At 32.5% G+C, this 57,671-nt stretch carries 54 protein-coding genes and 1 tRNA gene (2 of these 55 running past the window's edge); 33 read left to right on the forward strand and 22 right to left on the reverse strand.

Annotation, left to right across the window (positions count from 1 at the left end):
- The 3 genes from DK508_RS19720 to DK508_RS19735 all read right to left on the reverse strand — a co-directional run.
- A protein-coding gene (locus DK508_RS19720) for a response regulator transcription factor (RefSeq protein WP_160114800.1) crosses the window boundary here: on the reverse strand, window positions 1-125 show its 5' portion. Its footprint begins 547 nt before the window's first position; 125 of the gene's 672 nt are visible here — the first part of the coding sequence; the start codon lies at window positions 123-125; its stop codon lies off the left edge, out of view.
- The gene (locus DK508_RS19725; protein WP_109302498.1) at window positions 112-861 is read right to left on the reverse strand and encodes a sensor histidine kinase; all 750 of its coding nucleotides are present in this window, start codon (window positions 859-861) and stop codon (window positions 112-114) included. Before DK508_RS19725 ends, DK508_RS19720 begins: the two co-directional genes overlap by 14 nt.
- A gap of 613 nt (window positions 862-1,474) precedes the next feature.
- Complete coding sequence (locus DK508_RS19735; RefSeq protein ID WP_109302500.1) at window positions 1,475-2,179, reverse strand: hypothetical protein; 705 nt, start codon at window positions 2,177-2,179, stop codon at window positions 1,475-1,477.
- Between the two features lie 345 nt (window positions 2,180-2,524).
- Between DK508_RS19735 and DK508_RS19740 the strand changes: the two genes are divergently transcribed.
- The 17 genes from DK508_RS19740 to DK508_RS19810 all read left to right on the forward strand — a co-directional run bounded on the left by DK508_RS19740 (window position 2,525) and on the right by DK508_RS19810 (window position 16,792).
- A complete protein-coding gene (locus tag DK508_RS19740; protein WP_109302501.1) occupies window positions 2,525-2,956 on the forward strand; it encodes an Rrf2 family transcriptional regulator in 432 nt (143 codons plus the stop codon).
- 44 nt (window positions 2,957-3,000) lie between these two features.
- Complete coding sequence (locus tag DK508_RS19745) at window positions 3,001-3,474, forward strand: hypothetical protein (protein ID WP_109302502.1); 474 nt, start codon at window positions 3,001-3,003, stop codon at window positions 3,472-3,474.
- Window positions 3,471-3,800 (forward strand): 2Fe-2S iron-sulfur cluster-binding protein, encoded by a 330-nt coding sequence (locus tag DK508_RS19750; protein WP_160114801.1) that lies wholly within the window; start codon window positions 3,471-3,473, stop codon window positions 3,798-3,800. The genes DK508_RS19745 and DK508_RS19750 overlap by 4 nt, the downstream gene beginning before the upstream one ends.
- A gap of 7 nt (window positions 3,801-3,807) precedes the next feature.
- On the forward strand, window positions 3,808-4,146 hold the full coding sequence (locus tag DK508_RS19755) for a cupin domain-containing protein (protein ID WP_109302766.1): 339 nt from the start codon (window positions 3,808-3,810) through the stop codon (window positions 4,144-4,146).
- A gap of 25 nt (window positions 4,147-4,171) precedes the next feature.
- A complete protein-coding gene (locus DK508_RS19760; protein WP_109302504.1) occupies window positions 4,172-6,391 on the forward strand; it encodes a nitric-oxide reductase large subunit in 2,220 nt (739 codons plus the stop codon).
- Window positions 6,392-6,437: 46 nt separating this feature from the next.
- Window positions 6,438-6,827: a group III truncated hemoglobin gene (locus tag DK508_RS19765; RefSeq protein WP_109302505.1), complete on the forward strand. Its 390-nt coding sequence runs from the start codon at window positions 6,438-6,440 to the stop codon at window positions 6,825-6,827.
- 71 nt (window positions 6,828-6,898) lie between these two features.
- The gene (locus DK508_RS19770) at window positions 6,899-7,180 is read left to right on the forward strand and encodes a hypothetical protein (protein ID WP_109302506.1); all 282 of its coding nucleotides are present in this window, start codon (window positions 6,899-6,901) and stop codon (window positions 7,178-7,180) included.
- Window positions 7,181-7,220: 40 nt separating this feature from the next.
- A complete protein-coding gene (locus DK508_RS19775; protein ID WP_109302507.1) occupies window positions 7,221-7,454 on the forward strand; it encodes a hexameric tyrosine-coordinated heme protein in 234 nt (77 codons plus the stop codon).
- A gap of 617 nt (window positions 7,455-8,071) precedes the next feature.
- A complete protein-coding gene (locus DK508_RS19780) occupies window positions 8,072-9,772 on the forward strand; it encodes a helix-turn-helix domain-containing protein (RefSeq protein WP_109302508.1) in 1,701 nt (566 codons plus the stop codon).
- 72 nt (window positions 9,773-9,844) lie between these two features.
- Window positions 9,845-10,024 (forward strand): hypothetical protein, encoded by a 180-nt coding sequence (locus DK508_RS19785; protein WP_109302509.1) that lies wholly within the window; start codon window positions 9,845-9,847, stop codon window positions 10,022-10,024.
- Window positions 10,025-10,082: 58 nt separating this feature from the next.
- The gene (locus tag DK508_RS21280) at window positions 10,083-10,238 is read left to right on the forward strand and encodes a hypothetical protein (protein WP_160114802.1); all 156 of its coding nucleotides are present in this window, start codon (window positions 10,083-10,085) and stop codon (window positions 10,236-10,238) included.
- 64 nt (window positions 10,239-10,302) lie between these two features.
- Window positions 10,303-10,467, forward strand: a complete 165-nt coding sequence (locus DK508_RS21285; RefSeq protein WP_160114803.1) for a hypothetical protein — start codon at window positions 10,303-10,305, stop codon at window positions 10,465-10,467.
- Between the two features lie 152 nt (window positions 10,468-10,619).
- Window positions 10,620-11,717 (forward strand): helix-turn-helix domain-containing protein, encoded by a 1,098-nt coding sequence (locus tag DK508_RS19790; protein ID WP_109302510.1) that lies wholly within the window; start codon window positions 10,620-10,622, stop codon window positions 11,715-11,717.
- 234 nt (window positions 11,718-11,951) lie between these two features.
- Window positions 11,952-12,566, forward strand: coding sequence for an alpha/beta hydrolase (locus tag DK508_RS19795; protein WP_160114804.1), 615 nt, complete (start codon window positions 11,952-11,954; stop codon window positions 12,564-12,566).
- Window positions 12,567-12,576: 10 nt separating this feature from the next.
- A complete protein-coding gene (locus tag DK508_RS19800) occupies window positions 12,577-13,056 on the forward strand; it encodes a hypothetical protein (protein ID WP_235016442.1) in 480 nt (159 codons plus the stop codon).
- 9 nt (window positions 13,057-13,065) lie between these two features.
- A complete protein-coding gene (locus DK508_RS19805) occupies window positions 13,066-14,235 on the forward strand; it encodes a S41 family peptidase (protein WP_109302512.1) in 1,170 nt (389 codons plus the stop codon).
- Between the two features lie 925 nt (window positions 14,236-15,160).
- Window positions 15,161-16,792 carry an isocitrate lyase gene (locus tag DK508_RS19810; RefSeq protein WP_109302513.1) on the forward strand — a complete coding sequence of 544 codons (1,632 nt, stop codon included), beginning with the start codon at window positions 15,161-15,163 and terminating at the stop codon, window positions 16,790-16,792.
- 324 nt (window positions 16,793-17,116) lie between these two features.
- Here the strand turns inward: DK508_RS19810 and DK508_RS19815 are convergent.
- Window positions 17,117-17,189: transfer RNA gene (locus DK508_RS19815), tRNA-Phe, on the reverse strand.
- Between the two features lie 98 nt (window positions 17,190-17,287).
- Between DK508_RS19815 and DK508_RS19820 the strand changes: the two genes are divergently transcribed.
- The 8 genes from DK508_RS19820 (at window position 17,288) to DK508_RS19855 (ending at window position 25,657) form a co-directional block, all read left to right on the forward strand.
- Entirely contained in the window at window positions 17,288-18,019 is a 732-nt protein-coding gene (locus tag DK508_RS19820; protein WP_109302514.1) for a type III pantothenate kinase, read from the forward strand.
- Window positions 18,016-19,260 (forward strand): outer membrane beta-barrel protein, encoded by a 1,245-nt coding sequence (locus tag DK508_RS19825; RefSeq protein ID WP_109302515.1) that lies wholly within the window; start codon window positions 18,016-18,018, stop codon window positions 19,258-19,260. The genes DK508_RS19820 and DK508_RS19825 overlap by 4 nt, the downstream gene beginning before the upstream one ends.
- A 16-nt stretch (window positions 19,261-19,276) precedes the next feature.
- Complete coding sequence (locus DK508_RS19830) at window positions 19,277-20,647, forward strand: M48 family metallopeptidase (RefSeq protein WP_109302768.1); 1,371 nt, start codon at window positions 19,277-19,279, stop codon at window positions 20,645-20,647.
- Window positions 20,647-21,207, forward strand: coding sequence for an LPS export ABC transporter periplasmic protein LptC (gene lptC / locus DK508_RS19835; protein WP_109302516.1), 561 nt, complete (start codon window positions 20,647-20,649; stop codon window positions 21,205-21,207). Before DK508_RS19830 ends, lptC begins: the two co-directional genes overlap by 1 nt.
- A gap of 9 nt (window positions 21,208-21,216) precedes the next feature.
- A complete protein-coding gene (locus DK508_RS19840) occupies window positions 21,217-21,411 on the forward strand; it encodes a hypothetical protein (RefSeq protein WP_370443862.1) in 195 nt (64 codons plus the stop codon).
- Between the two features lie 3 nt (window positions 21,412-21,414).
- Window positions 21,415-22,683, forward strand: coding sequence for a hemolysin family protein (locus tag DK508_RS19845; RefSeq protein WP_109302518.1), 1,269 nt, complete (start codon window positions 21,415-21,417; stop codon window positions 22,681-22,683).
- A gap of 14 nt (window positions 22,684-22,697) precedes the next feature.
- Window positions 22,698-23,399 carry a lysoplasmalogenase gene (locus DK508_RS19850; RefSeq protein ID WP_109302519.1) on the forward strand — a complete coding sequence of 234 codons (702 nt, stop codon included), beginning with the start codon at window positions 22,698-22,700 and terminating at the stop codon, window positions 23,397-23,399.
- Between the two features lie 137 nt (window positions 23,400-23,536).
- Window positions 23,537-25,657, forward strand: a complete 2,121-nt coding sequence (locus DK508_RS19855; RefSeq protein ID WP_109302520.1) for a peptidylprolyl isomerase — start codon at window positions 23,537-23,539, stop codon at window positions 25,655-25,657.
- 93 nt (window positions 25,658-25,750) lie between these two features.
- Here DK508_RS19855 and galE read toward each other — a convergent pair whose 3' ends face one another.
- The 7 genes from galE to DK508_RS19890 form a co-directional block, all read right to left on the reverse strand.
- Window positions 25,751-26,767: a UDP-glucose 4-epimerase GalE gene (galE, locus tag DK508_RS19860; protein WP_109302521.1), complete on the reverse strand. Its 1,017-nt coding sequence runs from the start codon at window positions 26,765-26,767 to the stop codon at window positions 25,751-25,753.
- A gap of 96 nt (window positions 26,768-26,863) precedes the next feature.
- Window positions 26,864-28,510, reverse strand: a complete 1,647-nt coding sequence (locus DK508_RS19865) for a solute:sodium symporter family transporter (RefSeq protein ID WP_109302522.1) — start codon at window positions 28,508-28,510, stop codon at window positions 26,864-26,866.
- A 134-nt stretch (window positions 28,511-28,644) separates the two neighbouring features.
- The gene (locus DK508_RS19870) at window positions 28,645-30,405 is read right to left on the reverse strand and encodes a glycoside hydrolase family 36 protein (RefSeq protein WP_109302523.1); all 1,761 of its coding nucleotides are present in this window, start codon (window positions 30,403-30,405) and stop codon (window positions 28,645-28,647) included.
- 240 nt (window positions 30,406-30,645) lie between these two features.
- Window positions 30,646-32,223: a RagB/SusD family nutrient uptake outer membrane protein gene (locus tag DK508_RS19875; RefSeq protein WP_109302524.1), complete on the reverse strand. Its 1,578-nt coding sequence runs from the start codon at window positions 32,221-32,223 to the stop codon at window positions 30,646-30,648.
- Window positions 32,224-32,264: 41 nt separating this feature from the next.
- Window positions 32,265-35,336, reverse strand: coding sequence for a TonB-dependent receptor (locus DK508_RS19880; RefSeq protein ID WP_109302525.1), 3,072 nt, complete (start codon window positions 35,334-35,336; stop codon window positions 32,265-32,267).
- A 281-nt stretch (window positions 35,337-35,617) separates the two neighbouring features.
- A complete protein-coding gene (locus DK508_RS19885; protein ID WP_109302526.1) occupies window positions 35,618-36,634 on the reverse strand; it encodes a GntR family transcriptional regulator in 1,017 nt (338 codons plus the stop codon).
- A 227-nt stretch (window positions 36,635-36,861) separates the two neighbouring features.
- Complete coding sequence (locus tag DK508_RS19890) at window positions 36,862-37,317, reverse strand: GAF domain-containing protein (RefSeq protein ID WP_109302527.1); 456 nt, start codon at window positions 37,315-37,317, stop codon at window positions 36,862-36,864.
- Between the two features lie 167 nt (window positions 37,318-37,484).
- Here DK508_RS19890 and DK508_RS19895 point away from each other — a divergent pair, with 167 nt between their 5' ends.
- Together DK508_RS19895 and DK508_RS19900 are read left to right on the forward strand one after the other, a co-directional pair.
- Window positions 37,485-38,030: a DUF3347 domain-containing protein gene (locus DK508_RS19895; protein WP_160114805.1), complete on the forward strand. Its 546-nt coding sequence runs from the start codon at window positions 37,485-37,487 to the stop codon at window positions 38,028-38,030.
- A gap of 177 nt (window positions 38,031-38,207) precedes the next feature.
- On the forward strand, window positions 38,208-38,966 hold the full coding sequence (locus DK508_RS19900; RefSeq protein WP_235016443.1) for a M15 family metallopeptidase: 759 nt from the start codon (window positions 38,208-38,210) through the stop codon (window positions 38,964-38,966).
- A 1-nt stretch (window position 38,967) separates the two neighbouring features.
- On the opposite strand, the gene DK508_RS19905 is transcribed toward DK508_RS19900, so the two are convergent.
- Window positions 38,968-40,266 (reverse strand): hypothetical protein, encoded by a 1,299-nt coding sequence (locus DK508_RS19905; protein WP_109302529.1) that lies wholly within the window; start codon window positions 40,264-40,266, stop codon window positions 38,968-38,970.
- A gap of 233 nt (window positions 40,267-40,499) precedes the next feature.
- Window positions 40,500-42,098, reverse strand: coding sequence for a malate synthase A (gene aceB / locus DK508_RS19910; protein WP_109302530.1), 1,599 nt, complete (start codon window positions 42,096-42,098; stop codon window positions 40,500-40,502).
- 127 nt (window positions 42,099-42,225) lie between these two features.
- Here aceB and DK508_RS19915 point away from each other — a divergent pair, with 127 nt between their 5' ends.
- On the forward strand, window positions 42,226-43,701 hold the full coding sequence (locus DK508_RS19915) for a helix-turn-helix domain-containing protein (protein ID WP_109302770.1): 1,476 nt from the start codon (window positions 42,226-42,228) through the stop codon (window positions 43,699-43,701).
- A 75-nt stretch (window positions 43,702-43,776) separates the two neighbouring features.
- On the opposite strand, the gene DK508_RS21290 is transcribed toward DK508_RS19915, so the two are convergent.
- Both DK508_RS21290 and DK508_RS21295 read right to left on the reverse strand, forming a co-directional pair.
- Window positions 43,777-43,917 (reverse strand): hypothetical protein, encoded by a 141-nt coding sequence (locus DK508_RS21290; RefSeq protein WP_160114806.1) that lies wholly within the window; start codon window positions 43,915-43,917, stop codon window positions 43,777-43,779.
- A gap of 225 nt (window positions 43,918-44,142) precedes the next feature.
- Window positions 44,143-44,280, reverse strand: coding sequence for a hypothetical protein (locus tag DK508_RS21295; RefSeq protein ID WP_160114807.1), 138 nt, complete (start codon window positions 44,278-44,280; stop codon window positions 44,143-44,145).
- Between the two features lie 293 nt (window positions 44,281-44,573).
- Between DK508_RS21295 and DK508_RS19920 the strand changes: the two genes are divergently transcribed.
- From DK508_RS19920 to DK508_RS19930, 3 genes are all read left to right on the forward strand, one after another.
- Window positions 44,574-44,789 carry a hypothetical protein gene (locus DK508_RS19920; protein WP_109302531.1) on the forward strand — a complete coding sequence of 72 codons (216 nt, stop codon included), beginning with the start codon at window positions 44,574-44,576 and terminating at the stop codon, window positions 44,787-44,789.
- Window positions 44,790-44,856: 67 nt separating this feature from the next.
- Window positions 44,857-45,645 (forward strand): GLPGLI family protein, encoded by a 789-nt coding sequence (locus tag DK508_RS19925; protein ID WP_109302532.1) that lies wholly within the window; start codon window positions 44,857-44,859, stop codon window positions 45,643-45,645.
- Window positions 45,645-48,299 (forward strand): TonB-dependent receptor, encoded by a 2,655-nt coding sequence (locus DK508_RS19930; protein WP_109302533.1) that lies wholly within the window; start codon window positions 45,645-45,647, stop codon window positions 48,297-48,299. Before DK508_RS19925 ends, DK508_RS19930 begins: the two co-directional genes overlap by 1 nt.
- A gap of 103 nt (window positions 48,300-48,402) precedes the next feature.
- On the opposite strand, the gene groL is transcribed toward DK508_RS19930, so the two are convergent.
- The 7 genes from groL to miaB all read right to left on the reverse strand — a co-directional run bounded on the left by groL (window position 48,403) and on the right by miaB (window position 55,103).
- A complete protein-coding gene (groL, locus tag DK508_RS19935) occupies window positions 48,403-50,040 on the reverse strand; it encodes a chaperonin GroEL (RefSeq protein ID WP_109302534.1) in 1,638 nt (545 codons plus the stop codon).
- An 85-nt stretch (window positions 50,041-50,125) separates the two neighbouring features.
- Complete coding sequence (gene groES, locus DK508_RS19940; protein WP_109302535.1) at window positions 50,126-50,401, reverse strand: co-chaperone GroES; 276 nt, start codon at window positions 50,399-50,401, stop codon at window positions 50,126-50,128.
- Between the two features lie 153 nt (window positions 50,402-50,554).
- Window positions 50,555-50,881: a preprotein translocase subunit SecG gene (gene secG / locus DK508_RS19945; protein WP_109302536.1), complete on the reverse strand. Its 327-nt coding sequence runs from the start codon at window positions 50,879-50,881 to the stop codon at window positions 50,555-50,557.
- Window positions 50,882-50,888: 7 nt separating this feature from the next.
- Complete coding sequence (locus DK508_RS19950; protein WP_109302537.1) at window positions 50,889-51,803, reverse strand: hypothetical protein; 915 nt, start codon at window positions 51,801-51,803, stop codon at window positions 50,889-50,891.
- A gap of 39 nt (window positions 51,804-51,842) precedes the next feature.
- The gene (lptE, locus tag DK508_RS19955) at window positions 51,843-52,349 is read right to left on the reverse strand and encodes an LPS assembly lipoprotein LptE (protein ID WP_109302538.1); all 507 of its coding nucleotides are present in this window, start codon (window positions 52,347-52,349) and stop codon (window positions 51,843-51,845) included.
- 5 nt (window positions 52,350-52,354) lie between these two features.
- The gene (locus DK508_RS19960; protein WP_109302539.1) at window positions 52,355-53,617 is read right to left on the reverse strand and encodes a sigma-54-dependent Fis family transcriptional regulator; all 1,263 of its coding nucleotides are present in this window, start codon (window positions 53,615-53,617) and stop codon (window positions 52,355-52,357) included.
- Between the two features lie 40 nt (window positions 53,618-53,657).
- On the reverse strand, window positions 53,658-55,103 hold the full coding sequence (miaB, locus tag DK508_RS19965) for a tRNA (N6-isopentenyl adenosine(37)-C2)-methylthiotransferase MiaB (RefSeq protein WP_109302540.1): 1,446 nt from the start codon (window positions 55,101-55,103) through the stop codon (window positions 53,658-53,660).
- 133 nt (window positions 55,104-55,236) lie between these two features.
- Here miaB and DK508_RS19970 point away from each other — a divergent pair, with 133 nt between their 5' ends.
- On the forward strand, window positions 55,237-56,016 hold the full coding sequence (locus DK508_RS19970) for a hypothetical protein (protein ID WP_109302541.1): 780 nt from the start codon (window positions 55,237-55,239) through the stop codon (window positions 56,014-56,016).
- Between the two features lie 108 nt (window positions 56,017-56,124).
- On the forward strand, window positions 56,125-57,671 hold the 5' portion of the coding sequence (gene topA / locus DK508_RS19975) for a type I DNA topoisomerase (RefSeq protein ID WP_109302542.1). Its footprint extends 961 nt past the window's final position; the window shows 1,547 of its 2,508 coding nt (coding positions 1-1,547); the start codon lies at window positions 56,125-56,127; the stop codon falls past the right edge of the window.

The following is a 57,671-nucleotide window of genomic DNA, read 5'->3' on the forward strand; positions in this document are numbered from 1 at the left end:
AGAAAAGAATTACCTCCATAAGATACCGAGATTACTAAAAAACCATCAATGTTATCCAAATAATCCTTTAATAAGTTAGCAACTAACTTGTCATCTTCGACTAAAGCTATTTTAATTGTATTCATTTTGCTTGTATAGAAGTGTGAATTTTGTCCCTTGGGGTATATTGGGTGCAAATTTAAATTGTGCATTAAGCTGTTTAGTTCTTAATGAGATGTTCTTCATTCCTAGTCCTTTATTTTTATGACTTGGCAATCCAATACCATTGTCTTTTACAGATAAAAAAACAAATCGATTAGATACCCTTAATTTAATGAAAATTTGAGAGGCATTGGCATGTTTATCAATATTTGTGATGACCTCTTGAAATATTCTATAAATATTAATTTTAGTTTTTTCAGGGATTATAATTTTAGAATTTTCAGATACATAAAAATCAATTATAAATAAACTATTCATCGGGGAAAGGATAGTTTGAAACAAATCTCCAAGCAAACTCTCTTGTAAAAGAGGAGGTGTAAGATCGTGTGATATTCTTCTTGCTGTACCAATACTATTTTTTATAGGATCACTTAACGATTCATCATCATTCATAAGTTGAATGCGTCTTAATTGACCTATTAATTCGTCATGAATATCTGCGGCAATTCGTGTTCGTTCTTTTTCCTGTATTTCTATACTATTGTTTAACAGTTTTTCATTGTGTCGTATCTGTAAAGTTGCTTTTTGTTGTTCTTCCTTTTTAATACGATTTACATATTTTTTTGTTAATACTATAATAAATAATAATAGCACAGAAAATAAAAGTAACGTGCCTGCTATCCACCATATTGGAGTTAAAGGGTTTTTCCAGTCTTCCATACTAAATTTACTAAGGTGATATAAAATAATAATAAGCAAAAAGCTCTAAATAGCCATATCCAACCCACTAGATTAAGATGTTCATTAATAAGGTAATTGGTGGTAAGAGCTATAATGAAATCGATACCAAAATAAAATAGTATGATTAGCAATGTCGTAATCGTTATATTCGATAGAATTAATTTACCATCAAAAAATCTAAATAAAGTAGCAATCAATAAAATGATGATTGAAAAAATATAAAATAATCGATCATAGGATTGATATGAACTTATTTCGGTATTAAAAATCAAACTAAGTGTCATAGGTATTAAAAACAGCAGCGATATACAAAAGAAAATCGGTTTTTTCCATCTGAAAAAATGTATCAAGATATAGTAGCCCAAAAAGAACAAGTGAATATAATAGGATATCGAAAACAGGAAAAGGTTTACTTTCCCATACATCGCTATCATTTCTATTGCGAGAATGGAGCCAAGATAAATTATGGAGATAAAAGAATGCTTTTTTAAGATACTATATGTTAATCCAATAAATAGAACCAACACGCATAAGCTTGAAAAAGCATCCATTACCTTTTCAATAATAATTATACTATCCATGCAAGTATGGGCTAGAGTAAATTAAAGCCTTGATCTATGATAGAAAATGGAGGATGAGGTTGTGAAACATCCATAAACAATTCTGTTCCTGAAGGATCCTGAGTTCTAGTACTACTCAATTCAAGTTCTCGGGTTAGAATAAATTCTAAATTATAACCGTAGACATCAAATTTTTTGAGTGCAGTCATTACAAAAACTGTTTGATCACTATTGGTAAATAATGTTTCTACATCTTCAAAGGGAACGGTAATCAATCTTAATAATTCACCGTTACCAGATTTATTTTTTTGCACTTGATCTTTAAACCAGTTTTTAGAACCTAACATCCAATTTAGGATCCTTTGCTCTGCATCGCTCTTACAAATTTGATCAGAACATGATATCGCCAATGGTTTAAATTCTTTTGTAGTTTTAACCCCAGCAGTATTAAAGCTTCGGGTAAATTCTTTTTCGAATAGATTAACACCCAGTTCGTAAGACTGGTTAGTGTCACTAACATTATCGATTACATAAAATTTAAGTTCAAATTCATCTACACCAAAATAACAATGTATACTATCTGGACTATTTTTCTTCCAATTTATATAATCTTCATGTTCTATTGCAAAACCATATCCCGATGTTAAAAAGTTTAAGGCAATGTTAGTGTTTCGTAATTCGTTCCAAGTGTTAATGTTCGCTTTGATTTTAGCGACTTTGTTTTTGCTAGTGCTCATTTTTTTAGGTTTTAAGAGTGTATTCGTACTAAGGGTAAAATAATTAGGTATGATTAAAATGAGAAGTTGTAAATATGGTTAATAAGTAATGTCACTCTCATTTTAATAAAGCTCTAAATTCGGCAAAAAACTGTAATTTAAAGTGTATTTGAAGGAAAAAATAATTGACTTGATCGTTTTTTGTATAGTCAGGTAAATATACTTATTTTTCTGCATGTTTTTTTACAGTAAAAACAGTTTGTAAATAAAAGTTAAGCTTAGGTAGATAATAATAATATTTTTATAAAGGATATTTTTGTCCGTTATAAAATAATACCTTAACTTTGCGGTATTAAAATTTTATATATGTTTTCAAAATCTTGCGAATATGGTTTAAGAGCGGTGATTTTTATTGCGCAACAAACTACTCAAAATAATAAAGTAAGTTTAAGTACTATTTCAGAAGAAATAAACTCACCCCAAGCTTTTACCGCTAAGATTTTACAGCAGCTTACCCGAAACGATATCGTGAAATCGATTAAGGGGCCTTATGGAGGTTTTACTATAGAAACGGAGAAGATGAGTACAAAGCTTAGTGAGGTGGTAAGCGTTTTGGATGGCGATTCTATATATACTGGGTGTGGGTTAGGGCTTAAACAATGTGATGCAGACTCTCCTTGTCCACTACATTTTAAGTTTGTCGAAATCAGAAATAATTTAAGGGATATGCTCGAAAATACATCCTTAAAATCTGTTGCCGAGGATATGAATGCAGATTTGACAACTTTAAAAAGGTAAAAAAATTTAATTATATAAAGGATAAAAAGATCTTTTAATCGTTTATGAAAAATAGATATATAAATTTTGCGATAGCAATTGTTTTTATTTGGATTGGTTTTGTTTGCTCGATAAGTTTTATGGAAGCTTGGTTAAAGTTCCGAGCACCAGGGGTTACAACAGAGATAGGTCTTGGAGTGGGACAACTAGTTTTTACGGCCCTAAATAGAGTTGAAATCACATGTGCAATTTTGATCATATTAAGTTTAGTGTTCTCAAAATCTGGTAATGTATTTGCTCTTTTTAGAATCTACTTTTTTATCACTTTAATTATTCTTAGCGTACAAACTTTTTGGTTGTTGCCAATTTTACATCAAAGAGCGGATTTACGTATTGAAGGATTAGATGTTCCTAGAAGTAACGTACACCTATGGTATGTAATGATAGAAATAATAAAAGTGATCACTCTTTTCATCTATGGAGTAAAACTTTTGAATGCAATTATAGGTTCAAAAAACAAAATACATATACAGACATGAGTATAACCAAACCCTTATATGTAAAGATTATTGATCTAGATAACGAAATTCATAAGATCAATTTTAAACCAAACGAATATTCAAATCTGATGGAGTTGATCATTAATCATTATTACGAGGAGATCGGGGATTGTGGAGGAAGAGGGTTATGTGGTACATGTCATGTGCAACCAAACCAATTGATCGGTTATGATATTCCAGATCTGCAAGAAATCAAAACATTAGACACTTTGCCCGGAAGAAGTATGTCTAGTCGATTGGCTTGCCAAATAATGACAAATGAAAGAATTAATAAAATGACTTTTAAAATTATAAATGATAATTGATAAAACTATGATCACAGCATCACTAATAGAAAACATAACATACAAAGATAACGGACCAGCTATATCGGTTCTATTACAAACAAAAACTTCAAAAGAAATTAGAATCGTCATGAAGAAAGGACAGTTAATGAAAGAGCATAAAGCTCCTTTTCCTATAGTTGTTCAGGTATTCGAAGGTGCAATAGATTTTGGTGTAAGCGGAACAAAAAAGACACTAAAAAAAGGAGATTTGATAGCACTTGATGAAAATGTCCCTCATGATTTAACCTGCATTGAGAATTGTATTGTTCGATTATCCATTTCACATATGGACACCGCAGATAGAGTTAAGAATATAGTCAAATAAGTCCCATTAAATTAAATAAGTAGAAATGAAAAAAATTTGGATTGGATTTACCAGTGTAGTGGTATTATCATTTATGGCATTAATATGGGTAGGAACCGAGATTTATCAAACCCAACCACCTATTCCTGATACCGTAATTGTTAAAGAAACTCAAGAAATTGTATTTACCAAAGATGATATTCAAACAGGACAAAATGTTTGGGAGTCGATTGGCGGAATGGAAGTAGGATCTATATGGGGTCATGGGAGTTATGTTGCCCCCGATTGGACTGCAGATTGGATACACAAAGAAGCACTTTTTTTACTAGACGCATGGGCTCAAAAGGATTTTAATACTAAATATGAACACCTTGATGTAGAGAAAAAAGCTGCGTTAAAGGCTCGTTTAATAGAGAATGTTAAGACTAATACGTATAACATTGCTAATAAAAGTATAACGATAACAGCTGCAAGACATGAGGCGATTAAAGAAAATTCGGCATATTATGCTGCGATTTTTTCAAAAGGGCATGAACAATATGCTATTCCAAAAGGAGCTTTGGAGGATACAAAAAAACTTTCGCAGTTAAATGCTTTTTTGTTTTGGACTTCTTGGGCAGCAAGCACCAATAGGCCGGATATGGCATATACTTATACTTCTAATTGGCCGCATGAACCTTTAATTGATAATACGATTACCCCAGATTCTCAGATTTGGTCTGGATTTTCAATCATTTTGTTATTACTATTTATAGGAATACTAGTGTATTACTATGTTAGAAATCATGAAAAAGGAGAAGCGCTGGTGCATCCCAATAGTGACCCTTTACGCAATATGAATTTAGTGAAATCTCAAAAATCAGTATTAAAATATTTTGTAGTGATTTCTTTATTGATTGGATTGCAAATTATTTTGGGAATTATTACTGTTCATTATACTGTAGAAGGGCAGGCTTTTTTTGGTATTGATTTAGCAAGTGTTCTGCCCTATTCTATTACAAGAACATGGCACACGCAATTAGCTGTGTTTTGGATCGCTGCTACCTGGTTGGCCACAGGGTTGTTTTTAGCACCTATGATTAGCGGTAAAGAAATGAAGTATCAGGTTTTTGGTATTAACTTCTTATTCATAGCTTTAATTATTATAGTTCTAGGTTCGTTGATTGGAGAATGGTTGGGAGTACATCAATTTTTTGACTTAACTACTAATTTCTTTTTTGGCCATCAAGGGTATGAGTATATGGATTTGGGCAGGTTTTGGCAAATATTCCTTGGTATTGGTTTGGTGTTATGGGTCTTGATGGTGGGCAGACACGTGTTGTTTGGTATTAGAAAAAATGATGATTCTAAACATCTATTAATTATACTTTTAATATCGGTACTTGCTATTGGGATGTTTTTCTTTTCTGGATTGATGTATGGCGAGAATAGCAGTTTACCAGTGATTAATTATTGGAGATGGTGGTTGGTACATTTATGGGTAGAAGGTTTCTTTGAAGTTTTTGCAACTGTTATCATTGCATTTGTATTCTTAAAGATGAAAATTCTTTCAGCAAATACTGCCGGTAAAGCCTCCATAGCATCTGCTACGATATTTTTGGCAGGAGGAATTATAGGTACTCTTCATCATTTGTATTACTCTGGTACACCTGTTCAGGCAATTGCTCTAGGAGCCACATTTAGTGCCTTAGAGGTAGTGCCTCTTACCTTAATGGGTTTCGAGATAAGAGAAAATTGGAATTTGTTGAAATCCAATGAATGGATGCAAAAATATAAATGGCCAATATTTTTCTTCATAGCAGTGGCTTTTTGGAATATGGTGGGGGCTGGAGTATTTGGCTTTCTTATAAACCCTCCAATTGCATTGTACTACATACAAGGGTTAAATACTACAGCAGTTCATGCACATACGGCCCTTTTTGGAGTGTATGGTATGCTAGGGATGGGGTTTATTATCATATGTCTACGTTTTTATTCTAATAGGCCTTGGGAGACTACAAAACTTAAAAGAGCATTTTGGTTTTTAAATATTGGATTAATCGCAATGGTAGTATTGAGTTTACTTCCCGTAGGAGTTATTCAAGCGTACACATCTATTACCAAAGGATATTCTTATGCAAGAGATGCAGAGCTTTTGTATTCCCCAGTGGTTCAAACTTTAAAATGGCTACGAATGATTGGTGATATCATATTCTCTATCGGAATCTTCTATTTCTGCTGGTTCACCATACAAGAAACAATCTATTGCCTTAAAAAAAGGAATTAGAAAAGCGTAATAACATAAACTATTTAGGTTGTTAAAAACTGAAAATATGGAAGAGATAAAAAATAGAGATGATGTTTTTGTGTTGGTATCAACTTTCTATAGAGCAGTTAGAAAAGATGAACTCTTAGGGCAGATTTTTAATGGTCATATACGCGAAAAACAATGGCCCATACATCTAGAAAAACTTACAGATTTTTGGGTTACCGCATTATTCGGAAAAGCTTGCTTTAAAGGTAATCCGGGACAGGCACATAGAAATGTGGATAAAAACCTTAATTATACGATGGATCAAGTCCATTTCGGAAAATGGTTGCAACTCTGGTTTACCACAATTGATTCGCTATATGAAGGTGAATTAGCACAAAGGGCAAAAGATGCATCAAGAAAAATGGCCACCAGTCAATATCTCTCTATTTGGAAAAATAGGCCTCAATAACCATAACCCAAAACAGATATATAAAAACAATATAAACTTAAGCTAGAATAGCTTTTATAAAAGATAAGAATATGAAAATTTACCAAGAATATTTAGAAGAGTACACAGAGGGAATAATAGGATATACACCATTAGCAATAATCGGGCAAAGTTGTTTAGGTTCTGTTGCTGCTATGTTTATTTTAATGAACGGAAACTCGGCATTACAAATGTTTCAATTATTTATTGTAACCATTATGTGTATGTTTTATAACGGAGCTATGCTATCACAACAAAAACCAAAACTAAGTTTTAATCTTCTTGTTTTGAGCGTAGCAGTTAGTGTTGTGGTTACGATTATAAATCTCATTTAATAGTAGTTTTTGAAAACAGATTAATTAGAATAAATAAAGTATGGAACAAAAAGAAATATGGTTAAATAGCCTAATTACAGAAGGTCCTCAGGAAGGTTTTGAATTGGCAATAAAACTTTCAAGAATGGGAGTTAAATCTACACAGCCCGATATGGAAGTGCTAAAACGGTTACGAAAAGAGTATGCTAATAATGCCGATGGCCTTACGGCAGCTTCTCATGTTGTTGCTGTAAATTTTCAAACGATTTCTGCGGCAAATAATTATTGGCGATAGAATTTATTGCGATAATAATATGTATGTTTTTAAATAACAAAACCCGAACAATCTGTTCGGGTTTTGTTCAAATTGATTCAATACCCACTATCGAATCAATTTAGATTAGTATAATAGTTTCTTTTTTCACCCAACCTATCACACTGTAATATTTTAGACACAAATTTTATCTTCTCAAATAATTTTGGCGTATAAATAAACTCAATTATCTATATCTTTAAATAGATTTAATTCAACGTTTTTTTTATAGTACCTATAGCTATATCGCCCAATAGTTAGACCAAGGATATTTCCTCAAATCATCCAAAATTAGGTGCTATATGTATTTATAAAAGGTTTTAAATAATAAATTTGATTTTGTGTTTGACTATTAAATTCTTATTCTAGAACATAAGATAATACCAAATTAAGATAAGATATGATTACTATACAAGACAATATTCTTGAGATTTATAAATTTCAACTACTATCTAAGTAAAACGAAAGTTAAAGTATAATAAATCATAGTAGATAAAAAGATCCGAATATATTTTTATCTTTTTAAACAAGTTGATACACAGAAAATTTATAAATTCGTTGAGGTTAGATACAACTAAGCGTAAGCCCAATATTTTTGTATGATTAAGAAATTTTTCATAGTGATTCTTTTGACCATGTCAATCTTGTTTGTAGGATCTGTCTATGGACAACGAAAGCAATCAAAAATTGCTCAAGATGTTTCTCATTTTGAGAAACTAAAAAATGAAATTGGCGCTTATACAGAAGATTCTCTAAAGTTACAAATTGCAGAAAAAGCATTACAAAAAGCAAAAACTAATAGGGATACGCTAGCAATTGCGAATGTGTATTATTTCTTATCAAAAATTAAAACTTCAAAACAAAACCAATATTCAGATAGCATTATAAGTATTACGTATAAGAAGAATTATATACAATACCCGGCTTTAGGCTATCTTGTTAAAGGCAATATTAATTATGAATTGGGAGATTATAAAAAAGCTTTAGAGTATTATTTAAAAGGATCAATTTCTGCAAAAGAGAACGGAAATGAGCAATTATATTTTAGCCTTAAATTTAATATTGGACTGTTAAAAAACACAGCTGGAGAGAGAGCCGAGGCGCAACAGATTTTTACCGAATATCTTGCTTACCTGGATCAAAACCCCAAAATCAAAACGCCTTACAATTATAATGGGACACTTTTTGCCTTGGCTGATGCATATATTTATAATAAACAATTAGATTCTGCCAAAATATATATAGATAGAGGTATTATTGAAGCTTTAGAAACCAAAGATGAATCTATTTACTCTATTTTGGTGGTGTATTCCGGGATGCTTCATTATTTTTCTGACAAATATGAAGTAGCTATTGATAGTTTACAAAAAGGGAAACGATTAATCCAAAACACAGATGAGGTAAAAACAAGAACAGCAATTTGTGATTATTATTTGGCACGTTGTCATCAAGCAATGGGTAATATCGATTTGAGTGTACATCATTTTGAAAATGTAGATAGTATACTTAAAAAAACCGATGATGTTATTCCTGAATTGATAGATACATATGATCATTTAATTAACTATTACAAATCTCAAAAACAAGTAGATAAGCAACTTGAATATATCAATACGAGCTTAAGATTTGATAGTATACTTCATGCCAATCAGATCTATTTAACCAAAAACATTAGTAAACGATATGATACGGTAGAGTTGATTTCTGAAAAAGAAAAACTTATTAGTCAATTAGAAGAGGATAAGTTTATAAAAGAAGAAAAAATAACTATACTATCCATTTTTTTGGGTGTATTAGTTTTGATTGCAGGATATGGGTTTTGGCGCAGTTATAATAATAGAAAACTTTTCTTGGAGGTATTAGAAAAACAAAAGGAAAAAGAAAAAACAAAGGAACAAAATATAGAAGAGGTTATAGCTGCAAAACCTAAAGAAGAAATAGATATCCCCGAAGAAGTAGTGACTGAAGTATTAAAAAAATTACAATCTTTTGAAAACTCAGCAAAATTTTCTAAAAAACACTACACATTAAATTCGTTAGCAAAAGAGCTAGATACTAATAGTGCTTATCTGTCAAAAATCATTAATGTATATAAGCACATTAATTTTGCAAATTATTTAAATAATTTACGAATTGATTTTGCAATAGATCAACTTACTGCAAACAATCCTCTAAGATCATATACGATAAAGGCGATTGCCGAAGAAGTAGGCTTTAAAAACGCACAATCTTTTTCTACAGCTTTTCATAAAAGAACAGGAATCTATCCATCGTATTTTATTAAAAAACTAAAGGTGTGATGAATGCCAAAAATCATCTAATGTAGATCATTTCTGGTGTAAAAAATGTGAAATAAACAATAATTAAAACCTATGAAAACTAAAAACCAAATTAAAAAACTGAGTTTGGATAAAATTAATGTTGTTAAGCTCAATAATACAGCACAGTTCATAATAGGCAAAGGATGCCCACTTGCTGTAACATTAACAATTTGTGGTCCCGATTGTAACGATATTACAAAAACAAGACCCGTCACTGGCAATGACGATTAGATGTTAAACTACGTATTTTTAAATTATTAACGAAGATATTTAATAAAACTTAAGTATTATGAAAAAGAGCAAGAGTACTAAGAAATTAAACCTAGAAAAAGTAAATGTAGTTAAGTTAACTGGTAACGAATTTATTAAAGGAGGAGGAGTGATTTTCCAAAAGACAGAGGTAGATTGTGCAAAAACATTTCCTATAGGGCCTATGTATACCTAGAGAAAGAACATATTCTAATCTAAACCAATCACGGCATATTACATAAATTTAAAAATGAACACAAATGAAAACAAACAAAAAATTGACCTTGGATAAAATAAAGGTTGCTCGAGTTTCTGGTTTAAATGAAATTAAAGGAGGGCAAATGAATCCTACAACACTAATACCTGTTCATACTCAAATAAATAAATGTACTTTTATTACGAAAACAATACCAATAAGCATGTAGGTTTTTTAAAAATAGTATAAATTACTAAGCCTGAACAATTCGTTCGGGTTTTTTAATTCAGGCTTTTTAAGATAACAGTATTAAGATAACAGTATTAAGATATTTAAGAAAGAATCAAAAACTAATACAAACAGAATTCCTATTTTGGTAGTATGCATATAGAGCTATCCTTTTTATCCTTTATAGAGATACTCACATTCTCTGTAGCTTTGATGTTGGGGCTACTTTTTTTTACAATGAAATCTGCCAATAAAAAGGCTAATATATTTTTGGGATTATTTTTATGGCTACTTTCCTTAAATATTTTTATTGATGTAATAGATTACGAGATAGAAGAATTTAGTACTGTCGATATTGTATTATTTCAAATTTTGTTATGTATACCTTTTCTGTTATATATGTATACATGTCAAACGATCAATAAGCCCTATAAAAGAGTATTACTTTTTTTATACCTGCCTTTATTTTGTATAGATGTAATGTTACTTTATATCATAAGGACCGAAACAAGTATTGTATTGGTGGATCTAATGCATTACCTGATCGAGATAGTATTATATATTATGATTCTTAAAAAAATAAAAAACCTTAGATCAGAACTGAATAGCTTTTATTCTGATTTAGAAAACAAAAGGTTGTCCTGGATAGTTACTATAGTATACATTAGCCTGGCATTTATTGTATTTGATAGTATAGAGATAGTTTTGGATCTCGATGAAGAAACTGTAGACCCTATTCTCGACCCAATATCAGTAATCCTAGCTTTTATTATGGTGTATTGGATCGCATATAATGGGTTTTCTCAATCAGAAGTGTTTAAAGGATCACTTTTTTTAACCGATTCGAGTGATCTATCTAATCAAAAGTCTATCCAAAAAACAATGCCTATAGACAAAAAAGAAAAAGAACATTTTGACCAGATTAAAAATCGTATTGTAATAGATAAGCTATATGTAAATCCAGAATTAAATTTAAGAGTATTATCGCAATCACTTCAGTTAAAAGAAAAAGAACTCTCTAAACTAATCAATACATATTCTGGCACTAACTTTTATCATTTTATAAATAAATTAAGAGTTGAAGAATTTAAAAGGCTATTAAAAACACCAAAAGCCCAACAATTATCTAATATAGGACTAGCCAAAGAAGCTGGTTTTTTATCTAAATCAACATTTTATAGTGTTTTTAAATCGTTAGAAGGAGTTACACCCAAACAATATGAACGATCTATTAAAAACAATACAAATTAGAGCAATAACTATAGAAATTATATACTTTTAAAAGTAATATTTTCATTCTTCAAGCTCCACTTCCTTGCTGTTAATTAAATTTTATCATAATTTATGTAATTCATAGTATCTTGATAATCAAATATTTGAAATTTAAAAAGTCCAATTGCGTCTACTCGGACTTTCTTTAATACGTGTATTTTAAGTTTTATTCGTCACAGTAGTGTTCGTGATTATAAATAAAAAAGATACACAATGAAAATTAGAAAAAATTACCATTTAATGATTATTTTTTTCATCTCTATAAGCTTTGTGGCTTGTAATAAAGATGATGATGGAACAATTGCCCCAGATGATTTCGGGATCTTTAAATCCATAAATGATACTACCGCTCAAATGAATGGAGTGATTTCAGGGAACACTCCTGCTCATTTCAATAATTTATTGATAAAGTATCCCAATCTCAAAAAGATCAATATGCTTGATTGTCCGGGATCTGAAGATGATGATGCCAATTTAAAAGTTTCAAAAAGAATGCATGAGGTTGGGATAGAATTTCATTTATTTTCAACTTCTGCAATAGCATCAGGAGCAGTCGATATGTATGTAGGCGGGGCTAAAAGAACTCGAGAGCAAGGTAGTCGCATAGGAGTGCATTCATGGAGTGGAGGCCCAGGACAACCAATAGCTACTTCATACCCTGTAGGTCACACTGTGCATTTACAATATATCAATTATTACATATCAGTAGGGTTTACACAAAAACAAGCAGAAGACTTCTATTATTTTACAATTAATGCTGCTCCAGCAGAAGATGTGCATTGGATGACAGAACAAGAAATAGAAACATTTAATATAGTTAAACAATAAATTTAAAAAAATGAAGAAAGTAATTTTATCAGGAATTTTTGTAGCCGTAACAATTTTTAACGTACAAGCACAAAATCAAGAAGTAACACCGCAATATGAGGTAAAAGTAATTACAAGTGTAGAATCCATTGTTCCTAGTGGTTTAGGAAGATCGAGATTGATTTCTGCTAATGCAGATCGAGATTTTGAAGAATTCACATCTCAAAGAACAGAAGAAAACAATACCAGAAACAAAGCAAAGCGAAAAAATATTAGAGTAAAGGATTTTGAAGAGACCAAATTGCTCAATTTTTTTAATCTGGGAGGGATACGATTTCAAAATATAGCTTCTAATGATGCAATTATATCATCAAAACTGACACAAATGCTTTCTGAAGGTTGGGATTTGAGTTTTGTAGTAAGTGGGGTCGAAAGTAAAGGAGGTGATGGAGATGAATTCGGGATTTATATTACTCGTTACATTTTTAAACGCCCAAAATCTCAAAAGTAATAGTGAAATATGAAGTATTGTTTTAAAATAATAATCGTTTTGGTAATCAGTACTTTTTTGTGTTGCGTAGCTTGCTCAAAAGATGATGATGTAGCGTTACCTACTACAAATAATACATTACAACAAAAAGTATTTCAAGAGTTTTGGGATATTTATGATAGACATTATCCATTGTTTCATCGTAAAGATATTAACTGGAAAGAAATTTATGATGTTTATTATACTCAGATTGATAAGACTACTACAGATCAGGATTTGCTTGATATCTTCAAGGATATTATGAATAATGTGATTAAAGATGGTCATACTGATGTAGTATATAATAATCAGCAAGAAGCCGTTTTTGAGCCCCAATTCAATGAAAATATCCAAAACATGGTTCAAAATAATACAGGAAGCAAAGTAAATATTGTAGCTAGTAGTGTCAATAATCCTTACATATCCTACGGGACGTTAAAAAATGATACTACCATTGGGTATGTTAATGCCAAAAATTTTGAACCTGTAAATGAAAATGATAGCGAGTTTAACAATTTTAAATCTATTGTTGATGAAACATTGGTTGCGCTCAAAAATAAGAAAGGAATCATTTTGGATGTACGCACCAATGGAGGAGGGCAAGGACCATATGCTTATTATTTGGCCGGAAGATTTTTTGCCAATAGTACAACGACTACCTTAATCCGCCAACGTATAAAGACAACTACTGGAAGTGGAGTTGAAGCTCTAGGGGCATGGGCTACCTTAGAGTTTGAAGGATATCCTGATAGTAGAGTAGAAGGAGGATATGTGGCAGGAGTATTTCCAGAGGATAATTTTATCAAAGCTTCAGGTACTTTTCAGTATACAAGTAAAATCGCTTTATTAACTTCTAGAGGAACGGCAAGTGCTGCAGAGTACTTTACTGCGGCTATGAAAACTCAAACACATGTAAAAACAATTGGCAATATAACATTTGGGATTTTTGCAGGGAGCGATATTTTTACATTAAATAATGGAACAGGGAAATGGAAAACCAGAGTGTCTACGCACGATGTTGAAGTTTTGTATAACGATTCTTTTCAATCTTTCGAAGGGATTGGTATATCACCAGATCAGTTGAGTTTTCCTACATCCACTGAAGTAAATGCTGGAGAGGATACGCATATTGACCTTGCTGTTACCTATATCAAAAATTAGAATGGATAATATAAGTTTTATAATATTTTTAAAACAGATTTTTCGAAATAAAATCGAACTTCTTGATACAAGATTTGAGGTCGGTTGATTGTATGACCAATGGGTTTTTAAGTATTCTCTTATATATAACATTGGGATTGACTTTAACAGTAGTTTTTAATAAGGGTGTTAGTTCGACTATATAGTAATCCAAAGATTATTGGTTTGAATTCAGTTCTAGTTATTAATAACAAAAGAGTTTTCAGATTTCTGAAAACTCTTTTGTTTTCCGGGACACAACATAAGTAACTTCGGTACAATACGTTAAATTATTTCTTTGTAATAATTTTAATTGTATTCTTTTGAATAAACAGAATCTACCACTCTTTAAAATTACTAATGCATAACGTTCGCAGGTGATAACGATTTCAAAGAGGTTGATTTTTGTTAGTAATACACCCTGTCTTCTTTTTTAGCTGTCATATTAATACGGCGCTTTATTTACTTCATTAGTTTTTGGTAATGGTTAATAAGTCAATGACATTTTTACATAGTTCTTTTTTGTAATTCGCAAACAGATATGTGAATTTTTGCGAAATATTCAAATAAAGTGAAATAATGATATTTAGCGAACGTTCGCTTGTTTATTCGAAAACTTTATTTTATGTTTGTCCTGACAAAAACAAATTTGCGATGCAAAATTCAACTTTTACAAAGACTAAATTTCAGTTTTTTAGAGATGTAACTCGATATTGTCTAGAGTTAATTAGTAATGAAATAATGTTGATTCTATTAGTGTTGCACAAAAATTATAATACTATATAGATTCATTTTTGAAGAGTTTCTAAAGCTTATAAGTACAATAAAAAACACCTCGTAACTATTAGAGATTTACGAGACTTAATTATCAAAATTTCGAATAACCCAAATAATAAAAAGTAAGATTATGAAAAATTTAGCCCAAAGTAATTATCGTTCGGCATTACAAACAGTAAGAGATCTTAAGGGAAAATACGGTAAAACTTGGAATGCAATAAATCCTGAAAGTGCAGCTAGAATGGTTGCGCAAAATCAATTTAGAACAGGTTTAGATATAGCAAAATATACAGCGGGTATTATGCGAAAAGATATGGCAGAGTATGATGCAGATTCATCTGCATATACTCAATCTCTTGGTTGCTGGCATGGATTTGTAGCGCAGCAAAAAATGATAGCTGTTAAAAAACACCACAAAACGACTAGTAAAAGATACCTATACCTTTCAGGTTGGATGGTAGCAGCGTTACGTTCTGAGTTTGGACCATTACCTGATCAGTCTATGCATGAAAAAACTGCTGTTTCTGGGCTTATTGAAGAAATTTATGATTTTTTACGTCAAGCAGATGCTATTGAGTTAAATGATTTATTTAGAAGACTTGAAAATGGAGAAGATGTACAAGATCAAATAGATAATTTTGAAACACATGTTGTGCCTATTATAGCTGATATAGATGCCGGTTTTGGAAATGAAGAGGCAACGTATTTATTGGCAAAAAAAATGATCCAAGCAGGAGCTTGTGCTATTCAAATTGAAAATCAAGTTTCTGATGCTAAACAATGTGGTCATCAAGATGGAAAAGTAACAGTACCACATGAAGATTTTATTGCGAAATTAAATGCAGTAAGATATGCATTTCTAGAACTTGGTGTAGACGAAGGGATAATTGTTGCAAGAACAGATTCTGAAGGAGCTGGACTTACTCAAAAATTACCAGTAAGTCAAGAACCAGGAGATTTGGCATCGCAATATTTAGCTTTTGTAGACGCAGAAGAAGTGGCTATAGAAGATGCTAAAGAAGATGATGTTTTATTGAAGAGAGATGGTAAATTGGTTCGCCCAATACGGTTGGCAAATGGTTTGTATAAATTTAAAGACGGATCAAATATAGATAGAGTAGTGTTAGATTGTGTTACTAGTCTTCAAAATGGAGCAGATCTTTTATGGATTGAAACTCCTACGCCAAATGTTAAACAAATTGCTAATATGGTAAACAGAGTTAGAGAAGTTGTACCTAGTGCTAAATTGGTTTATAATAACTCACCATCTTTTAACTGGACATTAAATTTCCGTAATCAGGCATATGAAGAAATGTTAGCATTAGGAAAAGATGTATCTCAGTATGATAAAAATAACTTAATGGATGCAAAATATGATCATTCAGACCTTTGTAAGGTAGCAGACGAAAAAATTAGAACCTTCCAAATTGATGGAGCAAGAGAGGCTGGTATTTTTCATCATTTAATTACTTTACCAACATATCATACTACAGCTTTACATATGAATGATTTAACCGAAGGGTATTTTGGAGAGGAAGGAATGTTGGCTTATGTAAAAGGTGTTCAAAGACAAGAAATTCGCAAAAGCGTTTCTTGTGTTAAACATCAAAGAATGGCAGGTTCGGATCTTGGAGATGATCATAAAACATTTTTTGCAGGTGAGAACGCTTTAAAAGCTGGAGGAGGAAAGAATACTTCAAATCAATTTGAAGTTGATTCAAAGGATAACAACGTTGAACAAGAATTAAGTGTAGTGGTTTAAAATGTAAAATTTTAATAATTTTAATTTTAATTAGTTAACTAGAGACATACTCATCCTTGAGTGTGTCTCTCTTTTTTATATTAAATTCAGCTTTTCTTTATTAATAGAATGGCTTCTTTTTCTATTTAAAATATAGTTGATTATAGATAAAGTTTAATGTTGCCAGTTTTTTATTATGTGTTTTCTAATTAAGAGTTGTGGCTTGGTATGTTGTAATATTTATAAGGGAGAAACTCTTAAAAAGAAACAAAAATAGTTTTAAATAGCTGAAAATTAGATTTTTGGACACAAAAAAAGCCCAAACATTTGTTTGGGCTTTCAAGGTGGTGCCTCCAGGAATCGAACCAGGGACACAAGGATTTTCAGTCCTTTGCTCTACCAACTGAGCTAAGGCACCTTGCTGTAAGCGGATGCAAATATAGAACGCTTTTTTTAATAGTCAAAAGAAAAAATTAAAAAAATCGTTTTGTACTTTTGCAGCTTACTATTTATGGGATGAATCTTATTATAGATGTTGGGAATACGTATATAAAGATAGGTGTGTTTGATAATACGCAAATCATTTATAAACAAACTATTGTGCAGAATGACTTTATTAATGAAATAGAAATCATTAGGAATAAGCACCCTTTAATAACAAAAGCGATAATTTCTTCGGTATCTAATATAGAAGAGAGTACTATTGCGCATATCAAACATGTTTTTGATACACTTGTAGTGGATCATCTGTTAAAAATGCCCTTCAAAAATTTATATAAAACCCCAAAAACATTAGGAATAGATCGTTTAGCGCTAGTTGCAGCTGCAGTTGATCAATTTCCTAAAGAAAATGTTTTAGTCATTGATGCAGGAACTTGTATAACGTATGATTTTAAAAATAGTAAAGAAGAATATCTTGGAGGAGCAATTTCTCCAGGAATAAGACTTAGATATCATAGTCTTAATAATTATACAGCAAAACTTCCGTTGTTAGAGCCAAAAACCCCTAATAATCATATTGGTAACACCACAGAAGAAGCTATTCATTCGGGTGTTGTGCAAGGGATTTTATATGAAATAAAGGGGGTTATTGAAGATTATTGCAACATTTACCCTGATTTAACAGTTATTTTAACCGGAGGAGATGCACATTTTTTGTCTAAAAGATTAAAAAATGGCATATTTGCCACTTCCAATTTTTTATTGGAGGGATTAAACTACATTTTAGCTTTTAATAATAGTAGATGATAAAGAAGATTTTAGTAGTCGTATTGGCTTTTGTAGCCATGATGTCCAATGCTCAGGAGGGAACTTCTTCTCCATATTCTTTTTATGGAATAGGAATTCAGAAGTTTAAAGGAACGGTAGAAAATAGATCGATGGGGGGATTGAGTATTATTTCAGATAGTATTCATTTAAATCTTCAAAATCCAGCTTCTTTCGGAGAACTCAAACTTACTACATATACAGTAGGTGCTTCGAATAGTGTTTTCAAAATTAGTGATCAAACACAATCTTCTTCGGGAGATGTTGCTTCATTAGATTATTTGGCGGTGGGTATACCTGCCGGTAAATTCGGATTTGGATTTGGTGTAATTCCTATTACATCAGTCGGATATCAACTTAATGATTTACGTGACGATGGTTCTGAAAGTAGATTTACAGGAACTGGAGGTTTGAATAAGGTTTTTTTATCTGCAGGGGCTAAAGTTAACAAGAATCTAAGCGTAGGTTTGGATTTTAATTATAACTTTGGAAATATTGAAAACAAAGCCGTTTTGCGAAGGCCTGATATTCAATTTGATACAAGAGAGATTACAAGTTCGAATTTGTCTTCTTTCAGTTTATCTTTGGGGATAGTTTATAAAAGAATGATAACAGATAAACTAGAATTATCTGCATCTGTTGTTTCTACACCATCTTTTGGATTAACTGCGGAAAGTACACGAGAATTGGCTACCATTGTTATTGGTACTAATGGAGCAGAAGGAGTTGTTGAAAGACAAGAAACAGAACTTGAAGATAGAGATATAGATTTACCTGCAGAGGTGAAATTTGGAAGTGGTATAGGGAAACCTAAGAATTGGTTTGTAGGTGCAGAGTATACTTATATGGATTCTGGAGATGATACGAATGCATTATTTATACAGGATAATGTAGAGAGCAAAAGTGCGTCAAAATTTAGAATGGGAGGGTACTATATTCCTAACTACAACTCGTTAACTAGTTATTTTAGTAGAGTTGTATATCGTGCAGGATTTAGGTATGAAGAAACCGGATTGAATATAAACGGTACATCGATTGATGAGTTTGGCATATCTTTTGGAGTAGGATTACCAGTGGGTCGATTATTCTCTAATGCCAATTTAGGTTTTGAGTTTGGCCAACGCGGAACAACCGATATTGGATTGGTTAAAGAAGAATTCTTTAATTTCTCTATAAGTTTATCATTGAATGATCAATGGTTCAGAAAAATAAAATTTAATTAACACAATGAATACAGCTATGAATACTAAAGTTTTATTTGTTATAGCAACAGGATTAGTTTTAGGTACTACAAAAGTAAGTGCCCAAGCTACTGATTGTGCTACTACAGCTTCTATTGCATATGAGCATGCTAAGGTGAAGAATTATGCATCTGCTGAAGAACCCCTTTGGAAAGTAAGAAAAGAGTGCCCAACATATAGTGTTGCTACATATCAGTTTGGAGAGAAATTACTGAAAGCCAAATTAAAGAAAGCAGCAGCAGGAGAAAAGAAGGCAATTGCCAGTGAGATTATAACGCTTAAGAAAGAACGTTATCAATATTTCCCAGCAAAAACTAAGTTAGGAGTTATGCATTCTGATATCGGGCAATTAATGTTTGATAACAAAATGGGAACTAAAGATTCTCAATTTGCAGAATTTGATAAAGCATATAATGAAGATAAAGGTAATTTTAAAAGACCTAAAAAATTATATACGTATTTTTCTCTATTTGTAGATTTACATGATGAAGGTAAAAAAGAACTTCAAGGAGTTTTTGATCTTTATGATGATATCACCGAGAAGATAGAAAATGAAGAAAGTAGATTGGCAAAGATTATTGCTGGATATACAGAAAAAGAAGAATCTGGTACTGCTTTATCGTCAAAAGAGAAGAAAAAACTTAAAAATGCAGGTATTAACCTTACAGCATTTAGTAAAGTAAAAGCAGGAATTAATCAAAAACTTGGAGAAAGAGCAGATTGTGCTAACCTTATTCCATTATATAATGGTCAATTTGGAGCTAAAAAAGGTGATGTAAGCTGGTTAAAAGGAGCAGCAGGTAGAATGTCTGCCAAGGATTGTACAGATGATCCATTATTCTTTAAGTTGGTAGAAGCATTGCATAAAGCAGAACCATCTGCAAAATCAGCATACTATCTTGGGATATTAGCCTTAAAAGATAAAAAGACTACAACTGGATTAAAATATTTTAACCAGTCTGCAGAGTTAGAAACTAAAGCTAATGATAAAGCTAAAGTATACTTTAGAATAGGTGAAGTTTTGAAAAGACAAGGAAATAAAGGAAGAGCAAGAGGATACTATAGAAAAGCGCTTAAGTATAAGCCATCTATGGGTACTGCATATCTTAGGATTGCTAGTATGATAGCAAGTAGTGCTAATGGTTGTGGAGATGATGTGTTTAGTAAGAGAGCTGTATATTGGTTGGCCGAAAACTATGCTAGAAAAGCAGGGAAAGTAGATCCAAGTTTGAGATCTACAGCGACAAAAACTGCAGCTAACTATAAAGCAAAGGCTCCTTCAAAAACTGATATTTTCAATAATCCAGGAATTACTAAAGTTCAAATAGGATGTTGGATCGGAGAAACAGTTAGAGTTCCTAAGCTATAATGCAGAAAAAAAAGTATTACATAATTATAAACTTTGTCACAGCGTTTGCTGTGACATTGTTTTTTTCATGTCAATCAAATATTGCAGAGAAAAGTAAAAATCATAAAACTCCAGGTACACCTCCAATTGCAGAAGCGTTTGATGTAAATCTTAAATATACCGATTCAGGGAGGCTTACTGCAATACTAAAAACTTCGAAAGTCTTAGATTTTACTAATAAATCTTTTGGATATCATGAGTTTCCCGAAGGGATTGTGTTAGATGTTATAGATAAAGAAGGAAAAGTAAGCGTGATTACTTCAGATTATGCAATTTCTTATCAACAAACTGGCTTAATAGATATGCGAGGTAATGTAGATATAAAAACAGCAGATAGCACGCATTTACAAGCGCGCCAACTGTATTGGGATCAAAATATAAATTGGATCTTTACAGATCAACCCTATAAGAGTCTATTGCCCGATGGTAATATCAATGAGGCTGATGGCTTTGATGCTAATCAGGATTTTACTATCTTGAATTCAAGAATAAACGATGGTATAATGTTTATCGAGGAGTGATCTAATATTATGATGAAAGTATTTAAGTTTTTTGAATATGCCTATTTGGCTATAATGTGTTTTTTTGCATATCAAGCATATGTCGAATGGGGGCAAGAAGGAGGTAGAAGTTTTTTATACCTGTTTTTCGCGGTAGTAGCCGTTTTTATGTTTTTCTTTAAACGAAATTTTAGAAAACGATTTGATGCAAATAACAAAGACTAATTCATGGAATTACAGATCGTTGTTATTGTTCTTTCTCTAATATTATCGGCTTTTTTTTCTGGAATGGAAATAGCTTATGTTTCCTCTAATAAAATCCATATTGAAATTGAAAAAAAGCAAGGTGGATTTATTTCAAATATTCTCATAAGATTAACGAAGAAACCTTCAAAATTTATTGCCACAATGTTGGTGGGTAATAATATAGCATTGGTTGTTTATGGGCTGTATATGGGTAAGTTGCTAATGGGACTTATAGAAGGTTACTATCCAGGAATGGCTACTAGTATTAGTTTGTTAGTGCAAACATCTATTTCTACTCTAGTAATTTTAATGACTGCAGAGTTTTTGCCTAAAGTTTTTTTTCAGATCTATTCAAATAATCTGATAAAGGCATTTTCATTTCCGGCGTATGTCTTTTACATTATATTCTCTCCGATTTCTTCCTTTGTAATATGGGTTTCTGATGTGGTTTTGAAAAAGTTTTTTAAAACCGATGGTGACCAAGTTCAATTGGCGTTTAGTAAAACCGAACTTGGAGATTATATTACAGAACAGATGGAAACGGTTGAAGAACATGATGTGGTGGATAGTGAAATTCAGATCTTTCAGAATGCCTTGGATTTTTCAGATGTAAAATCCAGAGAGGTTATGGTGCCAAGAACGGAAATCGTGGCTGTAGAAAAATCGCAATCAATAGAAGAGGTAAGTAAACTGTTTATAGATACAGGTCTGTCTAAAATCATTGTGTATAATGGCACCGTAGACGATATAATTGGATATGTTCATTCATTCGAGTTGTTTAAGAAACCTAAAACGTTAAGGTCTATTATACTTCCTGTTGTTTTTGTGCCAGAAACGATGTTTGTTAAAGATGTTCTTAACTTATTAACTAAAAAACATAAGAGCATCGCTGTAGTTATTGACGAATATGGAGGAACCAGTGGTATTATCACTGTAGAAGATATCGTTGAAGAGTTGTTTGGAGAAATCGAAGACGAACACGACTCTTTAGCTCTTATCGAAGAGCAATTGGGAGAGGATCGATATAGATTCTCAGCCAGAATGGAAGTAGATTATATTAATGAGACGTATAAGTTGAACTTACCCGAAGGTGAAAACTACGAAACTTTGGGGGGTATGATTGTAAATCATACCGAAGAAATACCACAGCAAGACGACGAGGTAGTTATAGATTCGTTTAAGATTAGTATTATAGAAACTTCTAATACTAAAATCGAAATTGTAGAACTTTTAGTAACAGAAGAAGATTAATTAATCTGCAGGTAATGGGTGAAAAAATACTAGATAAAAAAAGTATAATCTTTATTATAATTTATGCTATCATTCTCTTATGTGATCTTATTTGTAGTAGTACCCCATCTTTTCTTGATTTAAGATTGTATACAAAACCTGCTATTATTAGTTCCTTAATTATATTTTTTTTAGGATATAAAAGAAAACTACCTGTAAGTGTTTTCTGGATGATGATTATGGCTTTGGTATTTTCTTTATTTGGAGATATCTTGTTGTTATTCACCAACAAATCTCAACTTTTTTTTATTATGGGATTGGTTATGTTTCTATTCGCTCATGTCATGTATATCATTGTTTTTTTTAAGAATAGAGACAATCAAAATAAAGGGTGGTATTTCACAATATTTACAATTGCTTATGGTTTTGGGTTGTTTTACATATTATATCCTGGATTAGGAGAGATGTTGATCCCTGTTATTGTTTATATGCTGATTATATTATTAATGTCTAATGCGTCCTTTATGAGATCAAAAAATGTCTCAAAAATAAGTTATGTATTGGTTTTTATAGGTTCGCTTTTTTTTATGCTTTCAGATAGTTTGTTGGCAATTAATATGTTTTATAAAAAAATACCCCTTGCTCATATATGGGTAATGACCACCTATGCAACAGCTCAGCTATTAATAGTTTATGGGATTCTAACTCAAAAAGAACCTGTAATTCAAGAAAAATAGTGCTCTAAAAACAGCCCCGTACTATTGGAAAAACTGAAAGCATAAAGACTTCAAAAAGACTTTGATATTTTTAATTGGTATTATTACAATAAAATGGTATTTTCGCCCACTATATTTTGAATAAATTATAACACATCATGGCAGTTTTAAATAAAATCAGACAGCGCTCAGTTTTTTTAATTGTGATCATCGCATTAGCACTCTTTTCTTTCGTGCTTGCAGATTTGATTCGTAATGGAGGAGCTATTTCTCAGAAAGCTGAAAATACGATCGCTACGATAAATGGAAAAGATATTGATAGAACAGATTTTGCCAGAAAGGTTGAAGCCGCTTCTAGAAGTTTTGGAACAGGTGGATCTAGTATCCAAGCTGTAAATTATGTTTGGGATCAACAAATTAGAGAAACAGTATTCGAAGAGCAATTTGAAGAACTAGGAATCAAAGTAGGAAAAGATCAAGTAAATGAGTTATTAGGTGAGTCTTTGGCTAATAATCCAACTTTTCAGAATGAAGCGGGTGTTTTTGATAAGGCTAAAATGCAAGAATATGTGGCAAATGTAAAGGCTACATCTCCACAAGCATACCAACAATGGTTAGATTATGAGGCTTCTATTAGTAAAGGAGCTAGAGAAGAAACATATCTTAATATGGTAAAAGCTGGTGTAGGTTCTACATTAAAAGAAGGAGAATTGGCTTATAAGATGGAGAATGATAATGTTGATATAAAATATGTTCAACTCCCGTTTTCTAGTATTCAAGATGCTGATGTAAATGTTACTGATGCAGAGATACAGGAATATGTTAACAAGAATGTAGAGAAATACAAAGCCGAGGCTTCTAGAAGTATTAAGTATGTTATTTTTAAAGAAGAAGCGAGTCAAGAGGATGAAAATGAAATAAAGAAAGATGTTGCCGCTTTGTTAAATGATAAAGTAGAATTTAATCAAAATACTAAAACTACAGATTCTATTGCTGGATTTACAAGTGTAGAAAATGTAGAAGAATTTATCAATCAAAATTCTGTTTTAAAATATGATGATACCTTTAAGTATAAAAAACAACTTCCTGCTACAGTAGCAGATACGTTATATAACCTAGCTGTAGGACAAGTATTTGGGCCGTATAAAGATGGAGAATACATGAAGATATCTAGAATAGTTGCTCAAAAGCAGATGCCTGATTCTGTTAAAGCAAGTCATATACTAGTAGCTTGGGAAGGTCTTCGTACTGCAGGTGATCTAAAACGTACTAAAGAAGAGGCAAAAACATTAGCAGATAGTATAGCCGCTGCGGTAAAAGGTAACAATGATACATTTACTGTACTGGCAGCAAAGTATTCTGCAGATAATTCTAATAAAGATAAAGGTGGTGATTTAGGATATTTTGTACCAGGTGCTATGGTTCCTGCATTTAATGAGTATTGTTTTGAAAATAAAACAGGAGATCAAGGAATAGTTGAAACACAATTTGGATATCACATCATTCGTTTGGATGATCAGAAAAATGAGCAAAAGACTGTAAAAGTAGCTACTGTTGCTCAAAAAATAGAGCCAAGTGAAAAAACGATCAACACTATTTTTACAGAAACAACAAAATTCCAGATTTCGGCTAGAGATAAGGATTTCGAAGAAGTTTCTAAGGAGAATGAGATGACCGTACGTCCTGTAAATAAAATTAAAGAATTAGACGAAAATATTCCTGGATTAGGAGCTAAAAGAACAATTGTACAATGGGCTTTTAATGAAGAGTCTAAAGTAGGAGATGTAAAACGTTTCGAAATTCCTGAAGGATATGCTGTAGTACAGTTAACAGCAAAAGCTGATGAAGGTACTATGATTGTTGCTGATGCTAGCCTAACGGTAAAACCTATATTGATAAAAGAAAAGAAAGCTGAAATGCTAAGATCTAAAATCACTGGTAGTGATTTACAAGCTATAGCAAGTGCTCAAGGACAAACGGTGAAAACGGCTTCTGCATTAAATATGAAAACACCAACGATAAGTGGTGCAGGAACAGAACCAAAAGTAGTGGGAACAGCTTTTGCAAAAGAAATAGGAGGTGTTTCTAGTCCAATTGTAGGAAATAATGGAGTATATGTTATTGAGGTTACTAAAAAGACCCCGGCAAGTGGATTAGATACATATATTAGCTATGCTTCACAAGCTTCAAAATCTCAGGTAGGGTTAGTAAATACGAAAGTATTTGAAGCACTTAAAGAAGCTGCAGAAATAGAAGATAAAAGATCTAAATTCTACTAATAATTAGTAGATCGTGATGAAATAAAAAAATCCTGAAGAAATTTCTTCAGGATTTTTTTTATTTATAATAGAATCTATATCAGCGTAAAAGTACTAACTTCTAACTTTCTGTTCCCATTTCCAGGCAGAACCTAAAGAGTCATCTAAACTGCTTTTTGCCTGCCATCCTAGTTCGTTATTTGCTTTAGTGGTATCAGCATAAGCAGCGGTAATATCACCTTCTCTTCTACCAACAATTTTGTAATTCAATTTTTGATTCGACATCTTTTCAAAAGATTGTATTACTTCTAATACTGTACTTCCGGTTCCGGTTCCTACATTAAAAACTTCATAATTCGAAACATTTTTATGTTCTAGTAAACGTTGTAAGGCAACAACATGAGCTTTTGCCAAATCTACAACGTGTATGTAATCTCTGATACACGTTCCGTCTGATGTTGGGTAATCATCGCCAAAAACGGATAATTGTTCTCTTAATCCAATAGCGGTTTGCGTGATATATGGTATCAGGTTTTGAGGAACGCCAATAGGTAATTCGCCTATCTCAGAAGAAGGATGAGCACCTATTGGGTTAAAATATCGTAATGAAATTGCATTTAAATCAGAAGTAACTTTACAAGTATCTCTAATAATTTCTTCTCCTATTTGTTTTGTGTTGCCATAAGGAGATTCTGCAGCCTTTACAGGGGCATTTTCAGTAATAGGAAGTTCATCAGCTTGGCCGTATACCGTGCATGATGAGCTGAAAATGAAATGAGCAGATGATTTACTAGAGAGTTGTTGTAAAAGATACACTAAGGTCGAAAGATTATTTTCGTAATATAATAAAGGATTTTCTACACTTTCACCAACTGCTTTAGAGGCAGCAAAATGAATGACACCGCTAACATCGTTATGGCGATTAAAAAAATCTTGAACCTTATTTTTCTCTCTAAGATCGAATTGCTCAAAAAGTGGCTTTATGCCTGTTATTTTCGTAATCCTGTCCAAAACGTCTGCCGAAGAATTGGAACAGTTGTCTATAATGACTACCTCATAACCTTTGTTTTGTAATTCTACCACGGTATGAGAACCTATAAAACCTAGTCCGCCTGTAACTAATATTTTCATTTTTTTATCTTCAAAAGTTGCTTATTGTAATACAATTGTAAAGTTAATAATACCAGTAACAATTAAGAACAGATAATGAATAAGTTTTTTTAACCTTTAGAAAATCAAGTAGGTACTGATTACTAATATGGTAATAATTGTCCCGGTTATCAATGCATATTTCCAAGGAGTAGTATCAATCTGTTTAGTAGTTACTGGTATGTAAATATTAGTTTTAGGTTTTAATTTACCAACGATCAACATGATAACGACATTTATCACAAATAAAACCCCCATAATATGCAAGAAATGGGGGTACGCTCTTGTCTTTACTAAATTTAAAGCTTCAATATCCGTTATACCACTTGCTTTTGCCTCTGCTAATGCGCTATTAGTAAAATATGGCCCTATAATCAATAGGCTTATAAGGTACATTAAAACTCCACCAACTAAGACAATTTTGGCGCCAAGGGCAGGGACTTTTTTGGTAGTAATACCTATAATTACAACTGCTAGAATAGGCACACTAAGACTTCCTAAAGCTTTTTGGATATAATCAAACAATCCATCTGGAGCATATCTTATAAAAGGTGCAATTGTCATAGATATTAAGGCTAATCCTAGACCAAAATATTTTCCGGCAGTTACAGATTTGTGCTCTGAAGCGTTTTTATTAAAAAACTTTTTATATAAATCAAAACCAAAAAGAGTAGCGCTACTATTTAATAAACTATTGAACGAACTTAATACTGCGCCAAATAATACTGCTGCAAAAAAACCTAAAAGCCCTGCAGGTAATACTTTACGAACTAACTCTGGATAAGCAGCATCGGCATCTTTTAAATTAGTACCAAAAATATGCCAAGCGATAATTCCTGGAAGCACTACAATTACCGGAATTAAAAACTTTACCAAAGCAGCTAATATCATCCCTTTTTGACCTTCTTTTAAGCTCTTAGCCCCAAAAACGCGTTGTAATATAGATTGATTTGTACCCCAATAATACATTTGAGCGATCATCATACCTGTAAAAATCGTACCAAAAGGAATAGATGAATCTTCTCCTCCAATAGCATTAAATTTATCTTGATTGGTACTCCATAGTTCACCTAATCCATCCATTACGTTACCATCACCAATAAGGGCTAGGCCAAAAAACGGAATCATTAACCCGCCTATTAATAGGCCAATAGCATTTATTAAATCAGAAACGGCTACGGCTTTAAGTCCTCCAAAAATGGCATATATAATTCCTATAATCCCTATACTCCATATAGATATCCAATACGTGGTTGTTTCAGAAGAACCTAAGAGTTTAGGCAATTCAAACATGGTAATGAAAGCCTTTGATCCTGCATATAAAATCGTAGGAAGTAAAACAAATCCAAATGCGATCAGGAATAATACAGAAAGAATTGCTTTCGTATTTTCATCAAAACGTTTTTCTATAAATTCGGGAATTGTAGTAATGCCACCTTTCATATACCGAGGAAGTAGCCATATTGCTGTCCCTATCATTGCTATTGCCGCCAATGTCTCCCATGCCATGACAACTACTCCTTCAGAAAAAGATTGCCCATTAAGGCCTACAATTTGCTCTGCAGATAGATTGGTGAGTAATAAGGAACCTGCTATTGTGATAGCACCCAAACTACGTCCTCCTAAATAATAACCATCTGCAGATTTTTCGTCAGTACCTTTAGTTTTCCACCAAGCGTATACCGCTACGGCTAATGTAAATGCAATAAATGAAAAAATTCCCATGGATAATGTTTGTATTTAAAGTTAAGCCAAAATAGATTTTTGTGTACTATGTATTATTATAAATGCTCTATGCATTGTAAAATGATTGGTAATCGACTTTATTCTATAAATATAGTTAATTCTAAGTGTTGGATTTAGGTGCTTTTTTCTAATCTCACTAATCCACATGGAGGAACTTTTATGAGAACTCCACCAATTAGTATCATGACCTTGGATTCTTTGAGTTTTTCTCCTGTACAATCGTAAATAGTACAGTGGTATGCTCCATAGTTGTTTTCACTATTCAAGATAATTTTTTGAGTGAGCTGCCCATTTATGATATCAACTCGGTTGGTCTCTTCTTCAAAATCAATTATGTAATTGTCAAATAATCCAATGATGGTCAAATTATCATTACTTGATTTAAGTATAGGGTAGTTGGCCAAAGGTCTTTGGGGGATGAATTTTCCATTTAAAAGAACACCTGAATTTGTTTTCCAATATTGAGTATAAAAACCAATCATGGATAATTCTTCTTCGTTAGCTTTTTGTAATAAAATAGAGAGTTGCGGTACGCCAAATAGGGTATTAACCATTTGTAATGCTTTAATTTCGATAGGTTCATCATGATGATATGTAAACATGTCACTATGAACAGCTGTTTCTCTAGAAAGCATCTTGATATCTGTTATGCGTACTCGGTTCATTGTTGCGTCTCCGGGACAATCAAATGCTCTAAACATATTACCATATTTACGCATGGCTGGCCCAGTATATTTTTGTCTAAATTCAATTACTATTTCAGAATTGATTTTATATAATGATGTTATAATGTCTGTCATTAAACGATCCACTGCTAAATTTACAGATGAAAAATCTCTTCCATTTTCTTTGGTTAATATCGTTTCAGGATACACTTTAAATTCATCAATAAAATCTAATTTAAAACCATCAATTTGCCAATCTTTTAAAGCGTTGGTATAAAGGCCAATTAGATGTTCTCTTACTTCAGGGTACCTGGGGTCAAATACTGGGGCCCAACGATGATTTTCGGTAAGAAATTTACCTTTAAACTTTGTGTAAGCATTTGATTTTTTCCCGCAAAAAGGAACAGAGTACCAAAGTGCTAATTTCATTCCTGTTTCATGAACTTGGGCTACAAAATCTTTTAACTCAGGAATTCTTTGCGGTTGCCAATCTCCGGTGAAATCATATCCTCGATTTTCATCTTTTGTTTGCCAACCATCATCTAGAATTATTAATTCATACCCTAATTGTGATGCTATTTTGCATTCTTGAATCAATTCTTGGGTATCTAATTTTTGATGGAATTGATACCATGTTGAATACACAGGAACTTTGGCAAGATCTGGAGTTTTTATGGGTTTAAGTTCTTTAAAGTTACTCCACCAAAGACTCACATTATTTAACGCATTAGAAAAGTGCTGATCATTTTGATCAATTCTTAGTTGAGCGTTATATGAATTTATCCTATGATGTCTTTCAGTAAAAAAAGAAATATGGCAATACACATGATTATCTTCTTCTCTATATAATGCATTTAATTTTGTGGTATTTATTGCATCAGAACAAGCGAATGTGTGGATGTTTTGATCATTGTGACCAAAAAGTGAAATAACTGGCGAATCAACAGAAATTCTTGATTCCATATGATCCAATTCCCAATCGTCCATTATTCTTTTCGAAAAATCCGAAGTAGGTTTCCATACTCCTTTAACATTAATCGCGGGGATTTTCCATTTAATAGTAATTAAGTGAGGGTTAAAATCTTGATTTGCCGAAAAATTGATGTTATAAATAGAGATCCCTTCATTTTCAGATTCTAAAGTGATCGTAACTTCAAAAGCTTCGGTTTCACCTAATACTTCAATATGATGGGTAAGTATTTCCTTCATGTAATATGGTTTTATTCTTTATGCTTAACAAACAAATGTATTGATCTGGAAAAGCAATATTTTTCATTTTAGTTTTGGATGGAAATAATAAGATTAGGTTGTTTTTTTTCAAAACTTGCTATGCAATAACATTATTGATATAAAATGGCTTTAACCCCAAGCAAATCAAATGTGATTTGCTTGGTAGTTAAAACTGAGAACAATTACAAACAATCAAAACTGTGTTTAATAAATAAGATATTAGTATCCATCATTTTGTCTTAGATTACTATTGGCCTGTAATTCTGGTACAGGAATCCACAATAGTTCATCTTGTCCAACTGTAAATACAGCGGTGGGCCCTGCAAGAGATTTTGGATGACGACCACCTGCAATAGTTGATCCCGAACCTAAAACATCATCTGCCAAATCCCAACGAACTAAATCAAAAAAACGATGCCCTTCACCAGTTAGTTCCATAATACGTTCGTTTATAATGGCTTGCTCGACTTGTGTTTTGTCTAATGTAAGAGCCAATGGAGCAATCTGAGCACGTTCTCTTACTTGGTTTATAAATGGGATAGCCTCTGCGGGTTTATTATCTTCATTAAGAGCTTCGGCAAGCATTAATAAAACATCTGCATACCGAATAATTCTCCAATTGTTTCCAATTGTATTTCCTAGAACCGGAATTTGATCTCTTACTCCTTCATCAAAACCAGCGTATTTTTTGGTAAATAGTGCGGGAATCCCTAATTGGCCAGCTTCTGCGATATCATCTGCAAAATCTTCAGTGAAAGGAACTCCTCCATACCCTAATGCGCCTGGATAATCAAATGCGATAGTAGCATTTCTTCTTACAGTATCACCATTATCCTCAAATACTTGTAGGATATGCGGGTTTATAAAATGGCCATTATCTGGACTTAAATTTGGTGGTGAATAATCTATAAAATAATGCCCTTGCGTTCCTGTACCAGGAATATCAGTACCCCATATAAAATTAGCTTGTCCTAAGAATTGAAGTTCGAAAACTGATTCTATATTGTTTTCATTTACTGTTGTAAAATTGTCGTCGTATTGGCTGGCAGGTAATAATTGATAACTGAAATCAGTAGTGACAGTTCTTAAATCATTAACCGCATTAGCATAACTTTTTGTATATAAAAATGTTTTCCCTCGAAGTGCCAAAGCAGAACCCGCAGTTGGTCTTCCGCTATCTTCTTCTGCCCATGAATTAGGTAATCTATTCACGGCCTCGTTAAGATCACTTATTATGGCAGCGTTGATATCTGCTGGAGAGGCAGGAAAGGGGAATAATTCTTCATTTGTTGTTGGAGTTTTTAAAACCAAAGGAACATTACCCCATAGATTTACCAGATACCAATTCGCAAAAGCTCGCATGAAATAGGCTTGACCTAAGATCTCATTTCTAGCAGCTTCATTAGGAACATTTTCTTCATTTATTTTTTCAATAATTGTATTTGCCCTAAATATAGTTTGATATAATTGCGGAAACATATCTGATGACCATCTGGCAATTCCTGGTTGGCCTTCTAGAGTAGACATTGTGGTATTTTGTTGAAAAGGGACAATGTTAAAAGCATCTGATCTAAGAAGTGCTCCTGTGTGTATCACTCGACCCCAGAATAACACTGCGGTAATAGGATGAAACATTCCGTTAACAGCTAACCTGAAATCATCTTCATTTTGAAAAAAATCAGGTTCTGCTACTGCGTTAGGATTAGAAAGGTCTAATTGATCTTCATTACAGCCGTTAACAACAAATAAAAGCGTCATTAACATTGTAAGGAGGTAAAAGTTATTTTTTAGTTTCATGATGTATATCTTTATTATATTTCTTCATGTAATTTTTATTATTAAAAGGAGAATTGAACTCCCATAATGAATGTTCTAGGTCTGGGTTGAGCTCGTACATCTAAACCTCTACCAAAAATAGGATTAGTAACACCTCTAAAACCAAAGAAACCTGTGTTGGCATCTGCTTGTGCTCCGGATGTAGAGCCAACTTCTGGGTCATAGCCTGAATAATTTGTGATAACAAATACGTTTTGCATATTAAAGAATACTCTTCCATTTTTAACCCATTCTGAGCCAATAATATCGGTTAAGTCATATCCTATTTCTAGGGTTTTAAGCCTGAAAAAAGAACCATCTTCAACAAAGAAATCTGATGGTAATTGGTTACCAGCAGGATCTAAATTTGTTACCCTTGGGATATTAGTATTAGGATTAGCTGGTGTGAATGCATCCCTAACAAGACCAAATTTGTTGTCGTCTGCAAAGAATACTCCAAAGAATTTGGTCACATTGTAAATTTCGTTTCCTTGTACACCGTTAAAAAACAAACCAAAATCAAATTTTTTATAGGATCCTGTAAAGTTAATACCATAAGTGAAATCTGGGGTAGGATCCCCGAGGTTTACTCTGTCAGTTTCGTCGACCCTTCCGTCTTGATTGGTGTCAACTCTTCTGAAATCTCCAGGTTGAAGAAGGTTTCTTCTATCGGGATCATTGGCTAAAAAAGGATCATTATCAATCTCTTCTTGAGAGTTGTATATACCATCGGTTTGAAACCCAAAGAAAAAGCCTAAAGGTTCTCCTTCTTCGTACTTATTCACTCTTGTTTGTTCCTCGTTAATTATAGGTCCTAAAATTGGATTAGCTGCAGAGGTTAATTCATTTTTGATAGTAGCAAAATTAACACCAACATCAAATTTAAAATCACTGTCTTTATTGTAGCTATAACTGGCTTCAAGTTCAAAACCTTTATTGTTTATAGAGGCTGCGTTTTGAATTACTGGATTAGAAGATCCTGTTGTAGAAGGTATCGATAGTGCAAGTAGTACATCATCATTATCTCTATTAAAATAATCTAAACTTACTTTAAGAGATCTGTCAAATAAGGCAATATCAGCACCAAAGTTTGTTGTCGTAGAAGTTTCAAAACTTATTTGTTCATTTACTAAAGATGTAATGGCAAATCCTTGACTAGGATTATCTGCAAAAGCGACATTAGAGGTTGGATTTAGAACAGATTGAAATACAAAGTCTCCAATGTTTTGCGATCCTAGTTCTCCATAACCACCTCTAAGCTTTAGGGTGTTTATGATACCATCTTCTGGCCAAAAACTCTCTTCACTTACTACCCAGCCTACTGAAAAGGAAGGAAAAATGTCCTCATTAAGGTCGTTTTCGGAAGAGAATCTTGAAGTAGCATCTCGACGAATTATTCCCGTAAATAGATATTTGTCATTAAATTTATAATTTAACCTTGCGTAATAAGAGAAAAGACGAGACACAAATTTACCGCCTCCAGTATTTTCTACCTGATCTGTAAAACTTCCAATGTTTCTTATATCATTACTAGGTAGCCCTTGGGCATATACAGCTAGAGTGTTACTGTCTACTTCCTGTCTCGCACCACCAATTAATAGATCTATACCATGTTTTCCTAGGGTGCGCTTATAATTTAATGTAGGCTCAACATTGGTTGATAGAATTTCTCCTCGTACTTCGGTTAAATCATTTGCATCATTTAAATTGGTACTTGCATCGGTATTACTTTGAAAAAAAGTTGGTAAAAAAGAGTTTCGATATATATTCTTATAATCTAAACCTAGATTTAGCTTTGCTTTTAATCCCTCAATAATTTCATATTCAATATTAATATTACCTAATAGATTACGTTCTGTATTTTCGTCATCCAATAAGTTTGCTTGAGCAAATTTATTGGTACCACCAACTCCGGGGTATAAGTTTCCGTCAACGGCTTCAAAACCACCTTCGTTATTTGGGTTAAAAGCATTTAGTATTGGTAAAGTAGGACCTTGATTACCAAATGCCAAGTTTTGAGTAAAAGTATTCTCTGCGAAGGCAAAAGATTCCTGGATTTTAAATTTACCTATTTCAAATCGACTATTAAGACGAGTATTGATTCTCTGAAAATCTTCACTTATTAATAACCCTTCTTCATAATAGTAATTGGAAGAAAAGAAATACGATGATTTTTCATTTCCGCCCGATATATTAAATCCATAATCTTGTATCTCGCCCGAGTTAATTGTTAAATCCTGAAAATCAGTATTAATACCTGGATCGATAATATTGCCAACTAGACCGTCATTGATTCTACGTTGGTTTAAATATTGAATATATTCTGGGCCATTTAATAAATCTAGTTCTTTTGCCTGGGTATTGATACCTCCTCTAATATCTACATTAACCGTAGGAGAGGTGTTTTTTTTACCTCGATTAGTGGTTACAATGATTACTCCATTAGCAGCTCTAGATCCATAAATAGCTGCAGACGTTGCATCTTTTAATACTTGTAGATCAACAATGTCTTTCGGGTTTAGAAAAACGATGTCATCTACCACGGTTCCATCTACTACGTATAACGGAAAAGAATTGGTTAAAGAACTTACACCTCTTACGAATACATTTGTCGAACTACCCGGAGCTCCCCCGGCACTTTCGACCTGTACACCTGCGAGTTTACCTTGCAATGCGGCTGTAGGGTTGGCTACGACCACTTGGGCAATGTCTTTTGATTTAATTTGCGAGATAGCTCCGGTAACTTCGCGTTTAGATTGTGTACCAAAACCAACGACTACTATTTCATCTAAAGCTGCTGCGTCTTCTTGTAATATAATGTCAATTGTGGTCTGTCCTGCTACTTCTATTTCTTGAGTTATAAAACCTAAGTAGCTAAAAGTCAGTATAGCATTCTCTGCTACATTTGATAAGGTGTACTTACCGTCAAAATCGGTTGTTGTTCCATTTTGAGTGCCCTTTACAAGGATGTTTACCCCAGGCAGAGGTCCCTGAGTTTCGGTTACTGTACCTGATACCGTTTGTTGTGCACACACAACAGTGGTAAAAAGCCCGAACAAAAACATCATAAAACCAGTGAAAGTTTTTTGATCCATATGATTTGTGTTTATTTATAAAATTTTGAATTCGTCGAAAATTATAGGCTCTAGTTTAGTGAATAGTTTATATGCTATGATACACTATGCTACTATGCAAATATATAATTTTTTTTATAAAAAATTAAAATATCGTTAACATAAGTAAAAATAAGCGGTTATAAATGTTAAAAAAATAGGTTATTCTAACTTTGGTTGTTCTCGAAATTTAAGTGAGTGAAAGAGAAAAATATTAAAATTAGCCTAAAGGAATTTAGGCGAACATCTTTGTGTGGACGTGATTATAGTGAATTTCGCTGTCGTAAATAGGTAGGGATAATTTCTTGAGTATGATTTCGTTCTTTAACAAAAGAAGCAGCTCTTTTTGCCATGATCTCAAAATCAGTTGAAATAGTGGTTATGCCTCCAAAAGCTATTTCTTTTACAATATTGTCATCGTGTGCTAGTATACCAATATCTGAACCAATTCGATATTCCATTTTCCTAGCGTCTTTTAATACTTGCCATAAATAAGTGTCGCTAATTGAAAAATATACAGTTCCTTTCTTTAAGATATTGGCTTCGTAATTCTCTACAACTTTTCCGTTTACATCATAATCTTTAATAAAACGGTTAAAAGCACGTAAAATGTCTGGAGGGAGATCGGTGTCTTCTTTAAAGAAAAGTACAAATGTGTCATACTTTTTAATGGAAGGAGCCAGTTCAACAAGTTTAGCATAGGTGATTTCTTCGAATTCTTGTGCTATATAAGAATAATCATTCGGCATTTTAAGGAATCGATCTACTAATAATAACCTGTCCGAAGGAATTTTTTTTAGAAGAGTAGGTATCGATTTTTCTTGGATAGGAGCAATAACGTACATCCCATATTTTCTAGAGATATTATCCATTATCGTTTTAAAAAGAGTTAAATTATTGTGATGAAAGAAAATATCGATATGATATTTTTTTCCAAGTTCTTTTCTAAAAGTGTTATAGAAATCTTCTTGAAAACTATGAAATGCAAATAGAATCAAAGCTACTTTGAGCGTAACTTTCGTTTCTTTACTAATAATATAATATCCTTTTAGGTTTTTGGATTCTACTAACCCTCTTTCTTTTAACTCGGTATAGGCTTTTACAAATGTTTTTCTTGCATATCCAATTTCAGCAACCATTTCATTAATAGAAGGGAGTTTATCGCCTACGTTTAATACACCAGAGTCAATAGCTTCTATTATGCCAAGAACGATTTGTTCATGCTTTGATATAGTGTGTATGTCTTGTAGATCATAAATTTTTTCTAGAAGTGGCGACATAGTTTTTAAAGGTATTTTTCAGACAAATATAACTATGAACTTAATTAGATTTCAAAATTATACGCAGATTTCTACTACATCCTATTCTTTTAATGATCAAAACCTACACATGAGTACATATTTTGGATACTAAAAACCAATCAATTTTTAAGAACTAAATACTCTAATAGTTCTAAAGTCTTTAATGAATAGATAGTATGGGTAAAAGACTTATGTAGACGTCTTTTTTATATTATTTTGGCAACTTCAAAATTTACAAACTCCAAAAATTGTTCATCTTCGCTGGTAAAAGGATTCGGAGTTTCAGAATCGACATCTATCTGACCAATATTTTCCCCATTTTTGAACAACGGGATTACAATTTCGGATTTCACAGCAAAACTACAGGCTATATAGTTGTCTTGTGCTTGTACATCAGGAACTACAAAGTTTTCGTTAGAAAGAGCAACTTGTCCACAAATCCCTTTTCCAAAAGGAATAATATCATGGTCAGTCTTGGCACCCACATAAGTGCGAAGCTTTAATTCTTCTTTGTCTCCATTTTTAAAATAAAAACCAACCCAATCATAATATTCAATACTGTCTTTTAGTAATAGACAAATTAAATGAAGTCTTTCTGTGGTGGATTGTTTTTCGTTTTGAAGTATTTTAATTACTTCTGGTTTTAAATCTTCAAACCTCATTCCTACAATTTTATTCCGGCAAAAATATTTAAAATATTTCTAATACGTACTAATAGGAAATGGTATTGTTTTGTTAAAAATTAGGCCTAAAAAGAGAAAATACACTGGTGATTAATTTATATATAGATTACATTTGCGCACTATTAATTAATGATTGAATCAAAATGATGAGAAGAATTTTTAGTGTATTGTTAATGATTTTTATGCTGATGAGCATATCATGCAAAAAAGATAAAAAAACAGAAACTGTAGTCGAGGAGGTGTCTGATAATGGAATCGTGAATTATAATATTACTGACTCTAAATCAGAAGTGAAATTTTCAGATAATAGTACTCAAGAAATTTATACGCAATACCTTAAAATTAAAGGAGCGCTAGTGAATTCTGATCATAAAACTGTACAAATAGAATCAAAAAAATTAGAAACTATTGTAGGAAATAATAAGCAACTCCAGGCAACTTCTAAGTTAATTTCTTTAACAAAAGATATTAAAAAACAACGAGACTTTTTTGTTACGTTAACGGATGAGATCGAAAATTTGGTAAGCAAATCAATAATCGTTTCTGGTGAGGTGTACAAGCAGTTTTGTCCTATGGCTTTTGAAGGTGAAGGAGGGTATTGGTTGTCTGATTCAAAAGAAATTAGAAACCCGTACTTTGGAACTAAAATGCTTAAGTGTGGAAACGTAAAAGAAGTTTTGAAAGCTAAATAATTCGATGTTTTTTGAATAGAAAACATTCTTTATTTGAACTGAACAATATTTTGAAATAAAAATAATAACTATCTTTAAAAAAGATTAATAGTTTGAAATGCATGATTTTAAGGGAAAAATATTATGGCATTTTTAACTATTTGATCGTATTGTAATTGGGATAAAAACAAAAAAAATATGATAGAGAGAAAATTGGTTTTGTTGATTTTTTCGGTAGTTTTTTTTGCTTGTAATAATGCTAAGGTTGTACCAGGAGTTCAGACGCTGGGTATTATAGAAAAATCAAAAGCTCTTAGGTTGCGAGGAGAAAAAGTGGAGCAAAGTATGCTCAAGAAAAAAGATTCTATAGAATCGCTTTTTGGCGAAAAGAAAATTCAAAACACCAAAAAAGATAACGACTTTGTAAATATTGAAAGCCTGTCAAATAATTTTAGTTTGGACATGAAATATGCTACTTCGGATAATTTTTTGAAGGAAAAAGTATATTCGTGTGCCAAATGCTATGTTCGATATGAAGTTGCAAAAGCCCTTGTTAGGGCTAATAAAGATTTTATTAGAAAAGGGTATAAAATAAAACTTTTCGATTGTTACCGCCCTCATAGTGTTCAGAAAAAAATGTGGAAAATTGTTCCAGATCCAGGTTATGTTGCCAACCCAAAAGGTGGTTCTGTTCATAATAGAGGAGCTGCTGTGGATATTACATTAACCGATTTAAAAGGTAATGAATTGGATATGGGTACATCGTTTGATCATTTTGGTAAAGAAGCAAGTCATGCTTATGCACAGCTTCCAAAAAAAGTGATTGCAAATCGTAAAGTACTGCGTAGCGTTATGGAAAAGCATGGTTTTACAACTATCAGAACTGAGTGGTGGCATTATAATTTTAGTACTGGGAAAAAGTTTAAAATTTCTGATTTTACATGGAAGTGTGATTAGCTTATCTGTTAAAGGGTCGTTCGCTAATCCAATGAAATCCTCGGTTAATTAACAAAAAGTCTTCTCTGAGTTTCTTCTTGGTCATAATTTTTAAAGTATCTCCTTTGTGGACAGTTTCAAAATAAAACAAACTGGCTTTTTGTTTAAAGGAAAAACTCCTTACATCTGTACTGTCCGCATAAGACGTTAGCTTAAGGGTTTTAGAAACTGTATCTGTTTCCTCTTTGAATCCGATAATCTTTTCGTCCATGGTTTGAATCCCACAGCTCCGTTTATCGACAATTAAACGTTTCCAACGAATACTATCAGTTGCTAAAGGAAGTAAAGTGTCATTGTTTTGGATAAATTCTTCTACTTCATAGATTCCATATAAAGCAGGTTTTGGTGCTTTTTTACCCCATTTTTCTTGACGTTCTATGGATCTATCAACGTTGTTGTATAAAAAGTAACCTATAATTATGATTTTAAAAATAATAACCGCTTTTTGGTATTTTGGATTTGAGAAATAAGGTAATATAGTTTTAGGGTATACTATTTTATTAAGAATGAAAAAGTTTAAAATACGTTTAATATCGGGAACTAATAAAAACACCCCCATAATTGTGAGCAGACCACTATATAGCTTCACAGGTATGTCATAACTCATGTTCATCATAAAAACATTAAACATGACTCCTATAATCATAATAGCACCAAAAGTGACTGTTCTTCTAAAAATGAGTAAGATTCCTGCAATGATTTCAGCATATCCAGAAAATCTGGTATAGGTATCACTGTACTCCATGAAATTCCACATTAATCCCATAGGAGATTGATCTCCAAAAGTTTTGATCAAATCAAAATAACTTAGCTCTGAAAACTGAAGAGTAAATGCTTTTGAAAAGCCGTAAGAAAACATAATAGTTATTAAATAATACCTTACCAAAATAGTTATGTATTGTAAAAGCCGATTGTAATTAGCTTTTTTTAGATCAATAAAACTCCAAATAATAGTTCCTATTAAGGAAATAACAATAGTAACAAATTCAAAAACGTAATCTTTTGTAGTATCTCCACTTCCTGTTGGTCCCAGATACATTTCGTATGGAATATCAAGAATGTTTTTTCCTGTCCAGACACATAATATTTCCATTCCGTCGTAATAGAATGAAAATAAATTTTCTAAGCCAGGGATAAGCCCTAGGTAATATAATGGAAAAGGAAAAATATGAAGCAAAAAGTAAATCGCGCAAAGTCTAAATGCTAAAAGAGATGGTAAGTTCCATTTAGATTGAGTAGAAAGATCTTGTGTGATTTCCATAAATAAGAATTATTAATGTTGAATATAGCTATTTATGTCATGATAGCATAAAATGTTACCCAACATATTTATAGAGAACTAAAATGAAAACGACATCCATTATGTTGGATGCCGTTTTTTGAGCACAATTATAAAAATCGGAAAAAATTATGCTTGTTTTTAGAGTTTTTCAACTTCTGTACTTCTCTTCTTGGTAACAGTAGAAGATTTATTTGATAGCAATAACTTTTGTTTTATAAATATTGATATGCTGTCGTAGTTAAGAATTCTTCAAAATCGTCAGAGATAATGAGTTCTTTAAAGATTGAAATAGCGTTTTGATAATTTTCTGTTTCAAAAAGTGAGTCTCCTACTTGTTCTTTTATAATTCTTAGTTCATCTTCAAACAGTTGATCAAACAAAGATTGGTTTAGAACTCTATTACCTTCTAAGTTCACTTCATTTTTTAACCATTGCCATAGTTGTGTTCTACTAATTTCAGCAGTAGCAGCATCTTCCATTAAGTTATATAGGGCTACGGCGCCATTTCCGCTAAGCCAATTAGCTATATAATGAATTCCAACATTGATGTTTTCTCGAATCCCTCGCTCGGTAATTGTTCCTTGTGGGATAGCCAAAAGATCATCCTCTGTAATGTTGATATCGTTACGTTTTACATCCATTTGATTAGAAGTAGGCATATGTGTGTCAAAAACTTCCATTGCTAATTTTACTAATCCTGGATGTGCAACCCATGTTCCATCATGGCCATTTTTTACTTCACGTTCTTTATCGGCCATAACTTTTGCAAAAGCAGCATTGTTACGTTCTTCGTCATTTTTGATAGGGATTTGTGCAGCCATACCCCCGATAGCCAAAATATTTCTTTTGTGACATCTTTGGATCACTAGTTTGCTATATGCATCCATAAAAGGACTTGTCATAGTTACTTGAGCACGATCCGGAACAACAAAACCTTTGTGATTTCTTAGTTTTTTGATATAACTAAAGATGTAATCCCATCTTCCGCAATTAAGACCTACAATGTGATCTTTTAAGGCATAAATAATCTCATCTAATTGAAAACTTGCGGTAATAGTTTCTACCAAGGCAGTAACTTTTACACTTCCTTGTTCTATACCTAAGTATTCTTCAGAAAAATCTATAACATCGTTCCACCAGATAGCTTCAGTAAAATGTTCTAATTTGGGAAGATAATAGTATGCTCCAGTTCCATTTTCTTTTAATTGCTCATTATTATGAAATAAGTACAATGCGAAATCGAATAAAGAGGCACTCATTTCTTCATCTTTAATCAATAGATGTTTTTCGTTAAGGTGTAAACCTCTAGGGCGAACAATCAGCGTGGCAACTTTTTCTCTAAGTTGATATGTTTTGTCTTTTTTTGGATTGTAAAATGAAATAGTTTTATCTACAGCATCCTTAAGGTTTTTTTGTCCTTGAAGGCAGTTTTCCCACAGGGGGGCATTACTATCTTCAAAATCTGCCATAAAAGTTTTGGCTCCTGAGTTAAGGGCGTTAATGACCATTTTTCTATCGACAGGACCTGTAATCTCGACTCTACGATCCTGTAGATCTTCGGGTATTGGAGCGGCCGACCATTCGCTATTGCGAATCTCTTTGGTGTTTTCTGGAAAAGAAGGATAAGTTCCCAGATCAAACAACTGTTGCTGACACTCACGGTTTTTCAAAAGTACTAATCGTCTTTGGTTAAAACGATCCTGTAAAGCTTCTAAGAAAGTTAACGCACCATCAGTTAATATTTCTGGATGATAGTTTCTTACTTCTTTAGTGAAGCTGATTTTTTGACTAAGATTTGTCTGTGTTTCCATAACTATTATCGTTTGAGTGAACAATATTATAAAAAAGTTTTTTATAAAACAAGCGAACGTTCGCTAAAAGTGATTTTTTTCTTTTTTCAACAGTTACGCAAAATTTGTTACTTTTGAACTTATGGCAATAGCAGAAGAATATATAAGATTGATTTTTGGATTGAAAATCAAACAAATACGAACAGAAAGAGATTTGTCTCTTTTTGGTTTATCCAAGTTAAGTGGATTGTCGAAGTCGTATTTAAACGAAATTGAAAAAGGAAAAAAGTATCCTAAAACGGATAAAATAATAAAGCTAGCAGAAACTTTAGAAGTTCCTTATGATCAATTAGTGTCTTTGAAATTGGACAAAAACCTGGCTCCGATTGGAGAGATTTTACAATCAGGTATTCTGGATGAGATTCCATTGGAGTTGTTTGGAATACAACAAAGTGATTTGATAGATATTATTGCTAATGCACCCTCAAAAGTGAATGCATTTATAAGTACGATTATTGAAATTGCTCAACACTACAATATGAGTCGCGAAGGGTTTTATTTAGCCTCTTTGCGGTCATATCAAGAAGCACATAATAACTATTTTAAAGACTTAGAGGATAAGGCTGTAAAATGTGCTAATACGTATCAATTGGATTTATCGGGTAAAATCACTTCGGTAGAATTAGAAGAAATTTTGAAAGAGGAGTATGGGTATACAATTAATAATGCAGGAATTCCTAAGCAAGAAGAGTTGGATAACTTAAGATCGGTTTTTGTACCATCCACAAAAACATTATTGTTATCAGATAGGGTAGATGAGGCTCAAAAAACTTTTATTTATGCCAAGGAATTGGGGTATCAATACCTTGAAATTAAAGATAGACCGTATACATTTTCATGGATACGATATGATAATTTTGAAGAAGTGTTGCATAATTTTTATGCGTCGTATTTTGCAGGAGCATTGATTATACCAAGAAACCATCTTAAAAATCACCTCAAAGAATTGTTTTCGACAAAGAGATTTTCGGAGGGAGCATTCCATAAAATTATGCATTTGTATAATGCATCACCAGAATCTTTTTATCAAAGGTTAACTAATGTGTTACCAAAAGATTTTGGGATGCAAAATGTATTTTTCTTACGATTTACGCATAAGTTAGGGGTAGAAAAGTTTAACCTAGTTAAAGAACTACATATAACGCATCAACAACAACCGCATGCAAACGAGATTAATGAACATTACTGCAGACGTTGGATGGCTATAAAAACATTGCAACGAACTGCGAGTGAGGATTTGGACTATGCATTTAATATTCAAATTTCTGATTATGCAGATACTGACCAGCAATATTTAGTGTTTACCTCGGCGACAAAAGATCCGTTTAAGAATGATTATTTTCGAAGTATAGGGATAGGATTTTTGATCTCTTCATCATTAGAGAAAAAAATTAGTTTTGTTGGGGATGCCAAAATTCCTAAAGTAAAAGTAGGAGTAACTTGTGAGTCTTGCTCTTTAACGGATTGTGATGTGAGAATGGCGCCGCCAAAACGGTTATTGGCTAAAGAGAAGTATAAAAGAACAGCAACCTTAGTTGAGGATATTGTAAAGAAATATTCATAAGGTTATTTGTCGATAAATTAAATTGTGCCTGTTAACTCCTTTAATGAGTATAGCAGGCACAGTTTATTATAGGTATTACAAGCAGCTATCACAACGATCATGGAAAAATGGCATTTCCAAAACTCCACAATAACATTCACCGCCACCGTTTACATAGCTTTGCGCTTTTTTCTCAATTACTTTAACTCCATCTAAATCTAAAATGCTTTTTTTCATGATTTTTTTATTTAAATTATTAGTCTAAAATTAATTGAAATACTAATTGATTTACAACAAAAGATTCTTGAGATTTATAAATCTCAAGAATAAACTCACGAACCTCAGACGATTTCAGAATCTATTTAAAAAGAGCCGTAAAATTTAATGGTTTTAATAGTGAACCAAAAAGTATTGTGCCTGCAATATATACTATCAAAAAGCACAACAGGCACAATTTCAGTATTATACAGAGATCAAGCACAAGCAAGTTCCTGGGATTGTGAAAGCAGGTCCACATCCACATCCAGATCCATTTACTTTAAGTTGCTCTTTTTTCTCAATGATTTTAACTCCTTCTAGGTTTAAAATGCTTTTTTTCATGATTTTAATATTTAAGTTATACGTTTAAAGCTACTCTAAACACAAGTTGATTTGCAACAAAAGGTTCTTGAGATTTATAAATCTCAGGAATAAACTTATACAGATGAAATATTGATTTTACGTATTGTGTGGAAAACCGTAACTGAACTACGGTAAAATTATATAAACTTACCTTTTTTGAATTATTTGGCTTTTTGAGGTAACATAGTTGTGTGATAAGACATATATTTATGTTATCTAAAGAATAATTTAAATAACACAAGTTAATTTATTAATCTTTAAATCTTTTTTAAATGAAAAAAGTAATTTTTGGGCTTTTTTTAGCCGGAACAATGGTCAGTTTTAATAATCTGAATGCAAAAACTTTAAACACTGAATCCTTGTTAGATAACTGTTGTACTGTAGAAGGAGCAGGGGTTAGTGTAACAGATTGTAATCCAGGAAATAGTTGTGGTAGAGCTCGAGCAGCTTGGTTTTTATTAGTATCTGCTGCGGATCCCGGTAATTAATTGAATTTAATAATCACAATCATTTTTTCAATGAAAATGATTGTGATTACATGTAAACTTAAATTTTATGAAAAGAAATAGGATACTATTTTTATTATTGCTAATTGCTTTTTCTCACAAATCATTTTCTCAAGAGGATTATGTTATAGAATATGAATACACGGATAGAATAGGTTATTCGAGTAGTAGTAAATTAATTATTCATAACAATAAAGAATCAATATTTAAAGTATTTGATGAGAGAGAGTCTGGGGGAGGCACAAATCCTGATACGCAAGAAATGTTTTATGTTGTTAATGATGAATTAAGTACATTTATGTACTCTAATAATAGTGAAATTTATACGCGTATCCCGTATAAAAGGGGACGCTTTATTTATAAATACCCTAGTAATCATCATGAATGGACATTAACCGGAGAATCGAAAAAAATAAATAATTATCAATGCCAGAAAGCAGTGATGAAATTACATGAACGAACTTACTGTGTGTGGTTTACTACAGAAATACCAGTAAATTTTGGCCCTTTGAAATTGAACGGATTACCTGGGCTTATTGTAGAAGGAAAAGATGATAAAGGGTACTTTTCTTTTTCATTACTAAATGTCAAAAAGAGTTGGGATAAAGAATTTTTTAATTTTTACAAAGGTTTTTTCCAAAAAACTAAGAAAGTGTATTCTTATAATGACTATAAAAGCACGCTAACTAATTATATGACAAACTTAAAAAGAAAACAAGTTACTATGGCGGCTGAAATGGAAGTGACTATTTCTTTTGATGAGGATCAACATTTTTTCACACAATATTTAATTGATATTCCAGAAAATCTGATTGAGGAATTACAGAAAATTAATTAATGTATAAACAATATATTAGTTACTTCTTTTTTGTTCTTTTCGTATCCGTATCATTTGCTCAAAGGCTTGAGGGTACTGTAAAGGATAATTTCGGAGTACCATTACCCAGAGCAAACGTTATAATTAAAACTTCTAGAAATAATTCTAGGATTTCGGAATTTTTTATAGCTAATGATCAGGGGAAGTTTTCATATTTACTTAAAAAGAAATATGATACTACTATTTTTTTAGAGGTTAATGTTTTAAATTTTGAAAAAACAATCGATAGTATTAATAGCCCAAATGAAGGAAACACCTATAACATTGATTTTGTAATCTTCCCTAAAATAACACAATTAGAAGAGGTTATTATAGCAGAGAGAAAAAAATTTAGTGTTAAAAAAGACACTGTGATTTTTAATCCTGAAGCATACAAGGATGGTACTGAAAGAAAAGTCGAAGATTTGTTAAAAAAACTCCCAGGAATAGAGGTGGCGGAGAATGGTAAGATCAAGTATAGAGGCAAAATCGTAGAGGTTGTGCAATTGGATGGAGATGACTTATTTGGGCATAACTATTCTATAGGTACAAAAAATATCTCTATTAATATGGTGGATCAAATCGAGGCAATCGAGAATTATTCTAAAAACCCTTTGTTAAAGGGTATTGAGAATTCTGATAATGTTGCACTGAATTTAAAGTTAAAAAAAGGTAAAATCGATTATTCAGGAACAAGTGATTTTGGATATGGCTATGGTGATAAACCTTACTACGATATTGCAACAAATATATTAGGTATTGCAAAATCCTTTAAATCTTTTGGAATTTTTTCATTTAATAATATTGGTGTTAACCATTCTCCATTTGATTATTTTTCTAATTCAACAACTCTAGAGGATATAGAGAACGTGGATTTATATGCTGAAAATATTATCAATGATACTCCTCTTAGCAGTGTTTTAAGCAATTCAAGAACCAGATTGAATAATGAATGGTTTGGTAGTTATAATTTTATTTATAAAATTTCGCCAACATTTAGCATTAAATCTAATGTTTATTACTTAAAAGATGAATTTTTCCGACAAGAATTATATGAAAATGATTTTTTAATTGGTTCCGAAAGAATAAATTATTCTGATCGTACAGAAATTATCAAAAAACCTGAAAATAAAAGGTTAGATATTAAACTCACTTACAATGTTTCAAAAAAATCTCTATTGGAAATAGAATCTTCGATTAGTAAAGAAGCAGTATCTAGTAGTAATGATTTCACACGTAATTTGGAGTCGAATTTTGATACAAAATTAAAAACAGATGATTTCTTTTGGAGAAATAAAATTGAATTTACGAACAAATTAAATCAAAAAACTGCTTTACAATTTAAATCTTTATATTCAAGAAACAACACTCCTCAAGAGTTTAATACGATAGGAAATTTTTTTTCTAATGAGGATGTTGTAAATTCTTATGTTCAATTTAGTGAGTATAGAAAAGAAGTATTTCAAAATCATCTCATTCTACTTGGAAAAAGAAAAAATATTAAATATGCATTTACAGGAGGGGTTGATTACTTTATAAACCCTTTTCGATCTTCTGTCGTAGAAAATGAGATAAGAGTTTCAGATTTTCGCAATGAGTTTGACTATAAAAAGACAAATTACTTCTCTCAGTTTTCTCTGTTTTATATTAAAAAGAAATGGACGATAGAGCCTTCTCTAGGTGTAAATTATATTTCTCAAAGATTAGAAAACAATATGAGTGATATAGAGGTATTGAAGAAGAACGTGTTTTTTCCTATACCTGCTTTGAAAGTCGTACATAGATTTAATTCTGTGTCTACTCTAAGATTTAGTGGGAGTTATGAGCAAAAAACGCCTGAGGAGAGTTTTTTATTTAGAAATGAAATAATAACAAACAACCGATCCGTTAGGAGGAATGTAGTTTCTTTAGATTTAGAAAAGCTTCAAAAGTATTCTCTAGGATACCGAATGAATGATTTATTTAAAAATATTGATTTGAATTTGCTGGGAGGTTATACTAATAGGAGAAATACTTATTTATCAAATATTAATGTAAACCCGAACTTTACTGGAATTACATATTTTCAATCACCAATTAATTTAGAGGATTATTTTGTAGTATTTTCAATAGAAAGATATATAAGATTTATTAGGACTACCTTTAAACACTCTTCGCAATATAGTGTTGCAAATTTTAAAAATGTTGTAAATCAATCTGAATTGCGAAATGGTAAATCACAAAATTACAATGGAAGTATTTTTGCTAAAACCGCATTTGGAATTCCTTTAAATTTTGAAAACAAAATTACTTATACTGTAAATACATATGAAATTGTGGGACAATCTAATAATACGAATTATAGTATTAAAAATGCTTTAAAAGCAATCGTTAAGCCTAATAAAAAATGGTTGTTTACCATTACGTATGATTATTTCAAGCCGGATACAACAAGAAACGAAGATTTTTCATTCTTAGATTTTGAAATAAAGTACAAACCCGAAAAGATAAAATGGATTTCTGGGCGTTTTGTGGGTAAAAACTTATTAGACAATCGCGTTTTTCAGCAAATCCAAAATTCAGATTTTTCTACAACCGTATATCAAAGCAATTTGATTCCTAGATACTTCATGTTGTCATTAGATGTAAGTTTTTAAAAAAAATAAGACCCTGTTTTGAAAATTTCAAAACAGGGTCTTTATATATTTTAACAAGACATTATTTAATGAGCTTGTTGGATATTTCGCTTTTGTTGCGAGATTACATCATTCCTGGCATACCTCCGCCCATTGGTGGCATTCCACCTCCGGCAGGAGCATCTTCTTTGATGTCGATTAATGCACATTCTGTAGTAAGGATCATACCTGATACAGACGCTGCATTTTCAAGAGCGATACGCGTTACTTTTTTAGGATCAATGATTCCTGCTTTAAGCATATCTACATAATCTTCAGATTTAGCATCATAACCAAAGTTATCTTTTCCTTCAAGAACTTTAGAAGTAACTACAGATCCTTCTCCACCTGCATTTTCTACAATAGTTCTTAATGGAGCTTCGATAGCACGATTTACAATCTGTACTCCTGTTGCTTCATCAGCATTTTCAGTTTTTACTTTTCCAAGAACTGCTTTAGATCTTACTAGGGCTACACCACCACCGGCAACAATACCTTCTTCTACAGCTGCACGAGTTGCATGAAGAGCATCATCTACACGATCTTTCTTTTCTTTCATCTCTACTTCAGAGGCAGCACCAACATATAATACAGCAACACCACCAGCTAATTTTGCTAAGCGTTCTTGTAGTTTCTCTTTGTCATAATCAGAAGTTGTAGTTTCGATCTGCGCCTTGATTTGATTTACTCTGTTTTTGATTAAATCTTCTCCACCTGCACCATTTACAACAGTAGTATTATCTTTGTCGATAGCAACTTTTTCTGCAGTCCCTAGGTGTTCGATTGTAGTGTTCTCAAGCGTGAAACCTCTTTCTTCAGAGATTACAGTACCACCAGTAAGAATTGCAATATCTTCTAACATTGCTTTACGTCTATCTCCAAATCCAGGAGCTTTTACAGCGGCAATTTTAAGTGCTCCACGAAGTTTGTTTACTACTAATGTAGCAAGAGCTTCTCCGTCAACGTCTTCAGCAATAATTAAAAGAGGTTTTCCTGTTTGAGCTACAGGCTCTAATACAGGAAGTAAGTCTTTCATAGCAGAAATCTTTTTGTCATATAATAAGATATATGGACTTTCTAGATCTGCTGTCATTTTTTCGCTGTTGGTTACAAAGTAAGGAGAAAGATATCCTCTGTCAAATTGCATTCCTTCTACGATGTCTACAGTTGTATCTGTACCTTTAGCTTCTTCAACAGTGATAACACCTTCTTTTCCAACTTTTTCGAAAGCTTGGGCGATAAGGTCACCTATTGTTCCGTCATTGTTAGCAGAAATTGCTGCTACTTGTTTAATTTTATCAGAAGAGTCTCCTACTTCTTTAGTTTGTTTTGCTAAGTCTTCTGTAATGGCTGTTACTGCTTTGTCAATACCTCTTTTAAGATCCATTGGATTTGCACCAGCAGCTACATTTTTAAGACCTTCTTTTACGATAGCTTGTGCTAATACAGTTGCTGTAGTAGTACCATCTCCTGCAAGATCATTTGTTTTAGAAGCAACTTCTTTTACCATTTGAGCTCCCATGTTTTCAAGAGCATCTTCTAATTCAACTTCTTTTGCTACAGAAACGCCATCTTTGGTCACGGTAGGTGCGCCAAAAGATTTGCTTATAATTACATTACGACCTTTAGGTCCTAAAGTTACTTTTACTGCATTGGCTAATGCATCGACACCACGTTTTATACCATCACGTGCTTCTATGTCAAATTTTATATCTTTTGCCATAATAATTACTTATTTTGAAATTGTGAATCCCGAATCATATTATCTTTTCAGGATTTTCGATTTGTGTTTTACGAATAAACAGTGATTAAACGATAGCAAGGATGTCATCCTCACGCATAATTAGATAATCTTGTCCATCTAATTTTAATTCGGTACCTGAGTACTTTCCATAAAGTACAGTGTCGCCAACTTTGACAGTCATTTCATGGTCTTTTTTACCACTACCAACAGCAGCTACTTTACCTTTTTGTTGTTTTTCCTGAGCCGAGTCAGGAATATATAATCCTGATGCAGTTTGCGTTTCCGCAGGAAGTGGCTCAACAACCACACGGTCTGAAAGAGGTTTAATATTTACTCCCATTATGATTCGTTTTTTTTTGTTGTTAAAATTAAAATGAAATCTTCGATGCTGTTATTTCAGAAATTATGCCAGTGATGCTATACTGACAAATTGAAACAAAAAATGTCGACCGTATGACAAGTCGACATTTTTGTAATTGTTTTTCAAATGATGTTATTCTTGATCATTATCATCTGTACCAGGAGTGACAGGTGTTTCTATTTGAACATCCTGAGTGTCTACTTTCGAATCCTGAGTAGTACCTTCGTTCATAAGATCGATATTTGATAATAAGATCAATACCAACAATAGTGTAGCAAGAGTCCAAGTACTTTTATCTAAAAAGTCTGTGGTCTTTTTTACACCACCTAATTGTTGTGTTCCGCCTCCACCAAAAGAAGAAGATAATCCGCCTCCTTTAGGGTTTTGTACCATAATTACTACTACTAGTAAAAAGGATACGATAACGATTAATATTAAAAAGATTGAAAACGTTGTCATTATATTGTTATTTATTTTCTTGTAATTTCTTTATTGCTCGAATTTGGTCTGCAAAGAAACCACTTTTTTCGGGATTTTTCAAAATTAATATGTTATAAGCCTGAATTGCTTTTTTATAGTTTTTTTGAGCCAAATATACTCTGGCCAAAGTTTCGGTCATAAGTTCGTCCGAAGGGACTTGATTTTTTTTAGCTAAGTTGCGTACAGGTGTACTTTTTTCTACTGGCTGTATTTTGGGGTTATTGGCAATAAATTCGTCAATAAGATGAAATTTATCTTTTTGTTTTAATGAAGTGTCAAGGTGTTTTTCTTCTTGTTCCGAAATTAATTTTTCAGGCTCAACTGCCTCTTCTCTGTCAATAGGTTTTAGCGAAGTGAGTTGTAGCCATTCTGCAAAAGAGTGTGTTTCCTTTTTATTAAAATCAAGTGGTTGGTCTATTTTTAATTCTTCCTCAGGAGTTTTAGGTCTTTGTTCTTCTTCAGGAATAGTAATTTGTTTTTGTAAGCTTTCTTCTTTTCTTTCAAGAAAAAGTGCTGGATCAAGAACGTCCTCAGCTTCTTTCATTTTCATTCTTACGGCATCATCCATTGCTATTCTAGGAAGCGTTTTTATTTCTTCATGATCTACAACTTCAATATCGGATTTACGTATCGGTTTAGAAACCTGTTCCTCTTCTGTATTACTAAACATATCAGAGGTAATAAAATCAAAAAGAATGGTTCGATCCGTAGTATAAGCAGCAGTAGTTTTTAATTCTTGATTGTATCTAAAACTTTCTTGTTCTTTAAGTGCTTTTAACAATAATGGTCGAATTGATTGAAAATAAGGGAATTCTTTAGAGATTTTTTCCAAAGAGGCTACTTGCGCACTATTTAGTTGCGCCGGGTGTTGAAGCAAATATGTAAGTTCTTTAATATTCAATTTTTAGCTAGCTATATAGTTTTCGATTTTTGAATTAATTTACCATCGCGCTAATGTGGCATTAAACATATCTTGTGTGATACGTTCAAAAATGATTTGCAAGGCTTCATCTCTCACAGCATTTTCGGATTGCGAAGCGGGATAATCGAAGAAAAATGAAAACCGCTGTTCGAGATCCTGATTTGGATCCTTGGCATCATAAAATCTCATGTTGATCGCAATTGTTAATCTATTCTGCGCTGCAGTGATGTCTGATGTTGCTGTGTTTGGGGATACATAATCCTGTATGATTTCACCTTCATATATGATATCCCCGCCCGAGGTTACCAAATCCAGATTGGTTTGATTGAGTATTAAATCTTGTAACTGATTGGTAAATGTTAAATCTGCCCCAGGGAAAATTCTTGGGGATTGATTTTGGAAAAAATTTACCTGAAACGTTTTGGTGTCTGGAGAAATATTGGTCCCACTAAAAGAGTATACACCGCAACCTTGACATAAGATTAATGTGAATATCCCAATTGCAATATGTTTTAATGTGTTCATCAATGTTATAGGTCGTATTGTTTTATTTTTCTATATAAGGTGCGCTCACTAATTCCTAATTCTTCGGCAGCAGCTTTGCGTTTACCTCTATGGCGTTCTAATGATTTTTTTATTAACTCTAACTCTTTATCCTGTAGGGATAATGTTTCTTCTTCTTCAATTTCTTCGGCAAAATGATATTTATCTTCTTCTTTTATAACCGAAGTTGCATGCGAAGGGATTTGCAATACTTCGGCAGCAGGAGTAGTAGGTTCTTCAAAATTAACCTCTTTTTCATCTTCTTCACGATATATTTTTCTAATCAATCCTTCATTGTCCTTTTGTACTTGTTGATTATTACCGCTCTGCATTAATTCCATAGTTAACTTCTTGAGATCATTAAGGTCACCTTTCATGTCAAAAAGTACTTTGTACAAAATTTCACGCTCGTTACTAAAATCACTATCTTTTTTGTCATCAGAAATCACCGCGGGTAAATTACTACCTATGTTTGGTAAATACCCATGTAAAGCAACCGCAGAGATGGTCCTGTTTTGTTCAAGGACTGAAATTTGCTCTGCTATGTTGCGCAATTGTCTAATGTTACCGCTCCAGTGATATTTTTCTAATAGCGTTACAGCATCATCTGTAAGACGAATGGTTGGCATTTTGTATTTTGTAGCAAAATCTGAAGCGAATTTTCTAAACAATAAGTGTATATCTTCTTTTCGATTTCTTAATGGCGGTAAAAGAATTTCTACTGTGCTTAAGCGATAGTATAAGTCTTCTCTAAATTTTCCTTTTTTAATAGCCTCAAACATATTAACATTAGTAGCGGCTACAATACGTACATCGGTTTTTTGAACCTTGGAAGATCCTACTTTAATAAACTCTCCATTTTCGAGAACTCTTAATAATCGTACTTGAGTGGTTAACGGAAGCTCTCCTACTTCGTCTAGAAAAATGGTTCCACCACTTGCTACTTCAAAGTATCCGTTACGGGTTTGAGTCGCTCCAGTAAAAGCACCTTTTTCATGTCCAAAAAGTTCACTATCGATGGTTCCTTCTGGGATGGCGCCACAGTTAACGGCAATGGATTTGCCATGTTTACGATGCGATAAGGAATGAATAATTTTAGGAATACTTTCTTTACCTACACCACTTTCACCTGTAACCAATACCGAAATATCGGTTGGGGCTACCTGAATAGCTTTTTCTACAGCACGATTTAGTTTTGGGTCGTTTCCGATAATCCCGAATCGTTGTTTTATAGCTTGAACTGATTCCATATAATACTATATGATTATGTGTTGTTTTTTAATTTTGTAATTAATTGTTTTCAGAATACGCAATTGCTTCACCTAGTAATGTAGCGCTGGTACATTCATTAATCTGCACCATTACAAAATCTCCTATTTTATATTCCTTTTTAGGAAATATGGCTACAATATTTTTAGTGGTTCTTCCGCTCCAATGCTGATCTGATTTTTTTGATTCTTTTTCGATCAGTACTTCAAAAGTTTGTCCAATAAAACTCTCATGTCTATAGGCACAATGCTTTCGTTGTAAAGCTATAACCTCTGCTAATCTTCTTTTCTTTACCTCTTCAGGAACATCATCGTTCAATTTTCGTTCAGCCAGTGTGCCAGGTCTTTCAGAATACGCATACATATAACCATGCTCATATTTTACATGTTCTAAAAGAGATAATGTGTCCTGGTGATCTTCTTCTGTTTCTGTGGGAAATCCAATGATCATATCCTGAGTTATAGAACAGTCAGGAATTATTTTTTTTATGTTATCGACTAATTCAATATATTCTTGTCTCGTATGTAAGCGATTCATCTCTTTAAGAATGCGATCACTACCACTTTGTATAGGTAGATGGATGTGTTTACATATGTTTTTATGTTTTGCCATAACCTCAATTACATCTAGCGTCATATCTTGGGGGTTAGATGTAGAAAAACGAATACGTAATTTAGGGTATTTCTTAGCAGTCATATCCAGAAGCTTAGCAAAATCGACAGCGGTAGCTTTCTGAAAATCACTAGCTTTTTCGAAATCTTTTTTAAGGCCTCCGCCATACCATAGATAACTATCTACATTCTGTCCTAGAAGTGTAATTTCTTTAAAATTTTGATGTACCAGATCATCAATTTCTTCTAGTATACTTTGTGGATCTCTGCTACGCTCTCTCCCTCTGGTAAAAGGAACAACACAAAATGTGCACATATTATCACATCCTCTGGTAATAGAAACAAATGCAGAAACCCCGTTACTTTGAAGACGAACAGGAGAGATGTCACCATAAGTTTCTTCTTTTGAAAGAACTACATTGACGGCATTACGCCCAGCATCAACTTCTTGTATCAGGTTGGGTAGGTCTTTATAGGCATCAGGACCAACTACAAGATCTACTATTTTTTCTTCTTCAAGGAATTTACTTTTTAAACGTTCTGCCATACATCCAAGAACACCAACTTTCATTGTAGGGTTAATTCTTTTTACAGCGTTGTACTTTTCTAATCTTTTTCGTACTGTTTGTTCTGCTTTTTCACGAATAGAACAAGTATTGACCAACACTAGATCAGCATCTTCAAGATTTTGAGTTGTATTAAAGCCTTCTTTGGCTAATATTGAAGCTACAATCTCACTGTCACTAAAATTCATTTGGCAACCATAGCTCTCAATGAAGAGTTTGCGCTGGTTGTCTTTATTTTGGTCAAGAACGAGAGGTTGTCCTTGTGCGTTTTCATCTATAATCTTCTCCATAAAAAATAATTCCTTACCAATTCTAGGGTCAAATAATGTGCAAAGATACTTTTTAATACGATTTATGACAAAGTGTCAGGGTTTTATTTTCGGAAAAATTTTAATTTGCGATGTAACTAAATAAACAACAATAATGGAACATCCTATTTTTAATAAGATTGAAAATTCTAAAAAACCTGATTTTGGAGATATACTATCTAAAAGTTTTGAGTTGTATAAAAAGGCCTTTTCTATTGGCTTAATCCATGGTTTAATAAGCTTGGCAATTGCAATTCCTTTTGTATTAATTGTATACATACCTATTCTGCCAACATATATAGAGATGATTGAGTATTCTGGCGATCCATATTATCAACCAACGTTTTTTGAAGATTATTCTTTTATAATGATTGCAATTTGGGTTTTGGTAGTATTTGTTATGTCTTTTATTATGCAGGTTTTAAATATCTCTGTTTACGGACATTTCTTTAAAGCATTAAAAAATGAGGATTTAAACACTACAGATGATATAGGGGGATACTTTACTATTGCAAAAAATCATTTTGGAAAAATAGTTATTCTTTCTTTAGCTACAATGGGGATAGGGATATTGGCTATGCTATTATGTTATTTCCCGCTCTTTTATGTAATGGTTCCATTTCAGTTAGTTATTCCTATTTTTATTTTTAATCAAGAAATGAGCGTAGGGGATATCATTAAAGCAGCCTTTAAACTAGGGAATAAATACTGGTTAATCTTTTTTGGATTAATATTCGTTTCTGCAATATTCTCTTCATTAGGCGTGTTAGGGTGTTATATTGGTGTTATTGCGACTATGTTTTTTTCATACATAGTCTCATACTATATGTATAAGGAGACCATTGGCTTTGAAGATGGTCAACCTGAAAAAGAAAATACTTTATTTATAAAGTAAAAATTTTAAAACCTGCCAGTCGGCAGGTTTTTTTTTGAACTAATTTTTTGATAAAGAATCTTGATATCATTTTTTTGATATACTTTTGTGGACACAAATTATAGGATTATGGCTAAGAATTTAGTGATTGTCGAGTCGCCTGCCAAGGCCAAAACGATAGAGAAGTTTCTTGGAAAAGATTATACTGTAACTTCTAGTTTTGGACATATTGCAGATTTACCTGCAAAAGAACTTGGAGTGGATGTAGATGGCGATTTTACACCCAAATATATTGTTTCTAAAGACAAAAAAGATGTAGTTAAAAAACTAAAAGATCTCTCTAAGAAAGCAGAGATGGTTTGGTTAGCTAGTGATGAGGATCGAGAAGGAGAAGCTATTGCTTGGCATCTTGCAGAAACGCTTAAATTAGATAAAGAAAGAACGCGTCGTATTGTATTTCATGAGATTACAAAAAATGCAATTCTTAAAGCAATAGAAAACCCTAGAAGTATTGACTATAATTTAGTGAATGCACAACAAGCTAGGCGTGTTTTGGATCGTTTAGTGGGATATGAATTATCGCCAGTATTATGGCGTAAAGTAAAGGGTGGTTTATCTGCTGGAAGAGTGCAGTCGGTATCTGTACGTTTGATCGTTGAGAGAGAACGGGATATATTAGGATTTAAGCCTGAGGCTTCTTATAGAATCGATGCAGAATTTTCTAACCAAGCAGGTAAGTCATTTAAAGCTAAGCTTCCTAAAAATTTTAAAACCAAAGAAGAAGCACATTCATTCTTAAAAAATAATATTGGCGCATCTTTTAAAGTTGCAGACCTTAGTACAAAACCTGCTAAGAAATCTCCAGCGCCTCCATTTACAACGTCTACGTTGCAACAAGAAGCTTCAAGAAAGCTATATTTTTCAGTAAGTAAGACTATGACAATGGCTCAGCGATTATACGAAGCTGGGTTAATCACATACATGAGAACGGATAGTGTGAATCTATCGGCTGAAGCTCAAAAAGGAGCAAAAGCTGAAATTGTTTCTGCTTATGGTGATGAGTATAGTAATCCTAGGCAATATAAAGGAAAAGCAAAAGGAGCACAAGAAGCTCACGAGGCTATAAGACCTACTGATTTTTCTAGGCATAGTGTTGATGTGGATTATGATCAGCAACGATTGTATGAGTTGATCTGGAAAAGAGCTATCGCATCACAAATGAGTGATGCACGCTTAGAGAGAACTAATGTAAAAATTGAGGCTAATACGCATAAAGAACAATTTACTGCTAGTGGAGAAGTGATTAAGTTCGAAGGGTTCTTAAAAGTATACCTAGAAGGTAGCGATGATGAAGATGAGGAGCAAGAAGGAATTCTTCCTGCTATGAAGGTACAAGAATCATTGTATAATAGTTATATCTCGGCAACCGAGAGGTTTACAAGGCCACCAAGTAGATATACAGAAGCTTCGTTGGTTAAGAAGCTCGAAGAGTTAGGTATCGGAAGACCTTCTACATATGCTCCAACCATTTCTACAATTCAGAATAGAAATTATGTAGAAAAAGGAGCAAAAGAAGGAGAGATTAGAAATTATATACAGCTTACTCTTTCTGGAGATGCATTAGATGAGAAAAAACTGTCTGAGAAGGTAGGTAGTGATAAAGGAAAACTGATCCC

This window comes from Aquimarina sp. AU474, assembly GCF_900312815.1.
GTDB lineage: Bacteria > Bacteroidota > Bacteroidia > Flavobacteriales > Flavobacteriaceae > Aquimarina.

Excerpts from the sequence above, each read along its gene's own strand:
- DK508_RS19725 (WP_109302498.1), bottom strand. The coding sequence starts at position 861 with ATGGAAGACTGGAAAAACCCTTTAACTCCAATATGGTGGATAGCAGGC.
- DK508_RS19735 (WP_109302500.1), bottom strand. The coding sequence starts at position 2,179 with ATGAGCACTAGCAAAAACAAAGTCGCTAAAATCAAAGCGAACATTAAC.
- DK508_RS19740 (WP_109302501.1), top strand. The coding sequence starts at position 2,525 with ATGTTTTCAAAATCTTGCGAATATGGTTTAAGAGCGGTGATTTTTATT.
- DK508_RS19745 (WP_109302502.1), top strand. The coding sequence starts at position 3,001 with ATGAAAAATAGATATATAAATTTTGCGATAGCAATTGTTTTTATTTGG.
- DK508_RS19750 (WP_160114801.1), top strand. The coding sequence starts at position 3,471 with ATGAGTATAACCAAACCCTTATATGTAAAGATTATTGATCTAGATAAC.
- DK508_RS19755 (WP_109302766.1), top strand. The coding sequence starts at position 3,808 with ATGATCACAGCATCACTAATAGAAAACATAACATACAAAGATAACGGA.
- DK508_RS19760 (WP_109302504.1), top strand. The coding sequence starts at position 4,172 with ATGAAAAAAATTTGGATTGGATTTACCAGTGTAGTGGTATTATCATTT.
- DK508_RS19765 (WP_109302505.1), top strand. The coding sequence starts at position 6,438 with ATGGAAGAGATAAAAAATAGAGATGATGTTTTTGTGTTGGTATCAACT.
- DK508_RS19770 (WP_109302506.1), top strand. The coding sequence starts at position 6,899 with ATGAAAATTTACCAAGAATATTTAGAAGAGTACACAGAGGGAATAATA.
- DK508_RS19775 (WP_109302507.1), top strand. The coding sequence starts at position 7,221 with ATGGAACAAAAAGAAATATGGTTAAATAGCCTAATTACAGAAGGTCCT.
- DK508_RS19780 (WP_109302508.1), top strand. The coding sequence starts at position 8,072 with ATGATTAAGAAATTTTTCATAGTGATTCTTTTGACCATGTCAATCTTG.
- DK508_RS19785 (WP_109302509.1), top strand. The coding sequence starts at position 9,845 with ATGAAAACTAAAAACCAAATTAAAAAACTGAGTTTGGATAAAATTAAT.
- DK508_RS21280 (WP_160114802.1), top strand. The coding sequence starts at position 10,083 with ATGAAAAAGAGCAAGAGTACTAAGAAATTAAACCTAGAAAAAGTAAAT.
- DK508_RS21285 (WP_160114803.1), top strand. The coding sequence starts at position 10,303 with ATGAAAACAAACAAAAAATTGACCTTGGATAAAATAAAGGTTGCTCGA.
- DK508_RS19790 (WP_109302510.1), top strand. The coding sequence starts at position 10,620 with ATGCATATAGAGCTATCCTTTTTATCCTTTATAGAGATACTCACATTC.
- DK508_RS19795 (WP_160114804.1), top strand. The coding sequence starts at position 11,952 with ATGAAAATTAGAAAAAATTACCATTTAATGATTATTTTTTTCATCTCT.
- DK508_RS19800 (WP_235016442.1), top strand. The coding sequence starts at position 12,577 with ATGAAGAAAGTAATTTTATCAGGAATTTTTGTAGCCGTAACAATTTTT.
- DK508_RS19805 (WP_109302512.1), top strand. The coding sequence starts at position 13,066 with ATGAAGTATTGTTTTAAAATAATAATCGTTTTGGTAATCAGTACTTTT.
- DK508_RS19810 (WP_109302513.1), top strand. The coding sequence starts at position 15,161 with ATGAAAAATTTAGCCCAAAGTAATTATCGTTCGGCATTACAAACAGTA.
- DK508_RS19820 (WP_109302514.1), top strand. The coding sequence starts at position 17,288 with ATGAATCTTATTATAGATGTTGGGAATACGTATATAAAGATAGGTGTG.
- DK508_RS19825 (WP_109302515.1), top strand. The coding sequence starts at position 18,016 with ATGATAAAGAAGATTTTAGTAGTCGTATTGGCTTTTGTAGCCATGATG.
- DK508_RS19830 (WP_109302768.1), top strand. The coding sequence starts at position 19,277 with ATGAATACTAAAGTTTTATTTGTTATAGCAACAGGATTAGTTTTAGGT.
- lptC (WP_109302516.1), top strand. The coding sequence starts at position 20,647 with ATGCAGAAAAAAAAGTATTACATAATTATAAACTTTGTCACAGCGTTT.
- DK508_RS19840 (WP_370443862.1), top strand. The coding sequence starts at position 21,217 with ATGATGAAAGTATTTAAGTTTTTTGAATATGCCTATTTGGCTATAATG.
- DK508_RS19845 (WP_109302518.1), top strand. The coding sequence starts at position 21,415 with ATGGAATTACAGATCGTTGTTATTGTTCTTTCTCTAATATTATCGGCT.
- DK508_RS19850 (WP_109302519.1), top strand. The coding sequence starts at position 22,698 with ATGGGTGAAAAAATACTAGATAAAAAAAGTATAATCTTTATTATAATT.
- DK508_RS19855 (WP_109302520.1), top strand. The coding sequence starts at position 23,537 with ATGGCAGTTTTAAATAAAATCAGACAGCGCTCAGTTTTTTTAATTGTG.
- galE (WP_109302521.1), bottom strand. The coding sequence starts at position 26,767 with ATGAAAATATTAGTTACAGGCGGACTAGGTTTTATAGGTTCTCATACC.
- DK508_RS19865 (WP_109302522.1), bottom strand. The coding sequence starts at position 28,510 with ATGGGAATTTTTTCATTTATTGCATTTACATTAGCCGTAGCGGTATAC.
- DK508_RS19870 (WP_109302523.1), bottom strand. The coding sequence starts at position 30,405 with ATGAAGGAAATACTTACCCATCATATTGAAGTATTAGGTGAAACCGAA.
- DK508_RS19875 (WP_109302524.1), bottom strand. The coding sequence starts at position 32,223 with ATGAAACTAAAAAATAACTTTTACCTCCTTACAATGTTAATGACGCTT.
- DK508_RS19880 (WP_109302525.1), bottom strand. The coding sequence starts at position 35,336 with ATGGATCAAAAAACTTTCACTGGTTTTATGATGTTTTTGTTCGGGCTT.
- DK508_RS19885 (WP_109302526.1), bottom strand. The coding sequence starts at position 36,634 with ATGTCGCCACTTCTAGAAAAAATTTATGATCTACAAGACATACACACT.
- DK508_RS19890 (WP_109302527.1), bottom strand. The coding sequence starts at position 37,317 with ATGAGGTTTGAAGATTTAAAACCAGAAGTAATTAAAATACTTCAAAAC.
- DK508_RS19895 (WP_160114805.1), top strand. The coding sequence starts at position 37,485 with ATGAGAAGAATTTTTAGTGTATTGTTAATGATTTTTATGCTGATGAGC.
- DK508_RS19900 (WP_235016443.1), top strand. The coding sequence starts at position 38,208 with ATGATAGAGAGAAAATTGGTTTTGTTGATTTTTTCGGTAGTTTTTTTT.
- DK508_RS19905 (WP_109302529.1), bottom strand. The coding sequence starts at position 40,266 with ATGGAAATCACACAAGATCTTTCTACTCAATCTAAATGGAACTTACCA.
- aceB (WP_109302530.1), bottom strand. The coding sequence starts at position 42,098 with ATGGAAACACAGACAAATCTTAGTCAAAAAATCAGCTTCACTAAAGAA.
- DK508_RS21290 (WP_160114806.1), bottom strand. The coding sequence starts at position 43,917 with ATGAAAAAAAGCATTTTAGATTTAGATGGAGTTAAAGTAATTGAGAAA.
- DK508_RS21295 (WP_160114807.1), bottom strand. The coding sequence starts at position 44,280 with ATGAAAAAAAGCATTTTAAACCTAGAAGGAGTTAAAATCATTGAGAAA.
- DK508_RS19920 (WP_109302531.1), top strand. The coding sequence starts at position 44,574 with ATGAAAAAAGTAATTTTTGGGCTTTTTTTAGCCGGAACAATGGTCAGT.
- DK508_RS19925 (WP_109302532.1), top strand. The coding sequence starts at position 44,857 with ATGAAAAGAAATAGGATACTATTTTTATTATTGCTAATTGCTTTTTCT.
- DK508_RS19930 (WP_109302533.1), top strand. The coding sequence starts at position 45,645 with ATGTATAAACAATATATTAGTTACTTCTTTTTTGTTCTTTTCGTATCC.
- groL (WP_109302534.1), bottom strand. The coding sequence starts at position 50,040 with ATGGCAAAAGATATAAAATTTGACATAGAAGCACGTGATGGTATAAAA.
- groES (WP_109302535.1), bottom strand. The coding sequence starts at position 50,401 with ATGGGAGTAAATATTAAACCTCTTTCAGACCGTGTGGTTGTTGAGCCA.
- secG (WP_109302536.1), bottom strand. The coding sequence starts at position 50,881 with ATGACAACGTTTTCAATCTTTTTAATATTAATCGTTATCGTATCCTTT.
- lptE (WP_109302538.1), bottom strand. The coding sequence starts at position 52,349 with ATGAACACATTAAAACATATTGCAATTGGGATATTCACATTAATCTTA.
- DK508_RS19960 (WP_109302539.1), bottom strand. The coding sequence starts at position 53,617 with ATGGAATCAGTTCAAGCTATAAAACAACGATTCGGGATTATCGGAAAC.
- miaB (WP_109302540.1), bottom strand. The coding sequence starts at position 55,103 with ATGGAGAAGATTATAGATGAAAACGCACAAGGACAACCTCTCGTTCTT.
- DK508_RS19970 (WP_109302541.1), top strand. The coding sequence starts at position 55,237 with ATGGAACATCCTATTTTTAATAAGATTGAAAATTCTAAAAAACCTGAT.